Here is a 49,215-nt window from a genome sequence, read left to right on the forward strand (position 1 = left end):
TATTTGAATTTGCCAGAGCCGCAATGTAGTAAATTTGCCTCAGAATCACTTTATATCAATAACTTACGCCGAAACCGATAGATTTTATTGTTCATTAAGACTTTCTGAGCAGGCTCTAACTAACCTGCCCAAATCCTCAGGAGTCGGTAAGTGATTAGGCTAAATGCAGAATAAATGCTAAAAGATCGTGTCACACTGTTGTCACAGTGACAGAGAATTTATAGAATATAAACTTCATTGTTGAGCATTAAGCAGTTTGCTTAAGTCGTTGAAATTTATGGTGAGGAAAGTATTCGAATAGCCAGTAAAATCAAGACTTGTAGACGCTGTTTTTTAAAGTTACTGTAAAAGTTACTGCACTTTCGCGCCGACGCTCCCGATTTTTTAATCAATTCCAAAAAAATTCCATCTATGGGCGTTTCCGTCCGCATTGATTGCGGTCATATCAGCCCATGTTCAGCGAATGAATACGCGCCAGTCTTGCCAATAATGAAATGATCCAGCGTCCGAATATCCAATAAGTTAAGCGCCGCTTTCAATTTTTCCGTAATGCTTCGATCTGCTGAACTCGGCTCTGTTGTACCGGATGGGTGATTGTGGGCAAAAATGACGGCCGCCGCGTTGAGTTGCAAGGCGCGTTTGGCGACTTCGCGCGGATACACGGCCGCGCCGTCGATCGTTCCACGGAATAATTCTTCATGGGTGATGACGTGGTGCTGATTGTCCAGGAACAGACAGATAAAAACTTCATGTTCCAGGTCGCGGTAGCTCAGAGTAAGCCAACAGCGTGTTGCATCCGGGCTTGTTAGTGCTCGGCCGGTGCGGTGCTGATTGGTGAGTAGCGCTTGAGCAGCTTTGATGATTTGCGCTTCAGTCAAGGGTTTTTTGGCGCAATAGCGGCCCTTTTCGTTGCAGACAAAGTTCGGGATTTTGGCGGGTAATGCGCTTTTCATGGTTATACCTCGTGAGTAAAGTTGAATTAACCGACAACCACGACGCCAATCATGGGTGCCGGACTGAACGAAGTTGGCGTACCGGACTCACGACCGGCCAGCCTTGCGGCTGCTTCGCCCAGCCCGACATAAAGACGCACTGAAGCGCACACAAAAAAACCGCATGATGCGGCTTGTGCCGTGAGTTTACGGGACGCCAATCCCGCGCCGCAATGTGGGCGACTGGTTAAGCATAGATCGGCTGACAGCGCACCGTCAAGGTAAGTTATCAGAACGCTCCAAACATCCCGCGCCTAAGAACGGCCCGCCGTGAGGGTAGCGGGCATATTTTCAGCCGGTTCCGGCCGCTTTCGCCTGCCGACATCGATCATGCGGCCGGGCTTCAAATCATGCCTAGGATCAGACCAGACGAACCGGGAATGGCTCAAGCTATAGTTGGGCGTCTAGTAGCTCTCTCAGTCTTGCTTCGGTTTCGGCAATGATGCCTTGTTGCAGTTCGAGCAATTCCGGCCCGGTTCGTCCTGCGGAATCGCGGCCTTTGCCCCATTTCTTGTAGGTTATCAGCTCATCTTCCAGCGCTTCCAAACGCCGGTTGATCCGGGTGATTTCCATTTCGGCGGCGCGCCTGCACGCCGTCGAGCAATAACTTGGCGGTCTGCCGGTGGTTGCCGTAGTCGTAAAGTCTCGACCGCATTTGATGCAATTCATTACTGTTTCTCCGTCATGGTCTTTTTCAATTCAATTCATGGTTCGCAAAAATCTAGCTGGGGCACGCTGAAACCGGCATGAAGTCCAGAGATTTTGACCGCTCCCGGCCTGAGTGCGGCCGGATCGATTCAGGCATGGATAAAAAAATATTACCCCCCCTATGTGTAGAATTGAGGGACTTGCGGGACTTGGGAAAAAATAGGCCGCAAAGCCAGACGCGGCGCGGGTTTTGCGGTCCCTCACATGGTTTAAAAATAAGGGACGGTCCCTCAATTTTTTGAGGGACTTGCCCAAAATCCGGATGTTTTTTGCAGTTTCGTGCAAATTTTGCATGACTTGCCGCCGTGATTCGATTTTCAGAAGTCCCGCATTTTTGAGGGACCGTCCCTCAAAATTTTTACCTCTGCGGGACCGTGGAAGCCTTGATTTATAAGGCTTTAAGCTATATGTCCCTCAAGTCCCTCAAAAATATATATAACCCCCCTATATTTTTTCAGCTTTCGGACTCGATTAACTTAGCTGACAGGACCATCACGCGGCGCTTGGTGCTGCTGATCGTGCGCTTGACGGTCGTTTGTTTGGTTCCATTGGGGCGCTTCTCGGTCGCTATGATCAGCTCCTTTTCCAGCATTCGCCGCCAAAGCGTCGGGGCGGACATCAAAAAGGTTTCGCCTTGATCGCGCGCCATTTTCTGCACGGCGGCAAAGGCGTTGTTCTGATCTAGCCAGACTTCCGGCCCGGTGTCGCCGCCGTTGCAATACCAGCCGACACAATCGCCGGTTGGCCGCCAGTCTTTTTCACCGATGCCGATATTAGCTTCCCGCCAGCCTAGAAAGTGCCTTTTCCCTTCCGGCGGCGGCCCTTGGTTCAGCCGGCAAGCAATGTGCGCGTTGCCGCTGGCGAACAAGGCCCGCAACAAGGCAAGAAACCGCTCGACTTCGTCTTGCTCGGTCTGGTAGGCTTGCTGCTCGCTGAATGCCTGCATCAAGCCGGATTCGACCGAATCGAGCAACACGGCGGCCTGTTCGCGGTCGATCGCGGCGCCGGATTCAAGAAACTCGGTAAACTGCGCCGCCCCTGCTACCAGATTGGCGAAAATTTCCGGGGCACGGGTATGGGATGAAGCGTAATTGCCTTGCTTGGTGAGATTGCGTAGGCTGATAACCTTTTCCGGGAAGTCTTTCTTGAGCCGATCCATGCGCGCCGCCAGCCATTGCAGATAAGCGGCCATCAAACCGGCCAGCTTCCCCAAGCTAGCGGCCTGCTGTAGCTCGGTCAATACGCTAAAATCCACGTCGGCGCGGGTCAGCTCCAGAATCAACAGCCTTCCCAACAGGCTTTGACCTTTGGGCAAATCTTCGCCGGTGATGAATGTCATTGATCGATTATACGGCGCGGCTTTGGACTGCAATTCCGAACCGCGCCGGCCTCGTCCGGCTTGATTGCCGGTGTTCCTGATAAAGCGCTCGGCGCGCGCGTGCAGCTTGGCCGCTTCCGACTGGCTGACCGAAGGCTTGAAGTCGTCAACCACAAAAACACCATCCTTGACTTGAAACGCTTTCATTTCCATGTCGGTATCAGTGTCCGAAAAATTCGCCGGGAAACTGCGCGCGGTGAAGTCGCCGAAGAACGCCAGCGGAATAGCGGTGATCGCCGACTTGCCCGCGCCGGTGATGCCGTGAATAAACACGGCAAAATCGATCGGGTGACATTCGCCCAACGGCGCACGGGCAACGGCAGCCAGCAATGCAGCCCCGACTTGCGGCTTGCCGGGGCAAATGTTCAACAATGCCGATACCAGCCCGGCCGCCGCTTTGACCTCATCGGCGGCAAACGGCGGCGGCAAGGTATAGCGGCTGATGTGGCCTTGGCCTAATTCAACCTGCACGTCTTGCCGTAAACCCTCGGCCTTAATCGCGCCCGATCCGGTCAGATAACACCATCCCCCGCCAATCTGCTTCCAGCCAGTAAACTTAAAGACTTGGCGGCGCGGCACATCGCCGGCCAACGCCGAATACAGTTGAATTGCGGCGCGCAAATTATCCCGCTTGGACGGCCCCGGATAAACAAAAGCCAGCGTTCCGTAATACTCGTTTATCCAGTTGCCTTGCGTAGAATAAAACTTTGTTGAGGGTACGTCGACCGGCGGTAAAGGCAATCCATCCATGCGCCGGCCTTCGATTCTGACAAATGCCTGATCTTGCAAGCCGTCGTCATGGGTCACTTCTTCCATAATCTTACAGACAAAATCACAAAGCTGAATCTCGACAAAGCCTTGACCGTCCGGCCCGGCTCTGACGGCCTTGATTTGGTAAAACGCGCCGCCGATAATGGCGTAATCGCCGAAGCGCTGCGTTGCGCTTTTGCCCGATCCGCCGCCGTTGCCGGTTTTCTTGGGCTCGGGTTTGTGTGGGTTGTTGACGACTTCGAGAAACGGCTTGCCTGTTTTTTTCGTCATGCAGCCCCCTGTAAATGGGCGGCGAAGTCGTTAAAATCGCCGGCCATCGGCGGCACAATCACGAATCCGTCAACCACGGCGGCGGCTGCATGAGCTTGGGTTAGTCCGGGATTACCGGCGGTTTTGGCGTCATTGTCGGCAGCAAAGATGATCTTTACGGCGGGCAAGTGTTTACGGATGATCCGGCCCACAGCAAGCAAGTTGCCGGCGGAAAAGGCGATATAAACCCGATAACCGGTTTCTTGGTGCAGGGTTGCCGCCGTCGCAAAGCCTTCGGCAATCAAAACCGGGTCGGTTTTTTCTTGCCCGATCCACCAAAACAGACCGGCCAGCGCGCCGCCCGGTAAAAAATCCTTGTCACGTCCCAGTGCCGGGGATGCGGCCGGAAAAATGGCTTGCAGGTTGCGATATGCGCCGGTTTCGTTGATCAGGGGAATGATCAGCGCGTTTTCGATCGCCAGCTTTTGCCGGCCGCCGCTGGCGTCTTGGTGAATGCGTCGCCAGGTCGTCACGCGCGCCAAATGCGGTTTGATGCGCTTACGCGCCAAATAAGGATGATCCGGCGGCGCGGATTTGGCGACCTGCCATATCGACCGCGCGCGCCGCGCGGCGCGGTCGTGCTTGGCTTGCTGCTCGCGTCGCCGCCGTTCCTGCTCGGCCTTGATGTGTTCCCGATCGGCCGGGCTGAGCGCTGCGCCGGCCTGCCGGTCGATGAAAAACGCTTGCTTCTCGCCGGTTTTCCAATTCTGAACGATGCCGCCTTTGCCGTCGGGAAACAGCTTGATGCGGCCATCGCCCCGGCCGCGCGGATCGTCGGCCAGGTCTGCGGTGTAAAATTCGCCATCGGCTGGAACCGATCGATAAATGACGCCGATCTGTTCACAGGCCGCCCGGCAAGCATCCTCGATATGCTGCCAGGTCATACTTCGCCTCGTTTAATTTTTTCGATCAGCGCGCGAATTTCGGCAACGTCCCAAACCCTTGTTCTTGGAGTCAACAGGATGCCGGGGGGATATTTACCGGCTTTGATGCCGTTATAGACTGAATTTTCAGAGATGCCCAGTGAGCGGGCGAATGTGGGGAGTCTCACGAAGCCTTCGGACGGCAATCCGGTGGCAACGTAGGTTTTGCGCTTGCGGGTTTTTGGTGTGTTTGGTTTTGCGGTTAATGCGGGGTGAGTGCTTTTTTTTGTCATCGTAGCGGGCTCCTTTGGCCTCTTTGTTACAATGACAATGCATTCTATGCATATTTTTTATCCAAACAACACGGTAATTTAGCGACAAATTAACGGGGTGATTTTTTATTCTTAATCATTTCCTCAATTTCAGCCTTGCTTAAAAACGGTTGCCGTTTTTCGGGGCCAGTTGGGAAACAGGCATTAAATTGTTTTGCAGCGGCGCGCCGATCCCTTATAAACTCTTCGGCTGTTGTTTGGCCCGCTCCCCATCCGTCCTGTAAAAAACCGACAGCATCACCGTATGTAAGCGCGCCGCCTTCCAGTGAGCAAAGCACCATAAATTCAGGGCTATGGATGGTCATATCGAATTTAAGCTTTGTTTTCTTCCCTGTTTTCCGCTTCAACCCCAGTTCTTTTTTAAGGTTTGCATTCCCATACAACAAAGCCGCTAAAGCTCTGTGCGCCGCTCGAATGTCGGCCAGCTCTACGCCGATAAGGGTGATTTTGTCCAGCTCGTCGGCAGTGTCGATTTGCTGGCCGCTGGCGCGTTTATGGGCAATATCGGAACTTGCTTCGTTTAGGTTTTTGCTGATCGCATCGACAAAACGCCGAATTGCTTCAAGGTCGTAATACATGGCACTCCGTCAAAGTGCATCGTGAAAGGATTAACCGGAAACAGGGTAACGAATCCCGCTTGTCGGCCCGTCGGCCTATCCGGTTAAAATCAGTATATCAAGCTTAGCCGGTCTTCCGAAACGGAATGACATCGGCCCCGCTTTTCAAGCCGTCCAGGTAATCGGCCCACGCCTGCATCATGCGCCGCCGCTCATCCAGGTATTGCGCCCGGTTATAGGCCGCTCTGACCTGATCCTTGGGCATGTGGCAAAGCTGGCGCTCGATCGCGTCGGGACTCCATCCTTGTTCATTCAGAAGTGTTGACGCCATGCCACGGAAGCCGTGCGCCGTCATCGTGTCGCTGTCAAAGCCCATCGTCAGCAACGCCGTTCTGATGGTGTTTTCCGACATTGGCCGATTGTCGCCCCGGCTCGACGGGAAAACATAGCGCCCCGATCCGGTCAGCGGCTTGACGGTTTCGAGCAAGGCGACCGCTTGCGTTGATAGTGGGACAAGATGCAAAGCGCTGGTTTTGGTGACAAATGGCCGCCATTCCCGCGCCGCCAAATCAACGTCTTTCCATTCCATTTGCCGGATTTCGCCGGGACGCTGAAACAGCAGTGGCGATATTTTCAAGGCGCACTGAACAACAAACGTACCTTGATACGCATCTATGCAGCGCATCAATTGCCCGACTTCCTTCGGATCGGTCAGAGCGGCCCGGTGCTTTACCTTCGTTGCCGGTATCTGTTTAGCTACCGCTTGCGCCGGGTCGTAATCGGTAAAGCCGTGAGCAATGGCATAAGCATAGGCCGCGCTGATTTCGCTGCGGACGCGGTGCGCGGTTTCCAGTTTGCCGGCTTCGATCAAGGGTTTGACGATTTCGAAGATATGAGGCGATTTAATATCACTGATCCCCATGCGGCCGATTGCCGGAAACACATGTTTTTCGAAATTGCCGACTTTCTTTTGGTGGGTATTGTTAATAACCGTGTGTTCAATGGACGCCAGCCAATCACGGGCGACATGTTCGAAGCTGTTCAGGATCGGCAGACCGGCATCGAGACGCTTTTGGTTTTCGGCATCGATCTTTTGTGCGGCCTTGGCTTCCTTGCGGGTGTCGCTCGGATCAATGCCGCTGGCGACTTTGGCGCGGGCGTCTTCGGCCCTGCGTCGTGCATCGGCCAAACCTGTCTCTGGGAAGGTGCCGACCGATAGGGTCTTGCGTTTGCCGCCAATGGTGTAGTCAAAGCGCCACCATTTCGCACCATTCGGCTTGATGAGCAAATACAGACCATCGCCGTCATTCAGGCGTTTGTCCTTGTCGCCAGGCTTGGCGGTGCTCACGGTTGAGGGTTTCAGTAATTCTTTTGCCATTTGCAGTAACCTCGATTGCAGTAACATTTTCGACTTACTGAAAACTACTGTAAATCTTACTGCTGTTTTTGTCTAATGTTACTGTATTTCCTTGGTCTTCTTTGGGCATAAAAAAACCCGCGAACCTAGTAGATTTGCGGGTTTTTGTGCTTTGTTAGTTCTCTTTGAACCTTAATTTGGTGCCGAGGAAAGGACTTGAACCTTCACGAGCTTGCGCCCACTAGCACCTGAAGCTAGCGTGTCTACCAATTTCACCACCTCGGCAGGCGATGTTGTAACTCAGTTGATCCGCACATTATACGGATCAACTTTACTTCTGTCAAACGATTAAATAATTTTTTTATCAGCTTCCGCTTAAGCATGCATCGCTTCAGTAGCCGACGAGGGGATTTTTTATCCAAAGCAGACAGTTTTTCAATCTCTAGGCCTGGAAGCGTGTATCATATTATCAACATGTTGAGCAATCAAGTTTTGTGCCCTGGATTCTTTCGATGCCGCCAAATCTTCGGTAGCAAGCATTCGATCCACTAATCCCATCCAAGTTATTCATTTATCCTAAATGCCGCCCAAGTCAAAAAAAGTCGCCGACTTCACTGTAACCCAAGACCCTTATGCCGAACGCGAAGCTGAAAAATATCAGCGTCCGATTCCGAGTCGCGAGCTGATCCTGCAATACATCGAGCATACCGGTAAGCCACTTAGGCGCGCGGAAATAGCCGAAGCCTTCGCGCTGAGCGACGACGAGCAACTGGAAGCCTTGCGCCGGCGTCTGCGGGCGATGGAAAGAGACGGGCAGTTATTGTTTAACCGCGAACAAAAATACTGTTTGGTCAATAACAAGGATTTGATCGTCGGGCGTATTCTAGGCCATCCCGATGGTTTCGGTTTTCTGCGTCCTGACGATGGTTCGGACGATCTGTATTTGTCTCCGCGTGAAATGAACGCGCTTTTGCATAACGATCGGGCGATGTTGCGCATTGCCGGCATCGATAAAAAAGGCCGCCGAGAAGGTGCGGTGGTTGAAATATTGGAACGGAATACGCATCAGGTTGTCGGTCGTTTTGTGAAGGACGGCTTTTTCTATGTCGTGCCCGACAATAAAAACATCGCGCAGAGCGTGCTGATTCCGGAAGGCGATGTCGGTACGGCGAAAAAAGGCCAGATCGTGGTTGCCGAAATTGTCGAGCAGCCGACCAAGGTCCGGCAACCGATCGGCCGAGTTGTTGAAGTGCTTGGCGATCATCTGGCGCCCGGTATGGAAATCGAGATGGCGATTCGCTCTTATGGATTGCCTTTTCAATGGCCAGACGCGCTGCACGAAGAAATTAAAACCTTCAGCGAGGAAGTGCCGGAACAAGCCAAGGAAAAGCGCGTCGATTTACGAAACACGCCGCTTGTTACGATCGACGGCGAAGACGCACGCGACTTCGACGATGCGGTATTTTGCAAAAAGACCGCGAAGGGCTGGAAACTGCTGGTCGCGATCGCCGATGTTTCACATTATGTCCAAGTCAATACCGCGCTTGACCAGGAAGCGAAAAACCGCAGCACATCGGTGTATTTCCCCGAAAAGGTCATTCCGATGCTACCGGAAATCCTGTCCAACGGCCTTTGCTCGCTGAATCCGCATGTTGATCGTTTATGCATGGTCTGCGAATTGCAGATCGATGAACGGGGCGAGGTTGTGAGGTCAAAATTCTTCGAAGGGGTAATGCGCTCGCATGCACGCCTGACTTATACCGAAGTCGCGAAGATGCTGGTCGAACATGACAAAACACTCGCCAAAAAACACAAAGATCTGCTGCCGCATTTGCAGGAGCTTTATGCGTTGTACCAGGTGATGCGCCTCAGCCGCGAACAGCGCGGCGCGATGGATTTCGACACCCAGGAAACGCGGATCATTTTCGGCCAGGATCGCAAGATCGACAAGATTGTACCGCTAGTGCGCAACGATGCGCATAAATTGATCGAAGAATTCATGATCGCGGCGAACATGGCGGCGGCGCGGTTTTTGAACAAAAAGAAAATTCCCAAATTGCTGCGCATCCACGAAGGCCCCAGCGCGGACAAATTATTGAGTCTCAGAACCTTTCTCGGCGAACTCGGCCTAAAACTGGGCGGAGGCCTCACGCCGACGCCGCTCGATTACATGCATCTGATTCAGTCGATCACGGAACGGACGGATGCGCACTTGATACAAACGGTGCTGCTGCGGTCGATGTCGCAAGCCGTTTACAGCCCGGATATAAAAGGCCACTTCGGGCTGGCGCTTGAGGAATACGCACATTTCACTTCGCCGATCCGCCGTTATCCCGATTTACTCGTACACCGCGGTATTCGTCACGCGTTACAGGGCAAAAAACCGGAAAGTTTCGTCTATAGCCATTCCGATATGGTATTGCTCGGCGAGCATTGTTCCGCGAACGAACGGCGCGCGGATGATGCAACCCGCGATGTGGTGATGTGGCTCAAATGCGAATACATGATGGACAAGATCGGCGAGGAGTTTTCCGGCCTGATTTCGGCGGTCACCTCGTTTGGCTTTTTCGTCGAATTGGAGGAAATTTATGTCGAGGGACTCGTGCATATCAGCAATCTGGGCCAGGACTATTTCCATTTCGACCCGGTCAGTCGCCAACTCCGCGGAGAACGCACCAATACCGTTTTCCGTTTGGGAGACAGCGTCAAAATTCAGGTCGTTCGCGTTGATCTGGATGAAAAGAAGATCGATTTTGAGCTGATCAAAAAACGCAGTAACGCCGCTAAGACTAAAGCACGGAACAGGTCGGGGAAAAGAAAAAGAAAGCAATAACCGCAAGCGTAGCGGACTGATGGGTTTAGCGCCTTGCCCATTTAGCGCCGCTACGCTACCAGCTTCCTTACCAAACGATCACAATCCTGCCACCCGTGTATCAGTCGGCGTGTATTGCTTAAAGTAACTACGCACGCCTTTGAAAATCGCCAGCGCAATTTTTGCCTGATGATCCGAATTTTTCAGTTTACGTTCTTCGCCTGGGTTCGAAATAAAGGCCGTTTCAACCAGAATCGACGGAATGTCCGGCGATTTCAGCACTAGAAACCCCGCTTTCTGTACGGACGTAAAATGCAGTTCGCTGATGTTCTGAAAACTTTTCAGTACATGGCTTGCAACATTGTTGCTGGCTTCCAGCGTCGCGGTTTGCGATAAGTCCAGCAGCACCGAAGCCAGCACTTCTTCCTTGTCGTCAAGCCTTACGCCGCCGACCAGATCGGCCGTGTTTTCGCTGTCGGCAAGCCAACGCGCAGCTTCGCTCGAAGCGCCCCGGTTCGACAACGTAAACACCGATGCGCCTTTTACATCCGATCTCTTGAACGCATCCGCATGCACCGAGATAAACAAATCGGCATTCGCTGCGCGAGCAATTTCCATCCGTTTTCTAAGATCGACATAATAATCGCCTTTCCGCACCAACACCGCGCGCATACCTTTTTGGCCATTAATCAGTGCCGCCAGTTTTTGTGCGATCGCGAGCACCACACGCTTTTCTTCGGTGCCTTCGGGACCATGCGCGCCGGGATCTTCTCCGCCATGCCCCGCGTCAATCGCCACGACGATGTTTCTGCCGTTACGGCTGGCCGGCGTGGTTTCTTTAACCGGTTTGGCCGATCCGCTGTCTTCAGCGATCTTCTTCATGACTTTTTGCGGGGCTTGTGCTTTGGCCTCGGTCTTCGCGATGCGCATCGACGGCTTGTCCAGAACGGTCTCGCCATCGGGGAGCGGGCCTTTATCGACCAGATCGACCACCAGGCGGTGGCCGTACATCTTATTCGGATTCAACGTGAAGCTTTCATAACCGATCTGTCTTTTCAGATCGGCCACGATTCTTAAACTGTTCTGTTTCTGATCCGCGCGGATACCGGAAAAGAAAGGATGCGAAACGGGTGGTTGCGCCAGTTTGCCCTTTAAACGAGCGTTGTCGATATCGATCACCAAGCGGTCAGGTTGGTTGATCAGTGAAATGTTGTGCGCGGGAATGGCGGACACATCGATCATCATCCGGCTCTGTTTTGCCGAACTCCAGAAATGCAATGAATTTACGTTCACCTGTCCCGCCAGGACGTGACTCGAAAAAAGCTGTAACGCCAGCAAAAAAAATATGATAGCGAAATGTCTCATGGCCGCCGCCCGAATAAATGATAATTCCGTTTAAATTATAGCAATATGTACTTGTTTTAAATAGATCAAAACCGTACAAAACGCGTAATTTTAGAGAAAATAGGTTTTTAGGATAATGTGAATATTAAAAGGGCGATTTAACGCCCTCTTATGGATTGGGATTATGCAGATGGATTAAAATCCCCACAACTTAGACGCCGAACTTTCCATCACGACGACCGATTTCGGCTCGACCGTGTAATATTTGCGCTTATGTCGGCCCTGGCTCCCGGGGTCGACCGCGTCGTGCGGAGATGGGTTGGATGTGTCGATTGCCATATGCCAGCACATGTTTCTAAGTGGCGGAAGTTCCATTTGGACCTTGTTATCCGACATGTTCAACATCACATGCAGATGCGTGCCGCCTTCGCTGGCGGCGGCCAGTGTGAACGCCAGCACGCGGGCTTCCGGGTCGTTCCAGTTAGGCTGATCGATCCGCGCACCGTGCCAGGAAATATCGGGCAAGTTGTTTTCATCGTGCTTTTGGCCGCTTAGAAAGCGGCGGCGCATCAGCGACGGATTGCGCTTGCGCAGGGCGATCATACACTTCACGAAACGCAAAATCTCGCGTTTGTCTTCGCTGATATTCCAGTCGAACCAAGTCAATTCGTTATCTTGGCACCAGCCGTTATTGTTGCCATGCTGGGTTTTCAAAAGTTCGTCTCCGGCCAGGAGCATCGGTACACCCTGACTCAACAGCAAAATCGCAAACGCGTTTTTAACCTGTTTGATGCGGAAGGCGTTGACCGCCAGATCGTCGGTCGGACCTTCAACGCCACAATTCCAGCTCAGATTATGGTTGCAACCGTCGCGGTTGCTTTCACCGTTTGCGAGGTTGTGCTTGTCGTTGTAACTGAACAGATCGATTAGCGTAAAGCCGTCATGGCAGGTAATGAAATTGATGCTGTTGATCGGCAGTCTGCCTTCCGGATGGTAAAGATCGCTGCTGCCGCAAAGCCGCGTTGCCAGATCGCCGATCAGGCCTTTTTCGCCGCGCAGGAAGCGGCGCACCGCATCGCGGTAGATACCGTTCCATTCGGCCCAACGGTAACCCGGAAAACAACCGACCTGATACAAGCCGGCCGCGTCCCAGGCTTCGGCGATCAGTTTCGTTCTGGCCAGTTTTTCGGATAATTCAATCGCCCACAATACAGGCGGGTCGCGTAGCGGCATGCCGCCTTCGCCGCGTGCCATCGCGCTCGCGAGGTCGAAGCGGAAGCCGTCGACATGCATACTTTCGACCCAGTATTCCAGACAATTGATGATGAAGTTGGATACCAAGGGATGATTGGCGTTGACTGTGTTGCCGCACCCGGTATAGTCGCGGAAAATCGATTTGTTCAGCGAGTCGATGTGATAAAAGATTTCGCTGTCGATGCCCTTAAAATTGATAATCGGCCCACCCGCGCCCCCCTCTGAGGTGTGATTGAATACCACGTCGAGGATCACGCCAATGCCGGCTTTGTGCAGTGCTTTGACCAGATCACGGAATTCCTGAAGATGCGTGCCTTGCTCCGGCGTCACGCAATAGCCTGGATGCGGGCTGAAAAAACTGTGCGTACTGTAGCCCCAGTAATTCGCTAAACCCAGCTCTGCGGTACCTGGCGGCACGTCCTGTTCGTCGAAAGCCATCACCGGCAACAATTCGACATGGGTGATGCCGAGTTCCTGCAGGTAAGGGATTTTCTCGATCAGGCCGGCAAAGGTGCCCGGATGGCGGACGCCTGAGCTATGATGGCGCGTAAAGCCGCCGACATTCAATTCATAAATGATCGCATTTTCGCTGCGAATCGCCAGGGGCACGTCGCCTTCCCAGTGATAATTGTCGTCGACCACCATGCTGCGCATCGAGGTACGGATATTGTCGCCCGGTAAACAGGCGGCTTTTCTATCCCAAAGTTTTTGGCTCACTGCGCGCGCACACGGATCGAGCAGATATTTGTCTTTGTCGAACATTAGTCCGGATTCACGGGTATTGTTCGGTCCGTCCATCCGCCAGGTATACCAGACTCCGGCCGGTAAGTTTTCGATAAATACATGCCAAGCGTAAAAGGTCCGGTTCACTTGCGATTGCAATTTGATCAACTGAAACGGTTCCAGGCTCTCGGCGGTTTCGAACAGCAGCAGTTCGACAGCGGTCGCATGACGGCTGAAAATCGAAAAATTCACCCCGTTTTGATTCGCTGTTGCACCAGCGGGATAAGGATAACCTGTCTTAATATTATAAATTTCGGCCAATGAACTTTACCTTCTTTCGAGTTTGCATCAACGCGGCGTTCCCATCCAATCCGATTTGTTTGGATGTAGGCGGCGTCATTTGTATTTCATGAGATAAATTAGGATATTTTCGTTTGCTAATGGATACGGCGGCACGGCCATCGCCGAAATAGTATAAGCAAAAAACAAACCAAAAGAGACTAAATTAGCATGAGCACTGCTGTAATTGCGGGATTGGCGTCTGTGCGCATAAATCTACACGGAATGTGCACGGTTGGCAACGGGGGCGGCAATGTCGTCGGAAAGTTAGCGGAAACCGGCCGCTTTGATATGCGGAAACGATGTTCTGCCGTCTTACGCAGCAAGTAGCCGCTGATACTGTCCTCGAACAGCTCGATCGGGGTTTGCCTACTGATCGCAGGCATTCGTGATTTCCGATGGAGGCCGCCGGGTAATCAGGCGGCAAACTGCCGGCTTCTTTTTGCCATGGCAATAAAATATCGCCAATCGGTTGCTTTACACACGCCATTACCCTATAGTCATCGAATGCCGCCGGTTCCGGTTCATCAGGGAATGCCAACGGCTCCACTAAGTAAAAGACTGCGGACGGAATTAACCGCGTCTAGGATAAGAGTAGTATCTCACTAAAACGCAAGCATTGATGGAAGAATTATTTTTAGGCTGGCTAAAAGAATATGGGTACGTCATCCTGTTCTTATGGTCGATATTGGAAGGCGAAACCGGCTTGATCATGGCCGGCGTGATGTCGCATACCGGCGATATGCGCTATGCACTGTCGGTCTTCGTGGCCGGACTCGGCGGCTTTGCCGGAGATCAGCTTTATTTTTATATCGGCCGCTTCAATAAAGGCCTGATTCAACGCAAACTGCACAAACAACGGCGCAAATTCGCGATCGCCCATTTGTTGCTAAAAAAATACGGCTGGCCGATCATTTTTATGCAACGTTATATGTACGGCCTGCGCACGGTGATCCCGATGTCGATCGGGATCACCAAATATTCGTCAAAACGCTTTGCATTGATCAATTTGCTCAGCGCCTGGGCATGGGCGGCGGTTACGATCACGCCGGCGTATGTGTTTGGCGAGGAAATTCTCAAAATAGTCGCTTTCGCCAAAGCGCATTGGTATTTTGCGTTGCCGGTGGCGGCAGGCTTTCTGTTCGGCATCACGGCCTATTTCCATAAGCTGGAACGGCGTTTACTGCAAAAACGGCAGAATCGATTTCCGCAGTAGAGACGGGAAGGGAAGCATTCTAAGTTTAAGCCGGCGCTAATAAGCAAAATTTCGCCGTTATCCTACCCGGTCGCGATTTCTTCGGTTTGTTTTATTTTTTGCTAACATCGAATTCAAACGCTTGATTTGCTTGTCGCATATCGCTGCGGTGTTCTAACGCTCATTATTTTACGCGCAGACACCTATACGCCGTATCGGTTTTGCCAATCCGTAACTTCCAAGTTGTGTCGCAGGTTCCGTTTCCTCCCATTTTCGAAGCCAACGTCTATAATTGATCTATATTATTTAAAACATACGTTTTCAGGCCAACGAATTGATTTTTACTTCATAGGTCAGGCAATAAATTATGGGCATTCCGGATTTGCTTTCGCAGGAAGAAATTGATGTGCTGCTCAACAGCGTGGAGGACGGCGATTATGCAACCGAAACCGTAATCAACGAATTTCTAGAGGCAGACGGGGCCAAGGTCTATGACTTCAGCAGCCGGGAAAGAGTGGTTCGGCGCGGACAAATACAAACCCTTGAGATGATCAATGACCGCTTCTCCATTGCTTTGCGCGCGTCTTTATTCCAGTTGCTGCAGCGTGTTCCGCAACTTTCTGCCTCGGGCATTCAGTTGCAGAAATTTTCCGATTTCATGGGTGGGCAGCGTGCGCCGTCCAATTTGAATATTGTCAGGATTACTCCGCTGCGGGGGCGGGCTTTGATCGTGATGGATTCCCGCTTGGTGTTTACCATAGTGGACAATTATTTCGGCGGCAACGGCCAGTTTGATCATCACTCGCAAGATCGCGAGTTTACCCGGGCCGAAATACGGGTGATTCGAAAAATTCTAGATAGGGTTTTCAAAGACTTGAAAGATGCATGGGAGCCCGTGCTGGCGATCGATTTTGACTATTTGAAATCGGAAATCAATCCGGCTTATGCCGCCATCGCCGGCGCGGATGATTATGTAATCACCTCCGCTTTCAATATTGCCTTGAAGGGAAATGGCGGTGAACTGACCATTTTGATGCCTTATGCGATGATTGAACCGATCAGCGGCTTGTTGGATGCTTTCGGCGATGACGGCGCGGAATCGGATCCGCAGTGGCGGACGGCGTTGCGTAATCAGGTTGTGGAAGCGAAGGTCAACGTGAATAGCTTGCTAGCGGCAAAAAGCCTGTCTGTCAACGATGTCCTGCACTTAAAAAAAGGCGATATTATTCCTATCGACATGCCGAAAATCTTGTCGCTACAGGCGGAAGGCGTGCCTTTATTCACCGGCAAAGCGTGCACATCGGAAGGTCATTTCGCGGTACAAATCATTGAAAAATTATAAGGACTAATGCTGTTTGCAGCGGTTCGGCCATTGATGATAAGGTGAATGATTATGGAAAAAATGACTGAAGTACCGATCGAAGGCGATCCGTTGCAGGTAAGTGCCGGCGAAGGTGCCGGTGGCTATCCGTTTGCAAGAGAAAACGCGTCGATAGGCCCGCATGAGGCGATCGATCTGGATGTGATCATGGACGTGCCCGTGACACTTGCAATGGAGTTCGGCCGGACGCAGATCAGCATCAAAAATTTGTTGAAGCTGAATCAAGGTTCAATTGTCGAGTTGGACCGTCTGGCCGCCGATCCGTTGGATATTTTCGTGAACGGCACGCTGGTTGCCCGCGGCGAGGTGGTCGTGGTCAATGAGAAATTCGGGATTCGACTGACCGATATCATCAGCCTTTCGGAACGCGTCAAAAGATTAGCTTGATGCGGTTAAACATTATACTTTCCGGGCTTTTATTGCTGCGGCTTTCCGTTTGCAATGCGCTGCCGAGGGTGGATGCACCCAATCAAACCCTCGGAGACCTGGATGCCGAAAGCATTGCGCTGTGGGGTGTGAGCCTGCTCGCAGTCATGGGCGTTTTTTTGCTTGGATTCTGGGGCGTCCTCCGCAAGTTTGGCGGCGCTGGCAGAATGCGCGTTGCTGGCGGTTTATCCTTGGGTATGTGGGAAAAGATCGTGTTGCTGCAGGTCGGTAAAAAGCAGTTGATTTTGGGCGTGACGCCGGGCCGTATTCAAACCTTGCATGTGCTGGAAGGCGACGACGGTTTGATCGAAACGGAGATGGCGGCCAGGGCTGTCAAAGGCGCTAAAACTGAAAACTTGGCGGTAACGGAAGCAAATCGTTCGGCCATGAACGGGCCGGTCGATCGGTCTGCTCGTGTTGCGGAACCTGCCGAACAAAAAATGGTTGATGAAGAGCCTTCATGCTTGGCCGCGCCGCGGGGCTTCGAGAAACATCTGGCCCATGTGCAGCGCCTGGCGGATGAAAATCCGAAATTAGTCGCGCATACTTTGAAAGCCTGGATCAGAGATGAGTAGCGCCACGATCAATTTAAATGGAGTTGAACGCGCGTCTTTACTGCTTTTTGCGTTGGGGCAGCAAAGAGCGTCTGAGGTTTTAAAACATCTGGATCTCCGAGACGTGGAACTGATAGGCTCCAACATGGCGTCGATGAAGAACATTTCGTTGGACACAGTGGATGGGGTGTTAGGTCTGTTTATTGCCGCCTTTGACAAGCAGTCGGCGTTGGGCGGCGATTCGGAAGAGTATATCCGAAACATGCTTGCGAACGCCTTGGGGGCCGAAAAAGCGGAAGTAATGATCGACAGGGTATTGATCAGCGGCGGAAACCAAGGCATCCATCAGTTGCAATGGATGGATGCCCGAACGATAGCGGATTGGGTGCGCTCGGAACACCCCCAGATCGTCGCTAATCTGTTGTCCTTGCTTGACGGTCAGCGCGCGGCGGATGTGATCATGATTTTACCCGAAGCAATGCGTCCCGGTCTGCTGATGCGGATCGCTGCGCTGGAGGGCTTGTCGTCCGCCGCCTTGCGCGAACTGGATGAAGTCATCGCGGAACAATGGGCTTGTAACGAAAACGGCAAATCCTCGGTTGTGCGCGGAGTCAATGTCGCCGCCAATATTTTGAATCGCCTGGATAACCATGTCAGCAGCCAGATGCTGGACGAAATCGCCGACAGCAATGCCGAATTAGCACGCAAAATCCAGGACAAGATGTTCGTATTCGAAGAAATTGCCAATCTGGATGACAGAGGCATGCAAACCTTGCTGCGTGAAGTGGCGACGGATCGTCTGTTACTGGCGCTACGGAGTGTCAGCGAAGGTCTCAAAAATAAAATCTTTGGTAATATGTCCAGACGCACGGCGGAAATGCTGCGCGATGATTTGGCATCCGCTTCGCCCGCCAAGCCCAGCGAAATAGAGGCGGCGCAAAAAGAAATTTTGATGATCGTCCGAAGCCTGGCCGATTCCGGTGCGGTCGAATTCGGAAGCGGCGATGATCACAACAATTAAAACACCCACCTATCCTTTGGCCGGTATGAGCCGATCAGTTTTTACGCGAACCGTTCCTTTCTTCCTTGATAGAAATAAGTGAAATTTTAAACTTATTTCTGAACATGTCGGGTTAACTTCAGACTTTGACACCTAAACGTCATCGTCGCCGATCAATGTTTCCTTGAATGCCTTGATCTCCCTGGCCGGTCCCATCACGACCAGCACGTCCCCCGCATTCAGAACATGTTCCTTGTCGCCGACCGCAAAATGCAGTTGATCGCCGATTTCCTTATCGACCACGCCGAGAAGAATCAGATTATGGCGCTCGTTTAGTCGCAGTGTGCTGGTTTTGCAGTTTTCCAACCAGGAATTTTCCGGAATTTCGATTTCGGCGATATTCAGAGCGTGTCGTCGGTGCACGCTTTGGTCCAGAATATGGGTAATCTCCGGTTTGGTCAGCATTTCATAGGTTTTGCGGCCGCTGATCTCGTAGGGGTCGATGATTTTGTTCGCGCCGGCGGCCAATAATTTATCGGAAGAATCCGGATCATCGACGGTCGCGATGATGTTCAAGCTTTTATCGAGCGCACGCGCCGAGATAGTCAAAAATACATTATCCGAATCGGCCACGAAAAAACAGAATAAATAGTCAACATCCACGCCGATGCCAAGCGCATGCAGCGCGCTGTCATCACGAAAATCGATCGCTTCGGCGGCGAAACCCCGCTCCGCGATGAGCTCTGCATCGTGGCGGTTCTGTGCGGCGTAAATCATCGAGCAAGTCTCCTTGTCGAATTTGGACAGCGCTTCCAGGGCCATGCGGGGATCGCCGAAGACTGCAATCTTTTTCATCTTTTTTTGCCTATTTTGAACCGACTTTTTTCGAGCTGATAGCGAAAATAGTCAATGCCGATCCGTTTGCCCATAACGACGAGCAAATCGCCTTCCTGCACCTCGAAAGCATGTTTCGGATTGAAATAAAAATGCCGGTCCTGCATTTGATAACTCTCGTTTTGTTTGAGATGCGGGGGATCGGTGCTGATCACGCCGATCAGCATCAGCTTGCTGTGATCGAAATCGATCTCGGCGATTTTTTTGCCGATAATCGCGGAACCCGGATGCGCGCGCACTGTGTCGAGGACGAACTCTTTTTCCTCGTGCATGATGCCGGCGATCGCGCCGAACGCGACCGGTTGACCGACATATTCGGCCGCGACCATGCCGGCAATTTCAAACGGCTCAATTACATTATCCGCCCCGGCCTGGTACAGTTTGCGGACATTGTCATGCCGGTAGGCGCGCGAAATGATCCGGATGTCGGCGTTCAACTGGCGGCTGGTCAGGGTGATGTAAACATTGCTGACGTCATCGCCGGTCGTGCATAAAATCGCCGAGGCATTGCGATTGATGCCGGCCAGGGACAGCACGTCGTTGTTACTTGCATCGCCCTGGATAGTCAGATAACCGAGACGACTGGCGTCCTCTATGTGGCGTTCCAGCTTATCGATGATGACGAAAGGCTGCTGGTGATCGGCAAGCTGCCGCGCGACGTGCATGCCGACACGGCCAAAGCCACAAATGATCACTATTCCTTCGTGCCTTTGCAATTCCGCATATACCCGGTTCTCCTTGAGGTCGTTGACTTTATCGGTAAAGGCCGAGACGATGATCGAGGTGAAGAATGACAACACGCCGAGTCCGGTAAAAATCAAGCCCATCACGACCAGGCGTCCGCCGGCGGTTTGCGGGGCGATATCGCCGTAGCCCACCGTTGACATGGTCACGACGGCCAGATAGAAGGCATCGAACAGATCATGGACATCGCCGCCGTTGTCCGGATTTTCAAACAAAAAAATGGCGATGCTGCCGATAAAAAGCAGCAAACCCAAAAACACCCCCAGGGTATAAAGCTCGAAGCGTTTGTTAAAGAGAATCTGTGTGAACAGCTTGATGCTGTTGATATAACGGAACAGCTTGAACAACCGGAAAATCAGGAAGACGCGTAAAAAGCGCAATGGCCTGTAGCTGGGCAGGATGGCCAGTAGATCGATCAACGCCAGGGGACTTAACGCATATTCGATTTTTTTCGCCGCGATCGTCTTGAACACTTTGTGCAGTTTAACCGGAATGCTCAGGTATTCCGAGCGTTCGTAATGATCCAGGATGATCTGGTGGTTGTCGTTATGAATCCAGGCGCGCAACAGATATTCGATGATGAATAGCGCGACGATGCAATCTTCGAAGACAAGTTGCCATTGCGGCGGCTGATGGCTGACTTTATCGATCTGCAAGAATACGCTGATGATCACCATCACGAGCATGAAAACATCGAAATAGGCTTTCGGCTGGCTCTGCGGGATCACCAGCAGACGCCGGAAAAAGTGTTTCGTGCTTTGATAGCGCGCGGAGGTTTTTAGGAAATAAGCGAGGTAGACTAGGAGTCGCGTCAGCATTTCGGCAGGCAGAATGTGAGATTAACCACGATCAGGCAGAGGCAGGAAATGCAATTGCTGTTGCCGTTGACTGACTTCCGCATTCAGGGGTTACGTGATCGATCGGCATGTTGTGAGAGCGTTTTTACGATCTTTCCGGCCAGGCTTTCGACGCCTTTCAGAGTCAACTTCGGGGCGCCGCCTTTGACCTCGGAAATATAATCGCCGATCAACTTGCCTTGCCGCACATCGACCAGGTGCGCCATCAGATAGATGAACAGGTAGCTGGGCTTGTGCAGCCTGCCGACCACGATATAGTCGGCGCGAACCGTCCGCGCCAGTTTGGCGGCCAGGTCGTGGTGATCGAACAGATAGCCGGGGCCGGCGGCGGCCTTGGCGATATCGCTGGAATCGATGTGGACGATCTGATAGTGGGATTTTGCCAGCGCCTGTTCCAGCAATGGTTTGACGCCGGCCGCGCGAGCGATTTCGGCCGGAATATAAGGCGCGGGAGTCAGATCCTTCAGTTCAAAATCGAGCACCGCGACGCGGGGCTGCGCCGCAATGCAATAAACCGAAGACAGCAGCAAAAACGTAAACAGGCTTCCCGAAGACAATTTATGACGGCGCATGGTTACGTTTTGCTAGATGGCATGGTCGCGTGACGGTGTTTTCGATCCGCCAGCAACTTTAATCGGATTAAGGCATAAATCGATTCCAGATAAGGGCAGGGTACGTTCACGCGTTGGGCCGCGCGTAACGCATTGCCGAGAATGGCTTCGATTTCCAGAGGCCTTCCTTGTTCGTAATCGAGCAGCATGCTGGTTTTATAGGGCGGCATCAGGTAGGTCTTTTCGATATTCCTATCCACCGCATCAACCGGCAAAGGGTGTCCTAAAGCCTCGGCAATCCGGCAGATGTCCTGCATGATATGGCGCACGAAAGACTCTTCGGTGTGGAGTATTTCGGCCGTGCTGAGTCCGTCGGACAGCACCGACAACGGATTGAACGGCGCATTCCAAACGCATTTGAGCCAGCGCTCGGCAACGATCGTATTAGTCGCGTTACTCTCGATGCCCGACGCTTGAAATAACCGGCACAATTCACGGGTTTTAGCGCTGACCGAGCCCGGCAGATTGCCCAGCGCCAGCCGGCCGTAAGCCAGATGCCGGATTATTCCCGGTCCGATCCGGTTGCAGCAAATGAACGCCAGGCCGCTGACGACTTCGTTAGCGGGGAACGCGTCGAGCATTTTCTGTTCTATGTCGACTCCATTCTGGATGAATACGATAACGGTTTGCGGCGCGACCACGGGGCGCAGCAGCGCAGCCTGATCGACGTCTGGCAGCATTTTGGTGCAGAGCAGCACGTAGTCGGCAGGCCCTTGATAATCACTCGCGTCCTGGAGGACTTGCTTCGGCATGAAACGATAATTTCCGAGGCTCGCGCTTTCGATCGTGAAGCCGGATTTTTTGACCGTTTCGTATTCGGAGCGGCAGACCACCGACACTTCGGCGCCGGCCTTCGCGAGCAACGATCCATAAAACGCGCCGATCGCACCGGCGCCGACTACCAGCACTTTGCTAACCATGGTTTTCATCGAGAATCTGTTTTAAAAAAGGCACAGTCAATTTGCGCTTGGCGGATAAGGAGGCTTGGTCGAGACTGTCGAGCAGATGCCATAACGACGCCATGTCTCGATCGGCGCGGTTCAATAGAAAGCGCCCGGCCTGCGGCGAAATCTCCAGGCCCATGCGCCTTGCTTTATACCTTAGCGCGGCGATCCGGCCCTCATCGTCCGGCGTTTGCATGTTCAAACCGAGTCCCCAGTTCAGGCGCGTTTTCAAATCGGGTAATCGGATCGCCAAGGCTTTGGGGCTGACGCCGGAAGAGATGATCAGCTTATGCCCGAGATCCCGCTGCCGGTTGAAAAAATTGAACAGGGCCAACTCCCAGTTGGCAAGACCTGCAATCGCTTCCACATTGTCGAGGCAGACAAGTTTGCAGGCTTCGAGGCCGTTCAGCAATTCGACGGAAGAGCCGCCGGCCTGATTCAGATCGAAATAAAAGTTCGAAAGGCCTTGCTTTTGGGCCTCGTGGCAACATGCCTGCAACAAGTGGCTCTTGCCGAGGCCGGCCTGTCCCCACAGGAAAATGAACGCTTCGCCGCTGCCATCAACGCATTTTTGCAGATGATCGACGAGGGCAACATTCGCGCCCGGGAAAAAGTCCTGGAACGTTTGATTAGCCCTGAACACGAACTGCAAAGGCAGTTGTTTTGCCATGGTTCAGCGGTCTTTATCGCGAAAACGGAGCGTCAGCGCCGAACCGAAAAACAACAGCAGACTGAACAGGATTTCGGCCGCCGCTAGCGGCCGGGCGTCGGTATTCGCATAGATTTCGGTCGCGCCGTGTGCGAAATATAACAGGCTGATGAATCCGGCCCAGGCATAGCTCTTCGGGTTGAATGCCAGCAAGCCGCGCACCAAGAACAACAGCGGCGTTACCGTTACGATCAGAACCAGCGCCACCGGGAATTGCGTCGAGGTCGTCAACACGGTGGGCCACAGCATCATCTGCGCGAACAGGCCGAAATAACCGCTGAGCGCCACATAATGGAAGAAAACCGGCGCAATTTTACTCAAACCGGCATTCCCGTCTTCAGCGCTTTCGCGGTGATCGCGAGGCGTTTTCCGAGCGCCCGGCACAAGGTCTTTTCCTGGTCGCTCAAGATTGAGTTTTTCTCTTCCAAATGGCTCGGGCCATAGGGCGTGCCGCCCGAGGTAGTCTCGCGCAGGGCCGTCTCGCTGTAGGGCAATCCCAAAAGCACCATGCCGTGGTGCAGCAAGGGCAGCATCATTGATAACAGGGTGCTTTCCTGGCCGCCGTGCAAACTGCCGGTGGATGTAAACACGCCGGCCGGTTTGCCCGCCAGTGCGCCCGAAAACCAGATTTCGGTCGTGCTGTCGATAAAATATTTCAACGGCGCGGCCATGTTGCCGAAATGGGTCGGACTGCCCAGTGCCAGGCCGTCGCAGTTTTTCAGATCCTCCAGCGTCGCATACACCGCGCCGTGCGCGGGAATCCGCTCGGCGGTCTTTTCGCAGACAGCGGATACGTCCGGTACGGTTCTGACGGTCGCCTCCGCGCCGTCGACCGTTTCGACGCCGCGCGCGATCTGCATCGCCATGGCGGCGGTCGCGCCGTGCCGGGAGAAATAAAGCACCAGGATCTTGGTCATTGCTACAGGATCGCGAGCACGTTTTCCGGCGGCCGGCCGATCGCTGCCTTATCGCCGATTACCACGACCGGGCGTTCGATCAGAATCGGGTTGTCGACCATCGCGCGGATCAAGGTCTGCCGGTCCAGCGACTTGTCGAACAGGTCCAATTCATCGTATGGCTTCTCTTTTTTTCGCATCAGGTCGCGCGGTTCGATCCCGAGTTTTTGCAGTATCTGGTCGAGTTCTTCCGCGCTCGGCGGATTTTTCAGATATTCGACAATCTCCGGCTCGATTCCCTTGTCCCGCAACAGTTGCAGCGTTTCCCGGGATTTGCTGCAACGCGGATTATGATAAATTTTAACTTTCATAACGGCTGCCTTTGGCGCTTCGGCGCTCACTCAAATAAAAAAGTTATAATAACATTTCTCGCAAAAACTCTCGCTGAAAAAGGGGTTATACCTTGACCATACGCATTTCGGATCGCATCGCCGATCGCGCCAAACAATACTGGCTGCTCGCCCGCTTCGATCGGCCCATCGGCACGCTGATTCTATTATGGCCGACGCTGTGGGCGCTCTGGATCGCGGGGCGCGGCAAGCCGGATGCGCTGGTGTTCACGGTGTTTTTCCTGGGCGTGGTGCTGATGCGGGCCGCCGGCTGCGTGATCAACGATTATGCCGACCGCGATTTCGACCCGCATGTCGAACGCACCAAACAGCGCCCGATCGCGGCCGGCCGCGTCCAGCCGAAGGAGGCGTTGATTTTATTCGCGGTGCTGACTTTGGTGTCGTTTGGCCTGGTGCTGCTGATGAATCCGTTCACGATAGGCCTGTCGTTCATCGGCGCCTTTCTCGCGGCCAGCTATCCGTTCATGAAGCGCTTCACGCATCTGCCGCAGGCCTACCTCGGCATGGCCTTCGGCTGGGCGGTGCCGATGGCTTTTGCCGCGCAGACGAACACGATTCCTTTGGTCGGCTGGTTATTGTATCTGGCCGTGCTGCTCTGGGCGCTGGTTTACGACACGATGTACGCGATGGTCGACAAGGACGACGACCTGAAGATCGGCGTCAAATCGACCGCGATCCTGTTCGGCGATTATGACCGCCATATCATGGGCGCCTTGCAGATCGTGATGCTGGGTCTCTTGGTGATCGTCGGGCGTATAGAAGGGTTGGGATTCTTTTATTACGCAGGGCTTCTGGCAGCGGCGGGGCTTGCGGTTTATCAGCAGAAACTGATTTTCCACCGCGAAAAAGCGCTTTGCTTCAAGGCGTTTTTGAATAACAACTGGTTTGGTCTGGCTGTGTTTATCGGGTTGGTGCTGGATTATCTGTTTGCGTAGGGAGGAACCCGTGGCCGGTTCCTTCTTCCCGAGTGGTATGATAGGTCTTTAGGCTATATAACAGGAGACATCCTATTGCTATCAGCGGTTGAACAAAAAAGGCTGCAGCTTTCAAAAAGTACCGGGGCGGAAAGAAAATCGCAATTCGGCCAGTTTCTCACGCCTGAGAGGACGGCGGCATTCATGGCCGGCCTTTTTCCCGATGGAACCGGGAATTGCCGTTTGCTGGATGCCGGAGCCGGCATTGGATCCTTGTCGGCAGCTTTCTTGGAAAGATGGAGAGCGGGCGGTTTTCATTTTCAGCGGGTGGAAATGGATGCTTTTGAGCTTGATCACGCGTTGATGCCTCATTTGTCGCATACTCTTGAGCGATACAAATATAAGGGCGATTTTTCTGCCAATATCTATGGAGAAGACTTTATTTATGCCGCCGTAGAGTCGCTGTCCGGGGATTTATTTTCATCCAAAGCCCTGGAAAGCTATACGCACGCGATCCTCAATCCGCCTTACAAGAAGATTAACAGTAATTCAGCTTACCGATTTGCTCTGAGGCGTATTGGTATCGAGACCGTAAACCTTTACTCAGCCTTTGTAGCGCTGGCTGTAGCTCTGACTGTGCCGGGAGGACAGATCGTGGCGATCATCCCGCGCAGCTTCTGCAACGGCCCGTATTACCGCCCCTTCCGAGACTTTATTCTTGAACGTGCAGCCATCCGTCACCTGCACCTGTTCGAGTCGCGTAACAGAGCATTCAAAGATGACGATGTGCTACAGGAAAACATCATCATCCGGCTTGAGCGCGGTAGCCAGCAGGGGGCGGTTACAGTTTCGGTTTCGACCGACGACACCTTTGGCGACCTTACCTCTCATGAACATCCGTTCGAGAGGATCGTGTTTCCGGACGCCCCGGAGCGGTTCATTCATGTGCCTACATCGCCCGAGAAAAACGCGATTGAACTATTCCCGGCGATCCGCTATACGCTAGCCGACCTAAGTATTAATGTATCGACCGGGCCTGTGGTGGATTTCCGGCTAAAACCGCATTTGCGTGACATGCCGGAGCCGTGCACTGTACCTTTGCTATACCCCGGCCATTTCAGCAGTAGTGGCACCACATGGCCCATTGAAGGCATGAAGAAGCCCAACGCCATCATGCGAAACGCGGATACCGAAAAGTGGCTTTTCCCGATTGGCTTCTATTGTGTGGTGCGACGCTTCTCGTCAAAGGAAGAACAACGTCGTGTGGTAGCGGGTGTGGTTGAACCTCGTGCCTTCGTTCACATGCCTATGCTTGGCTTCGAGAATCATTTAAACGTGTTTCACGAGAACAAGCAGGGCCTGCCTGAAGCAATGGCAAGAGGATTGGCTTTGTTTCTAAATTCGACAGCCGTGGACGAAAATTTTCGGCGCTTTAGCGGACATACACAAGTTAATGCAACCGACCTCAAGTTGATGAAATACCCGAGCCGCGATACCCTAATCCGGCTTGGCGAGTGGGCGAGGCTGCAAGGAGTCATCACGCAGGCCATGATTGACGCCAAGCTAGAAACCCTGACCGAATGAACGACAAGAACGACTATATCAAGGCCGCGCAGCAGGTCATCATCTCCTTGGGCCTGACACGGGCTCAACAGAACGAGCGTTCCGGCCTATGCCTGCTGGCTTTGCTGAATCTCACACCGAGCAAGTCCTGGGCCGACGCGGAGAACCCGCTTATGGGCATTACGCCCATTATGGAATGGGCGCGGGAGCACTACAACAAGGGCTATGCACCGAACACGCGCGAAACGATACGGCGGCAGACCATACACCAGTTCTGTGATGCTGGCATAGCGCTTTACAACCCGGACAAGCCCGATCGCCCGGTCAACAGTCCCAAGGCAGTCTATCAGATCGAACCAGCAGTACTGGCCGTGCTGCGTACCTTCGGCACGCCGCATTGGCATAACAATCTCACCGCCTACCTCGCTGAACGTGAAACGCTAATTGCCCGCTACGCAAAGGAACGCGAGCAGAACCGCATCCCGGTTGAGATCGCTCCGGGCAAGCGTATTACCCTCAGCCCCGGCGAACATAGCGAACTGATCCGGGCGATTATCGAGGACTTCGCCCCTCGCTTCGCGCCGGGTAGCCTGCTGATTTATGCCGGGGACACGGGCGAGAAATGGGGCTATTTCGATGCCGCTTTACTGGCCGGGTTGGGTGTCGATATCGATTTCCATGGGAAGATGCCCGATGTGGTGTTGCATTACACTGAGAAAAATTGGCTGCTGTTGGTAGAGTCTGTCACCAGTCATGGGCCGGTCGATGGCAAACGGCACGCCGAACTTGCCGAGCTGTTTGCCGGTTCAAGTGCAGGGCTGGTCTATGTCACTGCCTTCCCGACTCGGGCCGTTATGGGACGCTATCTTTCCGAAATCGCTTGGGAAACTGAAGTGTGGGTGGCTGATGCTCCATCGCATCTGATTCATTTCAATGGAGAGCGTTTTCTTGGGCCATACGATGCGTCCTAACAAGGCGCTGCACTGGGCAGCAATTCCGCCGAATTATTGAATATCGAATTGCAGGCTCGCCAATCTGGCGTACAGCCCGCTCTGTTTGCGTAAATCCTCCGGAGCGCCGGTTTCGACGATACGTCCCTGGTTCAGGACGATGATACGGCCGACCTTCTTCACCGTGGCCAACCGGTGGGCAATGATCAGGGTGGTACGCCCCTGCATGGCCGTGTTCAAGCCTTCCTGCACCAGGATTTCGGATTCCGCATCCAGGGCGCTGGTGGCTTCGTCGAGCAGCAAAAGCGGCGCATTTTTCAAAATCGCCCGAGCGATGGCGATACGCTGGCGTTGCCCGCCGGACAAGCGGGCACCGCGTTCCCCCAGAAATGTCTGATAGCCTTCCGGCAGGCGGTTGATGAATTCTTCCACTTGCGCCGATTTTGCGGCGGCGATGGCTTCATCATCGCTGGCATCAGGGCGGCCGTAACGAATATTTTCCAGGGCATTGGCCGAGAAGATTACCGGATCTTGCGGCACGATGGCAATCCTGTTGCGTAATTGCTGTAAGGACAGTTCGCGAATGTCCTGCCCGTTGAATCGAATGGCGCCATCAGATACCTCGTAGAAACGCAATAAAAGCTGGAATAGGGTGGACTTGCCCGCACCGGAAGGGCCGACAAACGCGATGCTCTCGCCCGGGGCGATAGCGAGAGTGATGCCTTCGAGCGCGGCCGTCTGCATTCGCGATGGGTAACGGAAAGTGACATGTTCGAATCGAATCTCGGCTTTTTCGGGTCGCGGTAGCGGTTGCGGCGCGTTGGCTTCGACGATGGCGGGTTGGGCATGGAGCAGTTCCAGCAAGCGTTCGGTTGCCCCGGCGGCCGCCCGCATGATATCGCCCCAGACTTCCGCCAGGGTGCCGACCCCGCCCGCCACCAAGACCGCATACAGCACGAAGGACGCCAGTTGTCCGCCCGTCATGCCGCCCTGATGCACCAGGTTCGCGCCGATCCACAGCACGAAAATGATCGATCCCATCACGGCCATGATAATCAGCGCCGTCAGCGCCGCACGCACCCGGGTACGCCGGATGGCGGTCTTGAAGCTGACTTCCGCACGGTCGGCGAAGCGTCGGGTTTCTCGCTGTTCCTGGGTATAGGCCTGGACCGTCGGCACCGCGTTGAGAATCTCGCCGGCCAGCGCCGAGGCATCCGCTATTTTGTCCTGCGATTCGCGCGAGAGCTTTTTCACTTTGCGGCCGATCGCTAAGATGGGCAGCGTCAATAAAGCCATCAGACCCAGATTCAGGGAGAACAGATGCAGACTGGTCACCGCCAGCATGACCATGCCGCCCACAAACTGGAACAGGCTTCTGAGGCCCATCGAAACGGAGCTGCCGACCACGGTCTGGATCAGGATGGTGTCGCCGGTCAGGCGCGACAGCACCTCGCCGGTTTGCAAGGTCTCGAAAAATTGCGGGGATTGCACCAGAACCCGCGCATACACCGCCGTACGCAAATCCGCCGTGACCCGCTCTCCTATCCAGGTCACGGTGTAATATCGCGCCGAAACGGCCAATGCCCACAGGCTCGCCAATCCGAACAGAACCGCGAAGCGTCCATTCAGGCTCAGCGAACCGAGCAACCCGGCGCCGGCGTTTTGCCGTTGCCCAAAACCAAAATCGATCAGATCGCGAAACGCCAACGGAACCAGCAGAATGGTGGCCGAACCGAGGCACAACAGAACGAAAGCCAGCGCTATTCTTCCGCGATAGGGGCGCATGAAAGGCCACAAATCCTTGAGAGAAGACAGACGTCGAGAGGAGTCGGGTTGGATCGATTTCGAGAGTGACATCGGTAGCCGGTGTTTGAGGGGCCGGGTTTCATTTTCTCATGGCTTCGGGAGTCGAAACGAGAAAATATTCGCGAGAGGAAATTAACCTGAGAATCTCTCGGAATATGGCAGCGGAATTTGCTATTGTATAACCTCACCGCTAAGCGATTGAGGAGGGCATGATGAAGTCATCCATTCTGATACTTCTGATTCTGGGTTTTCTCGCGGGATGTGAAAATACTAAAGGGCAAAACCGACACGATCCGAATCATCATGAAAAAGCGCTGCAAAAGCAGCGTGAATAAAGCCCCGCGCCGATTTTACTAATCGAACAAATCCAGTTGTCGCCAATTCATTGGCGCCGCCGAGTCCAGGGAGGAGAGTGCCACCCCCAGCAAGCGCACCTTTTTCGCGCCGACCTCGGTATCTTTCAGCAAATCGGCCAGGATAGCCTCGAATCCCTCGACGCGGGTGATCGCCTGGGGCAGCGTTCTGCTGCGCGTGATCTGCACGAAGTTGTGATATTTAAGCTTGATCGTGAGGGTATGGGCGGTCAGTTGCTTCGCGGCCAGCCGGGTCAGGGCCTTGTCCAGCAGCCCGAAGAGTTGCTCCAGGATTAGGCAAGGGTCTTCAAGGTCCTCCTGATAGGTGATTTCGACGCCGACCGATTTGCTTGGCCGGTAATTGCGGACCGGTCGGTTGTCGATGCCGCGGGCAATGTCGTAATAATGCGGCCCGGATTTGCCGAAATGCTGCGCCAATAACGGCAAAGGCCATTGTTTCAGGTCAAAACCGGTGCGGATGCCCAGTTCATGCATCTTTTTTTCGGTGGCCTTGCCAATGCCGTGAAATTTTCCGATCGCCAGCTGTTCGACGAATCCCGGCCCCTGCTCGGGCGTGATCAAATACAGCCCGTCGGGTTTGTTGATGTCGGACGCAATCTTCGCCAGAAACTTATTGTAGGAAATGCCTGCCGAGGCGGTCAGTCCGGTTTGTCGGCGAATCTTTTCCTTGATCTCCTTCGCGATCAGGGTCGCGGAACCCTGGCAGCGCGACACCTCGCTTACGTCCAGATAGGCTTCATCGAGCGACAACGGCTCAAACAGTTCGGTATAGTCGGAGAAAATGCGGCGGATGGCCGCCGAGACTTCCTTATAAACCTCGAAACGCGGTTTCACGAAGATAGCGTGCGGGCACAGGCGGTAAGCATGGGAAGACGGCATCGCCGAATGGATGCCGTATTTTCTGGCTTCGTAGCTGCACGTCGCGACCACGCCCCGCGCATCCGGCCGGCCGCCGACGACGATGGCTTTGCCCCGATAGGCCGGGTTGTCGCGTTGCTCGACCGCGGCGAAAAAGGCATCCATATCGATATGAATGATTTTCCGTTGAGGCCGGCCGCTTGTCATGACGAGACTCTCGTTGACGGAGTACGGGCTAGGCTTTTTTTCTTTCCCCGTCAAGCAATTCGATCACCGGACGGGTTTGTGGCCTCACCCCGCGCCAAATGAAGAATGCTTCGGCCGCCTGTTCGACCAACATGCCGAGGCCGTCCAGGCTAAGTCGCGCGCCGTGCGCGAATCCCCAGCGCACAAAAGCTGTCGGTTCGTTGCCGTAGGCGAGATCGTAGCAACTGGCCTGGCTGGCAAGCAGGCGGTCGGGTAGGGGAGGTAACTGACCGCTCAGGCTGGCGGCGGTGGCATTCAGGATCAGGTCGAATTGCAGCCGGCCGAGTTCCTCGAAGCCGCAGCCGGAAATGTCGCCTATAGATTTAAATTCTTCGGCAAGCAGCACGGCTTTATCGGTGGTGCGGTTGGCGACCACCAGACGCGTTGGCGATTGCCCCAGGATCGGTCCGATAATGCCGCGGCTCGCGCCGCCCGCACCGAGAATGAGGACATTCTTGCCCGTCAGTGTCAATCGGTGGTTATGCAACAGGTCCGTGACCAAACCGCAGCCGTCGGTGTTATCGCCGAGAATCGCGCCGTCCGTTTGCAGTACGAGCGTGTTGACCGCCTTGCTGCGTTGCGCGCGTTCGGTTTTATGGGTTGCAAAGCGGTAGGCCAGTTCTTTCAACGGCACAGTGCAGTTTAAGCCTTTGCCACCTGCTTCGAAGAAGCCTTTGACGGTGGCAGGAAATGCCTCGGCAGTGACTTCCTGCGCTTCGTAGCTCAGCGCTTGGCCTGTTTGTTCGGCGAACAGGCGATGAATCCGGGGGGATTTACTGTGCTTGATCGGGCTTCCGAATACGGCGTAGCGGTCCGTTGTGGTCATTTAATTGTTTTTCCTCAGCCAAAAGCTCCAGATGATCGTCAGTGTGATGATGGCCGCAACGATTACCAGTTCCACCCAGAAAAAATGATCCGTATAGGTTGGAATGACTGCGGAAATACCTAAAAAAATTCCGACGACGCTGAATCGCCAGCCGACGCGCAGGCCATCCAAAACCGTTGCCAGCGACAAGATCAATAAAATGATCAAGCCCGAGTTGTTTTCCGGCTTCAAGACGAGCGACGCGCCGCCGACCACGAGCAGCGAGCAAAACCAGTGCAGGGCCTGTTCGCGTAAAACGGATACGAAGTCTTCACTACTTTGCCTGGATTTCAGCCAGCCCAGAATGATCGAGAAAAATGCGAACACGAAGACCGTCATGATCCAATAGCCATAACCGTCGGCAGGAGAATAATCGTTGATGAAAATGCCGACTAACGACGCTATCAGCAACAGAATAAGAATGATGGCTTCAATCTGACGCCTCCGTCTGGAGGAAATCATCGAGTCGTCGGTCATGGAATGGGCTCCGTTTTTTATTGTTTTTGTGCTGTTACAGTAATTGCCGCGGGTCGCTGATGGTCGGTTTAGCGAGCGTGCTGAATCAATTCTGTAGCCATTCTGCCACGGATTTGGCAAAATAAGTCAGAATCGCATCGCTGCCGGCGCGCTTGAACGCCAATAACGATTCCATAACGACCTGTTTCTCATCGAGCCAGCCGTTGAGCGAGGCGGCTTTCAACATCGCGTATTCGCCGGAGACTTGATAGGCGAAGGTCGGCACGCCGAATTCATCCTTGACCCGGCGAACAATGTCGAGATAGGGCATGCCAGGTTTTACCATCACCATGTCTGCGCCTTCCTGCAAATCCAGAGCGATTTCACGTAGAGCCTCGTCGGAATTGGCTGGGTCCATCTGGTAGTTGTATTTATTCGCCTTGCCTAGCGCGGTTGACGAACCGACGGCATCGCGGAACGGGCCGTAAAAACTCGATGCATATTTTGCGGAATAGGCCAATATTCGGGTGTTGCGATGGTGGTTAGCTTCCAGCGCCTGCCGTATCGCACCGATGCGTCCGTCCATCATGTCCGAGGGCGCGACGATGTCGGCGCCGGCATCGGCGTGCGACAAGGCTTGTTTGACCAGCACTTCGATCGTTTCGTCGTTCAGTACATAGCCGTCCTGGTCGATCAGCCCGTCCTGACCGTGCGAGGTATAAGGATCCAGCGCCACGTCGGTAATGATGCCGAGTTCCGGCACGGCTTCTTTCAAGGCTCTGACGGTGCTTTGCACGAGCCCTTCCGGATTGAAAGCCTCCTTAGCGAGGTCGGATTTTTTCTCGGCGGCAATGACCGGAAACAGCGCGATGGCCGGAATGCCCAGACTGAACAACTCGTAAGCTTCTTCCACAAGCAAGTCCAGTGACAGTCTTTCAATGCCCGGCATTGAGGCAATAGCGACTCTTTGGTTGGTGTCTTCGGTCACAAAAACGGGATAAATCAGATCGTCAACAGACAAACGATGCTCGCGCATCAAGCGGCGCGAAAAATCGTTATAACGCATTCTTCTCATGCGTATTTTGGGGAAATTGATGGTATGATAAGACATCGTGTCAGAACTCTTGGGGGTGAAAAATCTCAGTCGAGCGCCACAGACCGAGCCTGCCGGAGTGGCTTAGCAGGTTTTTATTGTATCAGGAAAGTCATTTTCATCATTTGAAAATGACAGGCATAAGGGTTTCTATTTTTCTGGGGGGGTATATGAACTTCAAACAATTTTCGCTTTTCGGTTTATGTCTGTTCCTTATGGCTTTGTTGCCGGTATCGGGCGCGTATTCGCAAGACTTGCTGCCGCCTCAGCAAGCGATCCAGGATGCGTCCGATAAACTGAAAAATCGTCTGCAGGATCAGTCTTTCAAAAATGATTTCGCTAAAATCACCCAATTTGTGAATGAGGTGATCCTTCCGCATACCGATTTCGACAAGATTTCCGCGCTGGTGCTCGGCAAGCTTTGGAAAACTGCGAGCCCGGATGAACGCGAGCGCTTCAAAAAAGAGTTCCAAATGTTGTTGGTCAGGACATATTCGCGCGCCTTCCTCGAGTTCAAGGAATGGTCGGTCCGTTTCCTGCCGATAGACATGGAGTCAGGCTCCAACAAAGTGATTGTGAAAACCGAAGTCTTGCAACCCGGTATCCAGCCGGTCGGCGTCAATTACCGGATGTTTTTGAGCGAAGCCGGACAGTGGAAGGTCTATGACATCATGATAGAAGGTGTCAGCCTGGTCACCAACTATCGGACGACTTTCACGAATGAAGTGCAGCAAAAAGGCTCGTTGTCTGCTGTGATCGATGGGCTGGCCAAACGCAATACGGAAGCGTTGTCGGCTCGAGCGTCCTGATCAACGATGCGGGCGGGAATAGCGTTAAGCCGCCGTTTCATTGAGAGTTGATGTTCCCGGGCGGAACGGTTCAGCTTTGATGGCTCGCAAGCTGGCCGCAGGAGGGGGGTTGCAAACCCATCCGCAACAGTTGCAAATTGAGTTCAAAATGTTCAGGGCGGCGTTCCAATTTCCGCCCTGCCGATGATTAATCTTCGATTCGCAAATTTCTTTCCCAAAGCTCTCAGCGTGCCTCGCGCTTATGCATCCCGACGGATGCCCCGGTCACAAACAAGATCAGGATAATCACGCCTGAAATACAGACCAATAACCTACCCGGCCAGCCAAGTATTTGGCTGAACACTTCGCCGGCGGAACCGAGGGTCGGTCGTCCACATCCAACACTTTGCCGCGGTATCTGCCCATCACGACACACCGCCTTTTCAGCAAGCTGCTTTGCTCAATGCCGTTTTTACAAACCGTGAAGGTTGACGTGGCTTGCGTCGCGTTTTAAACCAGATGTGTCCGGCCTCCCGGAAACAGGCGATAGACAATGGCCACCGCGTCCGCCATCTTCAGCGAAGGCCCGCGCCCTTCGGGTTGGACTGAAAGCAATAAGCGGTAGACCGCGGGTGAATAAAGTTCGATCACCGGCACCAGATATTTCGGTTTGGTGATATAAATGCCTGAAAACAAAACCGGCAACACCACTAACGCCGAATAAATGCCGCTGGTTTTATGCCGGTCAATGACTAACCGATTGGCTCTTGCCTTGAGCTTGACGGTCAACACTTGGCGCCATTTCCCCGTCAGTGGCCACCACACGAGGACGCCTGTCAACACCGAAACCGAGGATTTTGAGGCTGATCTAAAGAGCGATCTATATAAGCTATGGAATCGGCTGTCGTCAGGCAGCTACTTCCCTCCACCGGTGAAACGCGTCGAAATTCCCAAGGCCAACGGCAAGTATTACGAAAGGTTCGGAAAATCGGCTATGTCGGCCATTCATAGCTACATCAACGACAAACTATTGAACTGGGTGAGGCGGGAATTCAAACCGCTAAAGCGCCGGAAATGGCTTGCCGGTCAATGGTTGCGGGGGCTTACCGACACTATCCGACCTTATTTGCACATTGGCGCGTTTGGCGTAGGGTGGCTGAATAGCAAGAGCCGTATGAATCTAGAGATTCACGTACGGTTCCGTGAGCAGCTGAAGGGGGCGGTTCCCTTCGGTTGACTCGACCGCCCACAGAACGGTTTTTCCGCAGTTTGAAGCATGAACAACTCAGCCACGAGAAATTTAAAAAACCAAGAGGCGGCAAAGTTGAGCGTGATCGATTATTTGGCGTTTTACAACGACCGCCGATCGCACTCAACTTTGGGCGGTCCATTCCCGATCGAATTCGAACGGGAATTTTTTAAAAACGCAGCCTGAATAGGTGTCCGGTTTTTGTTGACCATTACAAATTTGGCTGGCCTATGAGGTATGCAGAGATTGTGTTCGACGGGGTCAGTAGATGATTTTTCTGTCTTTCAAGCCGTTGTAAATTTCATCGATCGGCAAGCTATCGCTGTCGAACCCGCTGTCGCAAGCTTCCTTGCCGTTTACGCACAAACCGATCAGGCCGGCTTTTTTGATCGCCTGAATCAAGGCGGCGTCCGGGGTTTCAAGCACAGTCGCGGCATGGCCGTTGTCGAACAGTTTTCTTTCCAGTTGATAAGCGATTTCTTTGCTGTTTGCGCCGGTGATCGAGATCGCGGCGGCTTGTTGGCTGAAACGGGCCGTGCGTTCTTCGATACTGACCGGGCGCCATGTTTCGTCTTCGGTTGTGCCGATGATCATGCCCGCGCCGACCGTGCCGTTGGTTAAACGGTCGACGATGATGAACGAGCCGGTGCCCTTGCTCGCTTTATAAGCATCGAATACGACCGGCGCGTTGACCGATACGGTGCAATTGCCGATTTCGTTCAGCTTCAATTCGGCGGCATCGTGGTGTTCGAGGGTATTCACGTCGATCCGATGATGGATCATCGAGACCGAGCCGGACACGCTGCGTGTTGCCAGCTTCAGCGTATATTGACGGCCCGGTGTCAGCGCCTTTTCGTTCATCCAGACGATTTTGGTGCGGAATTTGTCGGCGACGGTCGCAGCCTGGGTTTGATTGCCGACGATCATGTCGCCGCGGCTGATATCGATCTCGTCTTCCAGTGTGAAGGTGACTGCCATCGGCGGGAAAGCCTCCGCGCGTTCGCCGTCATAGGTCACGATCGATTTGATCTTGCTGGTTTTGCCGGAAGGCAGGGCAGTGATCTTGTCGCCTTTCTTGAACACTCCGGCCGCAACGGTGCCGCAAAAACCGCGGAAATCCAGGTTTGGCCGGTTCACGTATTGCACCGGGAAGCGTGCGTCGGCGAAATTGTGGTCATTCGCGATCTTGACGTTATTCAGCGCGTCCATCAACGGTTCGCCACTGAACCACGGCATGTTGCCGCTGCGATTGACCACATTGTCGCCGTCCAGCGCCGAAATCGGGATGAAACGGACATCATGCAAGGCTAATGAAGCGGTGAATTGCAGATAGTCCAGCTTGATCTTATTGAAAGTCTGCTCGCTGTAATCGACCAGATCCATCTTGTTGACCGCGACGATGATGTGCTGGATGCCGAGCAAGGATGCGATGAAGCTGTGCCGTTTAGTTTGGGTCTGCACGCCGTAGCGGGCGTCGATCAGAATAATCGCGAGATCGCAGGTCGACGCGCCGGTCGCCATGTTGCGGGTGTATTGTTCGTGTCCCGGGGTATCGGCGATGATGAATTTGCGCGTCGAGGTCGAAAAATAGCGGTAGGCGACATCGATCGTGATGCCTTGCTCGCGCTCGGCCTGCAAGCCGTCAACCAAGAGCGCCAGATCGATCTTGCCGGCGCCGGTGGTGCCCGATTTGACGCTGTCCGCCTGCACCGCGGCCAGCTGATCTTCATAAATCATTTTCGAGTCGTGCAGCAAGCGGCCGATCAGTGTGCTTTTGCCGTCATCGACATTGCCGCAGGTTAAAAAACGGAGAAGCTCCTTGCGCTCGTGTTGCGCCAGATAGGCGTTGATGTCGGTGCTGATTAAATCGGACTGGTGAGACACTGAATTATTTCCTGAAATAATTGGTTTTAAAAAGTTGAGGCGCAAAGCAAAAGAAATGTCGAGAAATTAACAGACCTTTACTTGAATCATGAGTTGGATTTTGATTCGATCAAAGCAGTAAGCATTTTTGATAGTTGCTCCGCTTCGTTTTTCCACATTAAGCCGATATCTTTAGGGATATAACCGACTTCCATGCCGATATGTATCTGCGTAAGCAACACGCCGCATGAACTCTTTGCGATATAAAAAAATTCGATCGCATCCTCGTCGCCTTTATGTTCAAAGCCTTCGGCGATGTTGCTGGGTACGGATAGACCTCTGCATGTAATTTGATCTTTAAAACCGGAATCCCTGCAATCTTGAAGGCATTTATAGATTGCAGCCGATAACCGGCAAGAACGATTCCATACTTCTATGTCTTCAAAACCCATAATGTCGATTTAAACCAATTGTCTTTTGCTTGCTTTTAGAAATAACCTTCACGCTTCTTTTGTTCCATCGATCCGGCCTGGTCGTGGTCGATCAGGCGGCCTTGGCGTTCGGAAGTCGTCGTCAGTAGCATTTCCTGTATGATTTCAGGCAGTGTTGTTGCGTTCGATTCGACTGCCCCTGTCAAGGGATAACAGCCCAGGGTGCGGAAGCGGACTTTTCTCATTTCGACCTTGTCGTCCGGTCCGATGGGCATCCGTTCGTCGTCAACCATGATCAACATGCCGTCCTTGTTTACGACAGGGCGTTCCTTTGCGAAATAGAGCGGCACGATCGGAATGTTTTCGAGATGGATGTATTGCCAGATGTCCAGTTCGGTCCAGTTCGACAGTGGGAATACGCGGATGCTTTCGCCTTTGTCGATCTTGCCGTTATAGATGTTCCAGAGCTCCGGCCGCTGGTTTTTCGGATCCCAACGGTGATTCTTATCGCGAAATGAATAGACTCTTTCCTTCGCGCGTGATTTTTCTTCGTCGCGGCGCGCGCCGCCGAAGGCGGCATCGAATTTGTATTTGTCCAAGGCCTGTTTCAACGCATCGGTTTTCATCACGTCGGTATGTTTCTTGCTGCCGTGAGTGAATGGGCCGATGCCTTGATCGACACCGTCCTGATTGATATAAACCAACAGTTCGAGGCCGAGTTCCTTCACCATTTTATCGCGGAATTCGATCATTTCGCGGAACTTCCAGGTCGTATCGACATGCATCAACGGAAACGGCGGCTTGCCAGGATAAAACGCCTTCATCGCTAAATGCAGCATCACAGCGGAATCTTTACCGATCGAATACAACATCACCGGGCGCTCGAATTCGGCGGCGACTTCCCGAATGATGTGAATGCTTTCAGCTTCAAGCTGTTTCAGATGCGTGAGTTTATAATCAGTCATTGTTGGCCAGTTAAATTTCGGTAGGCTTGGGTGTAACCCGTTATTCTAATTTGTATGACGCCTGATTGCCAGTCGAAGGCCGGCAAAAAACAGGAAATTCCGCCGAGTTTATTTTATGATTTAGCCTCAATGTTTTTAGTAAGGATATTTTTTCGATGAAAAGCACTTTATTTGACTCGGGCCAATCGATCAGGATTTTACGGCAGGCAGCTTCCGCGATGGTCTTTTCCTGCATCCTTTCGCTGTCGGGTTGCGCGTCGATTGGTCACGAATTTCCTGCCGGCCAAGTTTCTACGATCCGAGTAGGTGAAACGACTCAGAACGACATCTATACCACATTCGGCGCGCCTTGGCGCACCGGCATCGACAACGGAATGAAAACCTGGACTTACGGGAACTACCATTACAGCCTGTTCAGCGACGGTGAAACCGAGGATCTGGTGATCAAGTTCGATAACCGCGGCGTTGTGGCGTCTTATGTTTTCAACACGACCAAGCGCTCCAAATAAGGACCTTTCTTCTGTGCGGGTTATTTATTGCTGCCGGCGATGCTCAGAGCCACGGCTTCGGCAACCTTGATACCGTCGATCGCGGCCGACATGATGCCGCCGGCATAACCCGCGCCTTCGCCGGCCGGATACAACCCGCGCGTATTCAAACTTTGATAGAGTTCATTGCGCTTGATTCGAACCGGCGACGAGGTTCGCGTTTCGACGCCGGTTAGCACCGCGTCCGCCATCGCAAAGCCGGGGATAAGTTTGTCGAAGGCGGGCAGAGCTTCGCGAATCGCCTCGATTGCATAAGCGGGCAGGGCGGGGCTCAGGTCGCATAGGCGCACACCCGGTGTGTAGGACGGCATCACGGAGCCGAGTTTGGTCGAGGCGCGGCCGGCGAGAAAATCGCCGGCCAGTTGGCCGGGCGCATCGTAGGTTCCGCCGCCGAGTTGAAATGCTCTTTTTTCCAGTTCGCGTTGCAGATCAATGCCCGCCAAAGGATGTCCCGGATAGTCTTCGGGAGTGATACCGACCACGATGCCGCTGTTTGCATTGCGTTCGTTGCGCGAGTATTGGCTCATGCCGTTAGTTACCACATGGCCTGGCTCGGAAGTTGCGGCGACCACCGTGCCGCCGGGACACATGCAAAAACTGTACACCGAGCGTCCGTTCTTGCAGTGGTGTACCAGCTTGTAATCGGCGGCACCGAGCATGGGGTGGCCCGCATGGTTGCCGAAGCGGCAGCGGTCGATCAGTGATTGTGGATGTTCGATGCGGAAGCCGATCGAAAACGGTTTCGCTTCGACATAGACGCCGCGTTCATAAAGCATTTCGAAGGTGTCGCGCGCGCTATGGCCGACCGCGATCACGACATGGCTGGCCTCTATCGTCTCGCCATTCGCCAGAATCACGCCGCGTACGGCGCCGTTCTCGATCAGAACATCCTCGACTCGGCTTTCAAAGCGGATTTCGCCTCCCAAGGCTTCGATCGTGCCGCGCATTTCCTCGATCATTGACACCAGTCTGAATGTGCCGATGTGCGGTTTGCTCACATACAGAATTTCCGGAGGCGCTCCGGCCTTCACAAATTCGGTTAGCACTTTGCGTCCGTAGTGATGGGGATCTTTGATCTGTGTATGCAGTTTGCCGTCGGAAAAGGTGCCGGCGCCGCCCTCGCCGAATTGCACATTCGATTCGGGATTGAATTCGCGCCGACGCCAAAGGCCGAAGGTATCTTTCGTGCGCTCGCGCACCGGCTTGCCGCGCTCGATAATGATCGGGTGAAAACCCATTTCCGCCAACAGCAGGCCGGCAAAGAGCCCGCAAGGGCCAAAACCGATCACGACTGGCCGTGTTGTCGGATCTCTCGGGGCTTGCGCGACATATTGATAGCGGGTATCCGGCGTGAGGGAGATGTGCGGGTCATCATGGAAACGAGAGAGGACGGCGGATTCGTTTACCAGTTCGACGTCGAGCGTGTAAATCAGCTTAATGTTGTCGCGTTTCCGCGCATCGTAGCCGCGGCGGAAAATCGTATAACTTTTCAGCGCTTCGGCGTTTATGTCCAATCGTTGGGTAATGGCGGATTTCAGCAGGTTTTCGGGGTGATCGAGCGGCAGCTTGAGTTCGGTAATTCGCAGCATGGGTTATTTGGCAATGCCTGAGTCAGGCAAGGTTGTCGTTGCAATTAGTGGCAGAAAAAATTAAGGCTGATGGGCTATTGCCGCGCAATTTGAAAAAGGCAATCGAGTTCTTCAGCCAAACTGCCGCTCGGCATCGGTATACTCGGGCTGGCGATCAGTATGCGGCCTCGCCGAGGTGGACCTCCTGTCGATGCAGATAGGCGTGAATGCGACAGCCCAAGAAATCGGAATGCTCTTGAATCAATCGATGCGCGGCATCCCAATCGCCGGGTTTGATTTTATCCAGAATGGGTATGAAATCGGAAAGCATAGGCTTGGCGGCCTCTCGGATTTTATCGTGCCCGCGTATTATACACTATACCTGACGCTTTCCGGATAATGCGCGGGGAATTTTGGGAGTGGAGTTGAATGGCTGGGTTTTGGCAGTCCGGCCGTTGATCGGCCGGACTGTTTCAAGGAAGAAAAGTTATTGTGCGGCACGGACTAGAATAGGAAATTTCTGCCAGGAGTTCAACAGCGGCTTTCTTCTTCGTTCCGAAACGCGGCGGTCCAGAAAGGCGGCGGTGTCGTTTGGGTTTGCGTTTCTCGGGTCATTCGATGATGAGCGATTGACATATTCGCGTGCCGAAATGAGCGTATTTTGAATAATGCGGCATTGATGCGTTTGATCACTCGACTTGCAATTTCTTTCGAAAACACCCTAACCAACGCATGTTTTTCCAGTGCATCCGAATCAATATCCTGAATAGACAGGATTTCAATGGATTGTACTGATACTTTGGTTGTAAGACTTATCCAAAAAATAATCATTAAAAACCGGCTCAATTAAAGTCGCTATTTCACATTTCTTGGTATTTGACGGTATTCTTCTTAAGAATATAATCATATAACCTACTACCTCGTTTACCGAGGAAAATTGTTTAATGGAAAAGAGTTTTTCAATAAGTTATTAGACTAACATGTTTTACTTTCGAGTTTCTTAAAAATATCTTGCTGCATGTAGTGTTGTTCTTATGTCTCAAGTGGCTAAGGCCTGAATATAAACGCTCTGGGCAAACTCCGAAACGTCCCGCTATCCGCCCATGAGCACACAATCTTGATTCTTGTCAACATGGTAACGATGGATTATATGCAGGTTATCTCATAAACGGCATAAATTGGTTATTTGCTTTTTGTAAATGGCTGTTTAAACGGCATAATTGACTAAGGATGCAAGCTTGGAATAAAGCAGCGATTGCGGTACATTTTGTTGAATATGTGTCCAGGAGTTGGTTGTTTTGCTTTTGACAGGGCATGTGGTCGTGGCATTTTTTGTCAATCCGATCGGTTGGATTATTTGAAGCTATGATCCTATCTAGCTAGCTTGAATTGTCGGTATATGGCAAGTTTCTCGAATGGGGTAGCCGTTCCGCCGTACAGATAGGATGATCTCGCAAATTGATAGTGTCGTTTGGGATATAAGTGGGCAGCGAGAAATTCGTTTGTGTTACTCGGATAGTGCAAGCCGTTGATTTACCGAATGCCTATTGCAAACGAACTTCATGCGAAGCACTTAAAGGCTTTACTGGGCCAAATTCGTTCCGGATCGTTTACATACGAACAAGGGCGTCCCTGAATAAGGCTCCCACCGTCGATTGAGAGACATCCAGTCTATTCGCCGCTTCTTGAAAGCCGCCCTTCGAGGCCACGCTCAAAAAATTCAAATTTGTACGATGCCCATAATAATTTACATCGACTTTTTCGATATTAAAGTCAAATAAAATTCGTTTGCCTTATGTTAATCTCGAATTTACAGTATTGCACAGGGTTCCTGGTTGATCCGCACTGTTGGCAGCGGGAATTTATTGAGCGCTTCCCACACAGCAAGAGGTTCAACCAAAATCAGCGAATGCAAGCCGGTTCTGTTGTGGGCCAACGGCTTTTGTCTTTGTCGGCCATAGAGAACATGATGAATTTAATTCGTACTTCCTAATTTGAAGGTGAGGCAGAATATGGCGTCAATTCAACCCATAATTGGGGGCTACCTGAGAGCCTATGCTTTGTTCAAATTAGCGAAAGCACTATCCGCAAGGCAGCGGACTGCAATCATGATGTGCAGACGTAAAAAGCCGTATTTTGGCTGCAACCGGTAGGAAACCCGGACCCTATGGCTATCACTTACGCTGAGAGACTGAGCGACTGGCGTTTTATCCTTTTTAACGTCCTGCTGGCTTTGGGACAAATCATGCACTTATATATCACTTTATATCTTGGCACAAATCTGGCGTGCGTCATGAGCATGCTCCACCTAAGCAAGAGATAAAAAAGGAGCTAATCGTTTGAGAGGCCGTTGTCAGGGCAATTTGAAATTTATCACTGTTCAAAAAAATTTAAAACGGCACCTAACCATCGTGTCAAACCCTCGTTTTTAAGGATCGTAAAAAAAGACTTTCCACGCGGAGTCAAGTTTAATTCCAACAATTGAGGATCATTATGAAAAACATTTTCCATAAGACTGCAGTCTATCTCGCATTAATTCTTCTTTCGTCCATTCCTTTATCGAGCGATGTGATTGAGGATGCGACGAAACAAACCGCTTTGTTTCGGTTTGCCTTTGACGATAACACAAAGGCAAAGAGCTCTCGCAGGGGATAAAAAATCCCTTCTACCGTTTGCCGAAGCGTAGGCTTATCGTAAATCCCAAGACTCAACATGATGGCTTTTAGTTTGGACCAATATTCATCCGTAAACATTTGTCGCGGCATAGGTTGCTTGTCCTTATGATTGAAAAATTCAATCAATGAGACCGTACAACTGTTTTTCAAGGGTAAATGGCCAAATGGCAACAGCCCCTTAGTTAGTCGACACTCTTATGTCAATGCTTAAGTATTGGCTTATATTCATAATAGGAAAATGCAACAAATGAAAATTGCCATGATTGGTTTAGGGAAAATGGGGGCGAACATGACAAGGCGTCTGATCAATAGCGGCCATGAAATCGTCGTTTATGATCTTGACCCTGACAATGTCACTCGTTTAGCCGCAGAAGGTGCTGAGGGAGCGTCTTCTCTTAAGGATTTGGTGAGTCGCTTATCGGCACCGCGTGCTGTGTGGATGATGATTCCGGCGGGTGAAATAGTGGAAAAAACCATTACTGCACTGGCTACAGTTCTGGAGATAGGCGATACGATTATCGACGGCGGTAATTCCTATTATAAGGATGATGTGCGCCGGGCCAAGCTGTTAAAAGAACAAGGTATCCATTTTTTAGATGTCGGTACCAGTGGCGGTATCTGGGGAATAGAGCGGGGTTATTCGCTGATGATCGGGGGAGAGAAAGACCCTGTTCAATGGCTAGCCCCCATCTTTGCCGCACTGGCGCCGGGGCGGGGCGATATTGCGGCAACACCTCATAGAAACGATTCCGCAAATACCGCAGAACAGGGTTATTTGCACTGCGGTGCTGTTGGTGCCGGACATTTCGTCAAGATGATACACAACGGAATTGAATACGGCTTGATGCAGGCTTATGCGGAAGGTTTTGATATTTTGCGCGGTGCGGCATCCGAGTCGCTTCCTGAAGCGTTTCGATACCACTTTGAATGCAGTGAAATTGCCGAGCTCTGGCGGCGTGGTAGTGTCATTAGTTCATGGCTGCTGGACCTGACTGCACAGGCACTGGCCGAAGATCCTGAGCTGTCCGGTTATAGCGGGTATGTCACAGATTCCGGTGAAGGGCGCTGGACGGTGCAGGCTGCTGTTGAAGAAGCGGTGTCAGCCGAAGTGTTGACTGCGGCCCTTTATGCTCGCTTTCGCTCTCGTCAGACGCATACGTTTGGCGAGAAAATGCTGTCAGCTATGAGGCAACAATTTGGCGGGCATGAAGAAGCTGGAAAGGGAGAAGAAGTGTGACCATCGATGTTGAAGCTGTTGCCGCAAAGTCTGGCGAATCTGTGTTATCCAAGGCCGAACCTTGCGTGATCATCATTTTCGGCGCGACCGGGGATTTAACCAAACGTAAGTTAATGCCGGCACTGTGTCATTTGGCACGGAAAGGAGAGCTTTCGGAAGCTTCGGTGATCATCGGCGTTGATCGTGAGCCGATCGATCCCGATACATTCAGGGCGCTAATGCAATCTGCCGTGCGCGAGGCAAAAGGAGATCAATTGTTCGATGATGAGGAATGGTGTCAATTTGCGCAAAAATTAGACTATTTCGCCTGCGATTTAAAAGATCCAGACAGTTATGCCGAGCTGGCTACGCGTATTCAAGACTTGAACGGCGGCACCTTGAGTAACCGGCTTTATTACTGCGCTACTCCGCCTACACTGGTTAGTTCTATTATAGATGGGCTAGGCGAGGCCAAGCTGGCCAGTGAGGCATCGGGTTGGGCGCGAATCATTATCGAAAAGCCTTTCGGGCGCGATCTGGCCTCCGCTCAAGCGCTCAGCGACTATGCTGCCGGTGTGTTTTTTGAACATCAGATTTACCGGATCGACCATTATCTGGGTAAGGAAACCGTGCAAAACATCCTGGTATTCCGTTTTGGCAATGCGCTCTTCGAACCGGTTTGGAATCGTAATCATATCAATTATGTGGAAATAACCGCAGCGGAAACCTTAGGCATAGGATATCGCGGCGGTTACTACGAAGAAGCAGGCGCCCTTCGGGACATGGTGACTAATCATATGATGCAATTACTGGCTTTGATCGCGATGGAACCGCCCATTGCTTTTGACGCCGATGCGGTGCGTGATAATAAAGTACAGGTTTGGCGCACGATTAAACCGATGACGGTAGCAGAAGTTGCAGCGAAAACAGTGCGAGGGCAATATGAAACCGGACAGCTTGAGGGTGGTAAGGTGCCTGGGTATAAGGAGGAGCCCAACGTCGCTTCAGATTCAAACACCGAAACCTATGTCGCTGCCGAGTTTCGTATTGAAAACTGGCGCTGGGCTGGGGTGCCGTTTTATCTGCGCACCGGCAAGCGCTTGGCACGTGGCGTTACTGAACTCGCCGTGCACTTCAAGCGACCGCCGCAGCCCTTGTTCGCCAACAGGTCGGAGCTTATCGAGCCCAATGTTATCGTCCTGCGTATTCATCCCAACGAAGGCATCGATATCAGTTTTGATGCCAAACAACCGGGCAACGAAATGCGAACAGCCAACGTGCGTATGGATTTTCGCTATCAGCAAGCTTTTAACATGCGTATTCCTGAAGCTTACGAAACCTTGCTGCTGGATGCGTTATGCGGTGATGCCACTTTGTTCACCCGCCGTGACGGTGTTGAAGCGCAATGGCGATTGATCGACCCTATTCTTGAGGCTTGGCGACAACAGCCTCCGGATTCTTTCTCTAAGTATGCGGCAGGTAGCGAAGGTCCGAAGGCTGCCGATGAACTATTGGCTCGCAATGGTCATCAATGGCGGTTACTGGATACACAACTTCAAAGAACTCATCAAACAGGAGCGAAATAATTACTATGAAAATCGATTTTATAATTAAGCCGTTAACAAAGCGCCCTGCATGGAAAAGATTGCAGGCACATTATCTACAGATACACCCATTGCACCTGCGCCAGCTGTTCGCGGATGATCCGTTGCGAGGTGAGCGATTCGTGATTGATGCTGCAGGCATTTACTTGGATTATTCGAAGAACCGTGTGACTGAGGAGACTATGGGGTTGTTGATAAACCTTGCTGAGGAATGCGGGTTACGCGAGCGGATTACGGCTATGTTCACTGGCGATACCATCAACGTGACTGAGCAAAGAGCCGCTCTGCACACGGCCTTGCGTGCCCCTGAAGGTGTACGGATCATGCTTGGCGGCGTTGACGTGGTGGCTGAAGTACATTTAGTTCTTAATAAGATGGCCGTCTTTTCAGAGCGGGTTCGCAGTGGTCAATGGTTGGGATACACGGGTAAACGTATCGCCAATATCGTCAATATCGGTATCGGTGGTTCCGATCTTGGCCCGGTGATGGCCTACGAAGCGCTGCGGCATTATAGTCAGCGCGACCTGACTTTCCGTTTCGTCTCAAATGTGGATGGCACCGATTTTCAGGAAGCTACGCGCGATCTTGATCCTGAAGAAACACTATTTATTATCTGTTCGAAGACCTTTACTACCCTTGAAACCCTGACCAACGCCCGCGCCGCGCGTAACTGGTGTTTGCAGAAGCTCGTTGACAAGCAGGCCGTATATCGGCACTTTGTCGCCGTATCGACTAATGCTGAAGAAGTAACAAAATTCGGCATCAACATCGATAATATGTTTGGTTTCTGGGATTGGGACGGCGGACGCTATTCGATGGATTCGGCGATTGGTTTATCAACCATGATCGCCGTCGGATCGGACAATTTCCGTGCGATGCTCGAAGGCTTCTATGAGATGGATGAACATTTTCGTACGGCGCCCTTCGACCGAAATATCCCTGTCATCATGGGCTTGCTCAAGCTCTGGTATAACAACTTCTTCGATGCCCAGTCTGTTGCTGTTTTTCCTTACAACCAATATCTCAAACGTTTCCCTGCCTACTTGCAGCAATTGACGATGGAGAGCAACGGCAAGCACATTACCTTGGACGGCGCCTGCGCCGACTATCAAACGGCGCCGATCTATTGGGGCGAGCCGGGCACCAACGGCCAGCATTCGTTCTTCCAGTTGCTTCACCAGGGAACCCGCTTGATTCCATGCGACTTTATCGGTTTTTGTCAGACCCTAAATCCGCTTGGAGATCAGCATGATCTGCTGATGGCAAACCTGTTCGCACAGACCGAGGCACTGGCTTTCGGTAAGACTGAAGCTGAAGTCAAAGCCGAAGGCATTCCCGAATGGCTTGTGCCGCACCGTACCTTCGAGGGCAATCGTCCGACCAACACGCTGCTCGTTGAACAGTTAACACCTAAAACGCTTGGCTTGCTAGTCGCGCTTTACGAGCACAGTGTGTTCACGCAGGGAGCAATCTGGAATATCGATTCATTTGATCAGTGGGGGGTCGAATTAGGCAAAGTATTGGCACAGAAAACTGCTGTCGAACTTAAAAGTGCAGATGAGCCGCAACTCGACCATGATAGTTCGACCAACGCGCTGATCCGGCATTATCGCCGATTTAAAAAATAGCAATTATGACTATCGACTATAACGATTGATTTCAGCGGTTCTGTCGCAAAGTTTTGTTGATTTGCGTTTAAATTTGACCCGGGATTTGCATCTAAAACTGACCCGCCTTTTGGCCGGATTATGTCTTAATTTGATTTTCTTTTTCCAGTCTTTTGATCCTCCTTTTGTGAAGTCGAATGTTTGAAGCGGTAACTGTCATTGCCGGTTTCGATGATATGGCAGTGATGAGTGAATCGGTCGAGCAATGCCGTGGTCATTTTTTCATCGATAAACACATGGCTCCATTCGGAGAAGCTCAGATTGGTTGTAATGATGGCACTGGTTTTTTCATACAGCTTACTGATCAGGTAGAACAATAAAAGCCCTACCGTCCTGACTAAACGGCAGATACCCTAACTCATCCAGGATGACCAGATCGGTATGCATCAGACGGTTGGCAAGGCGTCCTTGCTTCCCTATTTGCTTTTCCTGTTCCAGTTGGTTGACCAGTTCAATGGTCGACAGGAAGCACACCCGCAGCCGTTAATGCTGGATGGCCTGTACCGCAATGACTGTGGCCAGATGGGTTTTTCCGGTTCCAGGTCCGCCCACAAAGACGACATTTTGTGTATCCTCGATAAACTCACACCTCACACCGATGCAGAGCGCGGACAAGCATTTCATCGACCTGGCTTTCGTGGAAATTGAAGCCGGTCAGATCCCGATAAACCGGAAACCGGGCGACCTTCATCTGGTAGTTGATGGAGCGGACTTCCCGCTCAGCCACCTCGGCCTTGAGCAGGGACTCCAGTATAGGCACGGCTTGTTGATAGGCAGGCGATGCCTGTTCGGCCAAGCTTAAGATACTATCGGCCATGCCGTAGAGCTTAAGCGTTTTGAGTGTGGTGATCAGGGCATCGTGTTTCATCGTCTGCCCCCCCGTAGACTGACATACCGGTCGGTATCAGCGAGCGGTTCGGTGACCAGCTTCAGTGCTTGAGGTGTGGAGGATGGCTTGGGCTTGGGAGGCGCGTTTAATCGGCTCAGAGCACGCGAAAGCGATTAGGAGCAAACGCGCGAATAACCATTATGGCCAGAGCTAGTGTCTAATTGCATAAGATAGAGATTGTATTTTTGATCTGGCTGCCAACGACTTCGCGTTTCTTCCAAACGAAAGGTTGCGCTCCCGTGTTGTAGGCAGCAATGTATTTCTCCA

The 49,215-nt window shown here is 52.6% G+C and carries 44 protein-coding genes, 1 tRNA gene and 3 pseudogenes; 16 read left to right on the forward strand and 32 right to left on the reverse strand.

Features of this window, described 5'->3' with window-relative positions; all coding sequences use genetic code 11:
• Positions 1-440: 440 nt before the first annotated feature.
• From radC to U2W12_RS05820, 8 genes are all read right to left on the reverse strand, one after another.
• Positions 441-953 (reverse strand): DNA repair protein RadC, encoded by a 513-nt coding sequence (radC, locus tag U2W12_RS05785; RefSeq protein ID WP_326499718.1) that lies wholly within the window; start codon positions 951-953, stop codon positions 441-443.
• A 429-nt stretch (positions 954-1,382) separates the two neighbouring features.
• Positions 1,383-1,661, reverse strand: a complete 279-nt coding sequence (locus U2W12_RS05790) for a hypothetical protein (RefSeq protein WP_326499719.1) — start codon at positions 1,659-1,661, stop codon at positions 1,383-1,385.
• Between the two features lie 493 nt (positions 1,662-2,154).
• A complete protein-coding gene (locus U2W12_RS05795; RefSeq protein WP_326499720.1) occupies positions 2,155-4,119 on the reverse strand; it encodes a cell wall-binding protein in 1,965 nt (654 codons plus the stop codon).
• On the reverse strand, positions 4,116-5,042 hold the full coding sequence (locus tag U2W12_RS05800) for a toprim domain-containing protein (protein WP_326499721.1): 927 nt from the start codon (positions 5,040-5,042) through the stop codon (positions 4,116-4,118). Before U2W12_RS05800 ends, U2W12_RS05795 begins: the two co-directional genes overlap by 4 nt.
• Complete coding sequence (locus U2W12_RS05805; protein WP_326499722.1) at positions 5,039-5,314, reverse strand: AlpA family phage regulatory protein; 276 nt, start codon at positions 5,312-5,314, stop codon at positions 5,039-5,041. Before U2W12_RS05805 ends, U2W12_RS05800 begins: the two co-directional genes overlap by 4 nt.
• Positions 5,315-5,403: 89 nt before the next feature.
• On the reverse strand, positions 5,404-5,931 hold the full coding sequence (locus tag U2W12_RS05810) for a hypothetical protein (RefSeq protein WP_326499723.1): 528 nt from the start codon (positions 5,929-5,931) through the stop codon (positions 5,404-5,406).
• Positions 5,932-6,034: 103 nt separating this feature from the next.
• Positions 6,035-7,288 carry an integrase arm-type DNA-binding domain-containing protein gene (locus tag U2W12_RS05815; RefSeq protein ID WP_326499724.1) on the reverse strand — a complete coding sequence of 418 codons (1,254 nt, stop codon included), beginning with the start codon at positions 7,286-7,288 and terminating at the stop codon, positions 6,035-6,037.
• Between the two features lie 177 nt (positions 7,289-7,465).
• Positions 7,466-7,552 (reverse strand) — tRNA-Leu (locus U2W12_RS05820).
• Positions 7,553-7,847: 295 nt separating this feature from the next.
• On the opposite strand from U2W12_RS05820, the gene rnr reads away from it, so the two are divergent.
• Positions 7,848-10,100 carry a ribonuclease R gene (rnr, locus tag U2W12_RS05825; protein ID WP_326499725.1) on the forward strand — a complete coding sequence of 751 codons (2,253 nt, stop codon included), beginning with the start codon at positions 7,848-7,850 and terminating at the stop codon, positions 10,098-10,100.
• Positions 10,101-10,178: 78 nt separating this feature from the next.
• Here rnr and U2W12_RS05830 read toward each other — a convergent pair whose 3' ends face one another.
• Together U2W12_RS05830 and glgX are read right to left on the reverse strand one after the other, a co-directional pair.
• Positions 10,179-11,372, reverse strand: a complete 1,194-nt coding sequence (locus tag U2W12_RS05830; RefSeq protein ID WP_326499726.1) for an N-acetylmuramoyl-L-alanine amidase — start codon at positions 11,370-11,372, stop codon at positions 10,179-10,181.
• 246 nt (positions 11,373-11,618) lie between these two features.
• On the reverse strand, positions 11,619-13,721 hold the full coding sequence (gene glgX, locus U2W12_RS05835; protein ID WP_326499727.1) for a glycogen debranching protein GlgX: 2,103 nt from the start codon (positions 13,719-13,721) through the stop codon (positions 11,619-11,621).
• A gap of 640 nt (positions 13,722-14,361) precedes the next feature.
• Between glgX and U2W12_RS05840 the strand changes: the two genes are divergently transcribed.
• The 5 genes from U2W12_RS05840 (at position 14,362) to fliG (ending at position 18,316) form a co-directional block, all read left to right on the forward strand.
• Entirely contained in the window at positions 14,362-14,955 is a 594-nt protein-coding gene (locus tag U2W12_RS05840) for a DedA family protein (protein ID WP_326499728.1), read from the forward strand.
• Between the two features lie 346 nt (positions 14,956-15,301).
• Entirely contained in the window at positions 15,302-16,276 is a 975-nt protein-coding gene (gene fliM / locus U2W12_RS05845; protein WP_326499729.1) for a flagellar motor switch protein FliM, read from the forward strand.
• 51 nt (positions 16,277-16,327) lie between these two features.
• Positions 16,328-16,702, forward strand: coding sequence for a flagellar motor switch protein FliN (gene fliN / locus U2W12_RS05850; RefSeq protein ID WP_326499730.1), 375 nt, complete (start codon positions 16,328-16,330; stop codon positions 16,700-16,702).
• Entirely contained in the window at positions 16,702-17,316 is a 615-nt protein-coding gene (locus tag U2W12_RS05855) for a flagellar biosynthetic protein FliO (protein WP_326499731.1), read from the forward strand. The genes fliN and U2W12_RS05855 overlap by 1 nt, the downstream gene beginning before the upstream one ends.
• Positions 17,309-18,316 carry a flagellar motor switch protein FliG gene (fliG, locus tag U2W12_RS05860; RefSeq protein WP_326499732.1) on the forward strand — a complete coding sequence of 336 codons (1,008 nt, stop codon included), beginning with the start codon at positions 17,309-17,311 and terminating at the stop codon, positions 18,314-18,316. Before U2W12_RS05855 ends, fliG begins: the two co-directional genes overlap by 8 nt.
• Before the next feature lie 132 nt (positions 18,317-18,448).
• Here fliG and U2W12_RS05865 read toward each other — a convergent pair whose 3' ends face one another.
• The 8 genes from U2W12_RS05865 to arsC all read right to left on the reverse strand — a co-directional run bounded on the left by U2W12_RS05865 (position 18,449) and on the right by arsC (position 24,321).
• Positions 18,449-19,150: an NAD-binding protein gene (locus U2W12_RS05865; RefSeq protein ID WP_326499733.1), complete on the reverse strand. Its 702-nt coding sequence runs from the start codon at positions 19,148-19,150 to the stop codon at positions 18,449-18,451.
• Positions 19,147-20,751 (reverse strand): potassium channel protein, encoded by a 1,605-nt coding sequence (locus U2W12_RS05870; RefSeq protein ID WP_326499734.1) that lies wholly within the window; start codon positions 20,749-20,751, stop codon positions 19,147-19,149. The genes U2W12_RS05865 and U2W12_RS05870 overlap by 4 nt, the downstream gene beginning before the upstream one ends.
• Before the next feature lie 83 nt (positions 20,752-20,834).
• Complete coding sequence (locus tag U2W12_RS05875) at positions 20,835-21,362, reverse strand: DUF2380 domain-containing protein (protein ID WP_326499735.1); 528 nt, start codon at positions 21,360-21,362, stop codon at positions 20,835-20,837.
• Positions 21,363-21,364: 2 nt separating this feature from the next.
• Positions 21,365-22,321 (reverse strand): 2-dehydropantoate 2-reductase, encoded by a 957-nt coding sequence (locus U2W12_RS05880; protein WP_326499760.1) that lies wholly within the window; start codon positions 22,319-22,321, stop codon positions 21,365-21,367.
• Complete coding sequence (gene hda, locus U2W12_RS05885) at positions 22,314-23,015, reverse strand: DnaA regulatory inactivator Hda (protein ID WP_326499736.1); 702 nt, start codon at positions 23,013-23,015, stop codon at positions 22,314-22,316. The genes U2W12_RS05880 and hda overlap by 8 nt, the downstream gene beginning before the upstream one ends.
• Positions 23,016-23,018: 3 nt before the next feature.
• A complete protein-coding gene (locus tag U2W12_RS05890; RefSeq protein ID WP_326499737.1) occupies positions 23,019-23,375 on the reverse strand; it encodes a DUF2069 domain-containing protein in 357 nt (118 codons plus the stop codon).
• Positions 23,372-23,971, reverse strand: a complete 600-nt coding sequence (gene wrbA, locus U2W12_RS05895; RefSeq protein ID WP_326499738.1) for an NAD(P)H:quinone oxidoreductase — start codon at positions 23,969-23,971, stop codon at positions 23,372-23,374. Before wrbA ends, U2W12_RS05890 begins: the two co-directional genes overlap by 4 nt.
• A gap of 2 nt (positions 23,972-23,973) precedes the next feature.
• The gene (arsC, locus tag U2W12_RS05900) at positions 23,974-24,321 is read right to left on the reverse strand and encodes an arsenate reductase (glutaredoxin) (protein ID WP_326499739.1); all 348 of its coding nucleotides are present in this window, start codon (positions 24,319-24,321) and stop codon (positions 23,974-23,976) included.
• Between the two features lie 98 nt (positions 24,322-24,419).
• Between arsC and ubiA the strand changes: the two genes are divergently transcribed.
• From ubiA to U2W12_RS05915, 3 genes are all read left to right on the forward strand, one after another.
• Positions 24,420-25,295 carry a 4-hydroxybenzoate octaprenyltransferase gene (gene ubiA, locus U2W12_RS05905; protein ID WP_326499761.1) on the forward strand — a complete coding sequence of 292 codons (876 nt, stop codon included), beginning with the start codon at positions 24,420-24,422 and terminating at the stop codon, positions 25,293-25,295.
• 75 nt (positions 25,296-25,370) lie between these two features.
• Positions 25,371-26,858 (forward strand): Eco57I restriction-modification methylase domain-containing protein, encoded by a 1,488-nt coding sequence (locus U2W12_RS05910; protein ID WP_326499740.1) that lies wholly within the window; start codon positions 25,371-25,373, stop codon positions 26,856-26,858.
• Positions 26,855-27,808, forward strand: a complete 954-nt coding sequence (locus U2W12_RS05915; protein ID WP_326499741.1) for a BsuBI/PstI family type II restriction endonuclease — start codon at positions 26,855-26,857, stop codon at positions 27,806-27,808. The genes U2W12_RS05910 and U2W12_RS05915 overlap by 4 nt, the downstream gene beginning before the upstream one ends.
• A 33-nt stretch (positions 27,809-27,841) precedes the next feature.
• Here the strand turns inward: U2W12_RS05915 and U2W12_RS05920 are convergent, their stop codons facing one another.
• Positions 27,842-29,644: an ABC transporter transmembrane domain-containing protein gene (locus tag U2W12_RS05920; RefSeq protein WP_326499742.1), complete on the reverse strand. Its 1,803-nt coding sequence runs from the start codon at positions 29,642-29,644 to the stop codon at positions 27,842-27,844.
• 161 nt (positions 29,645-29,805) lie between these two features.
• Between U2W12_RS05920 and U2W12_RS05925 the strand changes: the two genes are divergently transcribed.
• Positions 29,806-29,928: a hypothetical protein gene (locus tag U2W12_RS05925; RefSeq protein WP_326499743.1), complete on the forward strand. Its 123-nt coding sequence runs from the start codon at positions 29,806-29,808 to the stop codon at positions 29,926-29,928.
• An 18-nt stretch (positions 29,929-29,946) separates the two neighbouring features.
• Here U2W12_RS05925 and dinB read toward each other — a convergent pair whose 3' ends face one another.
• The 4 genes from dinB to hemB form a co-directional block, all read right to left on the reverse strand.
• Positions 29,947-31,032 (reverse strand): DNA polymerase IV, encoded by a 1,086-nt coding sequence (gene dinB / locus U2W12_RS05930; RefSeq protein ID WP_326499744.1) that lies wholly within the window; start codon positions 31,030-31,032, stop codon positions 29,947-29,949.
• A gap of 28 nt (positions 31,033-31,060) precedes the next feature.
• Positions 31,061-31,897 (reverse strand): shikimate dehydrogenase, encoded by an 837-nt coding sequence (aroE, locus tag U2W12_RS05935; RefSeq protein WP_326499745.1) that lies wholly within the window; start codon positions 31,895-31,897, stop codon positions 31,061-31,063.
• On the reverse strand, positions 31,898-32,413 hold the full coding sequence (locus U2W12_RS05940; RefSeq protein ID WP_326499746.1) for a hypothetical protein: 516 nt from the start codon (positions 32,411-32,413) through the stop codon (positions 31,898-31,900).
• An 85-nt stretch (positions 32,414-32,498) separates the two neighbouring features.
• Positions 32,499-33,503 (reverse strand): porphobilinogen synthase, encoded by a 1,005-nt coding sequence (hemB, locus tag U2W12_RS05945; protein WP_326499747.1) that lies wholly within the window; start codon positions 33,501-33,503, stop codon positions 32,499-32,501.
• Positions 33,504-33,655: 152 nt separating this feature from the next.
• Between hemB and U2W12_RS05950 the strand changes: the two genes are divergently transcribed.
• A complete protein-coding gene (locus tag U2W12_RS05950; RefSeq protein WP_326499748.1) occupies positions 33,656-34,294 on the forward strand; it encodes an ABC transporter substrate-binding protein in 639 nt (212 codons plus the stop codon).
• 489 nt (positions 34,295-34,783) lie between these two features.
• Here U2W12_RS05950 and U2W12_RS05955 read toward each other — a convergent pair whose 3' ends face one another.
• A complete protein-coding gene (locus tag U2W12_RS05955) occupies positions 34,784-35,098 on the reverse strand; it encodes a PepSY domain-containing protein (protein ID WP_326499749.1) in 315 nt (104 codons plus the stop codon).
• Positions 35,099-35,204: 106 nt separating this feature from the next.
• Between U2W12_RS05955 and U2W12_RS05960 the strand changes: the two genes are divergently transcribed.
• Positions 35,205-35,510, forward strand: coding sequence for a hypothetical protein (locus tag U2W12_RS05960; RefSeq protein ID WP_326499750.1), 306 nt, complete (start codon positions 35,205-35,207; stop codon positions 35,508-35,510).
• Positions 35,511-35,783: 273 nt separating this feature from the next.
• On the opposite strand, the gene cysN is transcribed toward U2W12_RS05960, so the two are convergent.
• The 3 genes from cysN to cysD all read right to left on the reverse strand — a co-directional run bounded on the left by cysN (position 35,784) and on the right by cysD (position 38,781).
• Positions 35,784-37,406 carry a sulfate adenylyltransferase subunit CysN gene (cysN, locus tag U2W12_RS05965; RefSeq protein ID WP_326499751.1) on the reverse strand — a complete coding sequence of 541 codons (1,623 nt, stop codon included), beginning with the start codon at positions 37,404-37,406 and terminating at the stop codon, positions 35,784-35,786.
• Positions 37,407-37,492: 86 nt separating this feature from the next.
• Positions 37,493-37,837 carry a four helix bundle protein gene (locus U2W12_RS05970; protein ID WP_326499752.1) on the reverse strand — a complete coding sequence of 115 codons (345 nt, stop codon included), beginning with the start codon at positions 37,835-37,837 and terminating at the stop codon, positions 37,493-37,495.
• 35 nt (positions 37,838-37,872) lie between these two features.
• A complete protein-coding gene (cysD, locus tag U2W12_RS05975) occupies positions 37,873-38,781 on the reverse strand; it encodes a sulfate adenylyltransferase subunit CysD (RefSeq protein WP_326499753.1) in 909 nt (302 codons plus the stop codon).
• Positions 38,782-38,936: 155 nt separating this feature from the next.
• Between cysD and U2W12_RS05980 the strand changes: the two genes are divergently transcribed.
• A complete protein-coding gene (locus U2W12_RS05980) occupies positions 38,937-39,290 on the forward strand; it encodes a hypothetical protein (RefSeq protein WP_326499754.1) in 354 nt (117 codons plus the stop codon).
• Positions 39,291-39,310: 20 nt separating this feature from the next.
• Here the strand turns inward: U2W12_RS05980 and U2W12_RS05985 are convergent, their stop codons facing one another.
• The 3 genes and pseudogenes from U2W12_RS05985 to U2W12_RS05995 form a co-directional block, all read right to left on the reverse strand.
• A complete protein-coding gene (locus U2W12_RS05985; protein WP_326499755.1) occupies positions 39,311-40,918 on the reverse strand; it encodes an NAD(P)/FAD-dependent oxidoreductase in 1,608 nt (535 codons plus the stop codon).
• A gap of 154 nt (positions 40,919-41,072) precedes the next feature.
• A complete protein-coding gene (locus U2W12_RS05990; protein WP_326499756.1) occupies positions 41,073-41,228 on the reverse strand; it encodes a hypothetical protein in 156 nt (51 codons plus the stop codon).
• Between the two features lie 2,311 nt (positions 41,229-43,539).
• Positions 43,540-43,662 (reverse strand): annotated as a pseudogene (locus U2W12_RS05995) (IS5/IS1182 family transposase); the annotation flags it as partial.
• Between the two features lie 148 nt (positions 43,663-43,810).
• On the opposite strand from U2W12_RS05995, the gene gnd reads away from it, so the two are divergent.
• From gnd to pgi, 3 genes are read left to right on the forward strand one after another with little or no spacing between them, the layout of a single operon-like run.
• The gene (gene gnd, locus U2W12_RS06000; protein ID WP_326499757.1) at positions 43,811-44,809 is read left to right on the forward strand and encodes a phosphogluconate dehydrogenase (NAD(+)-dependent, decarboxylating); all 999 of its coding nucleotides are present in this window, start codon (positions 43,811-43,813) and stop codon (positions 44,807-44,809) included.
• A complete protein-coding gene (gene zwf, locus U2W12_RS06005; protein ID WP_326499758.1) occupies positions 44,806-46,374 on the forward strand; it encodes a glucose-6-phosphate dehydrogenase in 1,569 nt (522 codons plus the stop codon). The genes gnd and zwf overlap by 4 nt, the downstream gene beginning before the upstream one ends.
• 5 nt (positions 46,375-46,379) lie before the next feature.
• On the forward strand, positions 46,380-48,020 hold the full coding sequence (gene pgi, locus U2W12_RS06010) for a glucose-6-phosphate isomerase (protein ID WP_326499759.1): 1,641 nt from the start codon (positions 46,380-46,382) through the stop codon (positions 48,018-48,020).
• Between the two features lie 125 nt (positions 48,021-48,145).
• Here the strand turns inward: pgi and istB are convergent.
• A pseudogene (gene istB, locus U2W12_RS06015) lies at positions 48,146-48,927 on the reverse strand (IS21-like element helper ATPase IstB).
• A gap of 178 nt (positions 48,928-49,105) precedes the next feature.
• A pseudogene (locus tag U2W12_RS06020) lies at positions 49,106-49,215 on the reverse strand (IS630 family transposase); the annotation flags it as partial.

The organism is Methylomicrobium sp. Wu6 (assembly GCF_035916875.1).
Classification (GTDB): Bacteria; Pseudomonadota; Gammaproteobacteria; order Methylococcales; family Methylomonadaceae; genus Methylomicrobium.

Coding starts and splice junctions, on each gene's coding strand:
- U2W12_RS05805 (WP_326499722.1), bottom strand. CDS start 5,314: ATGACAAAAAAAAGCACTCACCCCGCATTAACCGCAAAACCAAACACA.
- U2W12_RS05950 (WP_326499748.1), top strand. CDS start 33,656: ATGAACTTCAAACAATTTTCGCTTTTCGGTTTATGTCTGTTCCTTATG.
- U2W12_RS05985 (WP_326499755.1), bottom strand. CDS start 40,918: ATGCTGCGAATTACCGAACTCAAGCTGCCGCTCGATCACCCCGAAAAC.
- rnr (WP_326499725.1), top strand. CDS start 7,848: ATGCCGCCCAAGTCAAAAAAAGTCGCCGACTTCACTGTAACCCAAGAC.
- hemB (WP_326499747.1), bottom strand. CDS start 33,503: ATGTCTTATCATACCATCAATTTCCCCAAAATACGCATGAGAAGAATG.
- U2W12_RS05865 (WP_326499733.1), bottom strand. CDS start 19,150: ATGAAAAAGATTGCAGTCTTCGGCGATCCCCGCATGGCCCTGGAAGCG.
- U2W12_RS05855 (WP_326499731.1), top strand. CDS start 16,702: ATGCGGTTAAACATTATACTTTCCGGGCTTTTATTGCTGCGGCTTTCC.
- U2W12_RS05880 (WP_326499760.1), bottom strand. CDS start 22,321: ATGGTTAGCAAAGTGCTGGTAGTCGGCGCCGGTGCGATCGGCGCGTTT.
- U2W12_RS05920 (WP_326499742.1), bottom strand. CDS start 29,644: ATGTCACTCTCGAAATCGATCCAACCCGACTCCTCTCGACGTCTGTCT.
- U2W12_RS05870 (WP_326499734.1), bottom strand. CDS start 20,751: ATGCTGACGCGACTCCTAGTCTACCTCGCTTATTTCCTAAAAACCTCC.
- gnd (WP_326499757.1), top strand. CDS start 43,811: ATGCAACAAATGAAAATTGCCATGATTGGTTTAGGGAAAATGGGGGCG.
- U2W12_RS05925 (WP_326499743.1), top strand. CDS start 29,806: ATGAAGTCATCCATTCTGATACTTCTGATTCTGGGTTTTCTCGCGGGA.
- U2W12_RS05875 (WP_326499735.1), bottom strand. CDS start 21,362: ATGCGCCGTCATAAATTGTCTTCGGGAAGCCTGTTTACGTTTTTGCTG.
- aroE (WP_326499745.1), bottom strand. CDS start 31,897: ATGACCACAACGGACCGCTACGCCGTATTCGGAAGCCCGATCAAGCAC.
- U2W12_RS05790 (WP_326499719.1), bottom strand. CDS start 1,661: ATGAATTGCATCAAATGCGGTCGAGACTTTACGACTACGGCAACCACC.
- wrbA (WP_326499738.1), bottom strand. CDS start 23,971: ATGACCAAGATCCTGGTGCTTTATTTCTCCCGGCACGGCGCGACCGCC.
- pgi (WP_326499759.1), top strand. CDS start 46,380: ATGAAAATCGATTTTATAATTAAGCCGTTAACAAAGCGCCCTGCATGG.
- U2W12_RS05980 (WP_326499754.1), top strand. CDS start 38,937: ATGAAAAGCACTTTATTTGACTCGGGCCAATCGATCAGGATTTTACGG.
- U2W12_RS05800 (WP_326499721.1), bottom strand. CDS start 5,042: ATGACCTGGCAGCATATCGAGGATGCTTGCCGGGCGGCCTGTGAACAG.
- fliG (WP_326499732.1), top strand. CDS start 17,309: ATGAGTAGCGCCACGATCAATTTAAATGGAGTTGAACGCGCGTCTTTA.
- cysD (WP_326499753.1), bottom strand. CDS start 38,781: ATGACTGATTATAAACTCACGCATCTGAAACAGCTTGAAGCTGAAAGC.
- U2W12_RS05990 (WP_326499756.1), bottom strand. CDS start 41,228: ATGCTTTCCGATTTCATACCCATTCTGGATAAAATCAAACCCGGCGAT.
- arsC (WP_326499739.1), bottom strand. CDS start 24,321: ATGAAAGTTAAAATTTATCATAATCCGCGTTGCAGCAAATCCCGGGAA.
- U2W12_RS05810 (WP_326499723.1), bottom strand. CDS start 5,931: ATGTATTACGACCTTGAAGCAATTCGGCGTTTTGTCGATGCGATCAGC.
- U2W12_RS05940 (WP_326499746.1), bottom strand. CDS start 32,413: ATGACCGACGACTCGATGATTTCCTCCAGACGGAGGCGTCAGATTGAA.
- U2W12_RS05970 (WP_326499752.1), bottom strand. CDS start 37,837: ATGGGTTTTGAAGACATAGAAGTATGGAATCGTTCTTGCCGGTTATCG.
- U2W12_RS05840 (WP_326499728.1), top strand. CDS start 14,362: ATGGAAGAATTATTTTTAGGCTGGCTAAAAGAATATGGGTACGTCATC.
- hda (WP_326499736.1), bottom strand. CDS start 23,015: ATGGCAAAACAACTGCCTTTGCAGTTCGTGTTCAGGGCTAATCAAACG.
- fliM (WP_326499729.1), top strand. CDS start 15,302: ATGGGCATTCCGGATTTGCTTTCGCAGGAAGAAATTGATGTGCTGCTC.
- U2W12_RS05795 (WP_326499720.1), bottom strand. CDS start 4,119: ATGACGAAAAAAACAGGCAAGCCGTTTCTCGAAGTCGTCAACAACCCA.
- fliN (WP_326499730.1), top strand. CDS start 16,328: ATGGAAAAAATGACTGAAGTACCGATCGAAGGCGATCCGTTGCAGGTA.
- U2W12_RS05815 (WP_326499724.1), bottom strand. CDS start 7,288: ATGGCAAAAGAATTACTGAAACCCTCAACCGTGAGCACCGCCAAGCCT.
- radC (WP_326499718.1), bottom strand. CDS start 953: ATGAAAAGCGCATTACCCGCCAAAATCCCGAACTTTGTCTGCAACGAA.
- dinB (WP_326499744.1), bottom strand. CDS start 31,032: ATGACAAGCGGCCGGCCTCAACGGAAAATCATTCATATCGATATGGAT.
- U2W12_RS05915 (WP_326499741.1), top strand. CDS start 26,855: ATGAACGACAAGAACGACTATATCAAGGCCGCGCAGCAGGTCATCATC.